Source organism: Cellulomonas sp. NPDC055163 (assembly GCF_053607065.1).
The window spans coordinates 386673-435166 of the sequence record NZ_JBSGSU010000005.1 but is presented as its reverse complement, the minus strand read 5'-3'; the positions used below and the strand labels follow the sequence as shown (position 1 = coordinate 435166).

47 protein-coding genes, 1 tRNA gene and 1 riboswitch are annotated in these 48494 nt (G+C 71.6%); of the genes, 26 read left to right on the top strand and 22 right to left on the bottom strand.

The genetic code is table 11. The features are described 5' to 3' along the window. The 7 genes from ACWFNE_RS12520 to ACWFNE_RS12490 form a co-directional block, all read left to right on the top strand. Positions 1-980 (top strand): pseudouridine synthase (locus ACWFNE_RS12520; protein WP_452122739.1); only part of this gene is annotated, 980 nt, incomplete at its 5' end. After that, positions 977-2092, top strand: a complete 1116-nt coding sequence (locus tag ACWFNE_RS12515; RefSeq protein WP_452122738.1) for a prephenate dehydrogenase — start codon at positions 977-979, stop codon at positions 2090-2092. The genes ACWFNE_RS12520 and ACWFNE_RS12515, both read left to right, overlap by 4 nt. Further along, positions 2074-2823, top strand: a complete 750-nt coding sequence (gene cmk / locus ACWFNE_RS12510) for a (d)CMP kinase (protein ID WP_452122737.1) — start codon at positions 2074-2076, stop codon at positions 2821-2823. The genes ACWFNE_RS12515 and cmk overlap by 19 nt, the downstream gene beginning before the upstream one ends. Beyond that, positions 2820-3533 (top strand): lysophospholipid acyltransferase family protein, encoded by a 714-nt coding sequence (locus tag ACWFNE_RS12505; protein WP_452122736.1) that lies wholly within the window; start codon positions 2820-2822, stop codon positions 3531-3533. Before cmk ends, ACWFNE_RS12505 begins: the two co-directional genes overlap by 4 nt. Before the next feature lie 34 nt (positions 3534-3567). Beyond that, positions 3568-5115 carry a ribosome biogenesis GTPase Der gene (gene der / locus ACWFNE_RS12500; protein WP_452122735.1) on the top strand — a complete coding sequence of 516 codons (1548 nt, stop codon included), beginning with the start codon at positions 3568-3570 and terminating at the stop codon, positions 5113-5115. Beyond that, positions 5112-6224, top strand: a complete 1113-nt coding sequence (locus ACWFNE_RS12495; protein WP_452122734.1) for a hypothetical protein — start codon at positions 5112-5114, stop codon at positions 6222-6224. The genes der and ACWFNE_RS12495 overlap by 4 nt, the downstream gene beginning before the upstream one ends. 53 nt (positions 6225-6277) lie before the next feature. Beyond that, positions 6278-6351: transfer RNA gene (locus tag ACWFNE_RS12490), tRNA-Pro, on the top strand. Positions 6352-6829: 478 nt separating this feature from the next. Here the strand turns inward: ACWFNE_RS12490 and ACWFNE_RS12485 are convergent. Next, a complete protein-coding gene (locus ACWFNE_RS12485; RefSeq protein ID WP_452122758.1) occupies positions 6830-7324 on the bottom strand; it encodes a zinc-binding dehydrogenase in 495 nt (164 codons plus the stop codon). Between the two features lie 121 nt (positions 7325-7445). Continuing rightward, complete coding sequence (locus ACWFNE_RS12480) at positions 7446-8027, bottom strand: TetR/AcrR family transcriptional regulator (protein WP_452122733.1); 582 nt, start codon at positions 8025-8027, stop codon at positions 7446-7448. Between the two features lie 79 nt (positions 8028-8106). On the opposite strand from ACWFNE_RS12480, the gene ACWFNE_RS12475 reads away from it, so the two are divergent. The 4 genes from ACWFNE_RS12475 (at position 8107) to ACWFNE_RS12460 (ending at position 9726) form a co-directional block, all read left to right on the top strand. Beyond that, positions 8107-8325: a hypothetical protein gene (locus ACWFNE_RS12475; RefSeq protein ID WP_452122732.1), complete on the top strand. Its 219-nt coding sequence runs from the start codon at positions 8107-8109 to the stop codon at positions 8323-8325. Between the two features lie 2 nt (positions 8326-8327). Next, positions 8328-8837 (top strand): DUF2269 domain-containing protein, encoded by a 510-nt coding sequence (locus ACWFNE_RS12470; protein WP_452122731.1) that lies wholly within the window; start codon positions 8328-8330, stop codon positions 8835-8837. An 86-nt stretch (positions 8838-8923) separates the two neighbouring features. Then, positions 8924-9247, top strand: a complete 324-nt coding sequence (locus tag ACWFNE_RS12465; RefSeq protein ID WP_452122730.1) for an ArsR/SmtB family transcription factor — start codon at positions 8924-8926, stop codon at positions 9245-9247. Next, on the top strand, positions 9244-9726 hold the full coding sequence (locus ACWFNE_RS12460) for an SRPBCC family protein (RefSeq protein ID WP_452122729.1): 483 nt from the start codon (positions 9244-9246) through the stop codon (positions 9724-9726). Before ACWFNE_RS12465 ends, ACWFNE_RS12460 begins: the two co-directional genes overlap by 4 nt. A gap of 127 nt (positions 9727-9853) precedes the next feature. Here the strand turns inward: ACWFNE_RS12460 and ACWFNE_RS12455 are convergent, their stop codons facing one another. From ACWFNE_RS12455 to ACWFNE_RS12440, 4 genes are all read right to left on the bottom strand, one after another. Beyond that, positions 9854-10891: a cation diffusion facilitator family transporter gene (locus ACWFNE_RS12455; protein WP_452122728.1), complete on the bottom strand. Its 1038-nt coding sequence runs from the start codon at positions 10889-10891 to the stop codon at positions 9854-9856. Then, positions 10888-11262 (bottom strand): ArsR/SmtB family transcription factor, encoded by a 375-nt coding sequence (locus tag ACWFNE_RS12450; protein ID WP_452122727.1) that lies wholly within the window; start codon positions 11260-11262, stop codon positions 10888-10890. Before ACWFNE_RS12450 ends, ACWFNE_RS12455 begins: the two co-directional genes overlap by 4 nt. Before the next feature lie 62 nt (positions 11263-11324). Further along, positions 11325-11585, bottom strand: coding sequence for a hypothetical protein (locus tag ACWFNE_RS12445; RefSeq protein WP_452122726.1), 261 nt, complete (start codon positions 11583-11585; stop codon positions 11325-11327). Between the two features lie 15 nt (positions 11586-11600). After that, positions 11601-12407 (bottom strand): C40 family peptidase, encoded by an 807-nt coding sequence (locus ACWFNE_RS12440; protein WP_452122725.1) that lies wholly within the window; start codon positions 12405-12407, stop codon positions 11601-11603. A gap of 2 nt (positions 12408-12409) precedes the next feature. After that, positions 12410-12591, bottom strand: a riboswitch (cyclic di-AMP (ydaO/yuaA leader). 214 nt (positions 12592-12805) lie between these two features. Between ACWFNE_RS12440 and ACWFNE_RS12435 the strand changes: the two genes are divergently transcribed. The 5 genes from ACWFNE_RS12435 (at position 12806) to ACWFNE_RS12415 (ending at position 19601) form a co-directional block, all read left to right on the top strand. After that, a complete protein-coding gene (locus ACWFNE_RS12435; RefSeq protein WP_452122724.1) occupies positions 12806-15049 on the top strand; it encodes a heavy metal translocating P-type ATPase in 2244 nt (747 codons plus the stop codon). Between the two features lie 173 nt (positions 15050-15222). Then, positions 15223-16131 (top strand): F510_1955 family glycosylhydrolase, encoded by a 909-nt coding sequence (locus ACWFNE_RS12430; RefSeq protein ID WP_452122723.1) that lies wholly within the window; start codon positions 15223-15225, stop codon positions 16129-16131. A gap of 126 nt (positions 16132-16257) precedes the next feature. Continuing rightward, positions 16258-17403: a YVTN family beta-propeller repeat protein gene (locus ACWFNE_RS12425; RefSeq protein WP_452122722.1), complete on the top strand. Its 1146-nt coding sequence runs from the start codon at positions 16258-16260 to the stop codon at positions 17401-17403. Between the two features lie 210 nt (positions 17404-17613). Then, on the top strand, positions 17614-18150 hold the full coding sequence (locus ACWFNE_RS12420; protein WP_452122721.1) for a hypothetical protein: 537 nt from the start codon (positions 17614-17616) through the stop codon (positions 18148-18150). Positions 18151-18170: 20 nt separating this feature from the next. Continuing rightward, a complete protein-coding gene (locus tag ACWFNE_RS12415) occupies positions 18171-19601 on the top strand; it encodes a 4Fe-4S binding protein (RefSeq protein WP_452122720.1) in 1431 nt (476 codons plus the stop codon). A 198-nt stretch (positions 19602-19799) separates the two neighbouring features. Here the strand turns inward: ACWFNE_RS12415 and ACWFNE_RS12410 are convergent, their stop codons facing one another. The 3 genes from ACWFNE_RS12410 to ACWFNE_RS12400 all read right to left on the bottom strand — a co-directional run bounded on the left by ACWFNE_RS12410 (position 19800) and on the right by ACWFNE_RS12400 (position 21910). After that, entirely contained in the window at positions 19800-20921 is a 1122-nt protein-coding gene (locus tag ACWFNE_RS12410) for a sensor histidine kinase (protein ID WP_452122719.1), read from the bottom strand. Continuing rightward, a complete protein-coding gene (locus tag ACWFNE_RS12405; protein WP_452122718.1) occupies positions 20918-21643 on the bottom strand; it encodes a response regulator in 726 nt (241 codons plus the stop codon). Before ACWFNE_RS12405 ends, ACWFNE_RS12410 begins: the two co-directional genes overlap by 4 nt. A 129-nt stretch (positions 21644-21772) precedes the next feature. Beyond that, positions 21773-21910, bottom strand: a complete 138-nt coding sequence (locus ACWFNE_RS12400) for a hypothetical protein (RefSeq protein WP_452122717.1) — start codon at positions 21908-21910, stop codon at positions 21773-21775. A 47-nt stretch (positions 21911-21957) separates the two neighbouring features. Between ACWFNE_RS12400 and ACWFNE_RS12395 the strand changes: the two genes are divergently transcribed. Beyond that, positions 21958-22575, top strand: a complete 618-nt coding sequence (locus tag ACWFNE_RS12395; protein ID WP_452122716.1) for a DUF305 domain-containing protein — start codon at positions 21958-21960, stop codon at positions 22573-22575. 173 nt (positions 22576-22748) lie between these two features. After that, positions 22749-23084: a hypothetical protein gene (locus tag ACWFNE_RS12390; protein WP_452122715.1), complete on the top strand. Its 336-nt coding sequence runs from the start codon at positions 22749-22751 to the stop codon at positions 23082-23084. A gap of 136 nt (positions 23085-23220) precedes the next feature. On the opposite strand, the gene ACWFNE_RS12385 is transcribed toward ACWFNE_RS12390, so the two are convergent. Beyond that, complete coding sequence (locus ACWFNE_RS12385) at positions 23221-24183, bottom strand: GlxA family transcriptional regulator (RefSeq protein ID WP_452122714.1); 963 nt, start codon at positions 24181-24183, stop codon at positions 23221-23223. Between the two features lie 99 nt (positions 24184-24282). Here ACWFNE_RS12385 and ACWFNE_RS12380 point away from each other — a divergent pair, with 99 nt between their 5' ends. Continuing rightward, the gene (locus tag ACWFNE_RS12380) at positions 24283-25653 is read left to right on the top strand and encodes an alpha/beta fold hydrolase (protein WP_452122713.1); all 1371 of its coding nucleotides are present in this window, start codon (positions 24283-24285) and stop codon (positions 25651-25653) included. 19 nt (positions 25654-25672) lie between these two features. Here ACWFNE_RS12380 and ACWFNE_RS12375 read toward each other — a convergent pair whose 3' ends face one another. Both ACWFNE_RS12375 and ACWFNE_RS12370 read right to left on the bottom strand, forming a co-directional pair. Next, positions 25673-25873, bottom strand: a complete 201-nt coding sequence (locus ACWFNE_RS12375; protein WP_452122712.1) for a hypothetical protein — start codon at positions 25871-25873, stop codon at positions 25673-25675. A 248-nt stretch (positions 25874-26121) separates the two neighbouring features. Next, positions 26122-27453: a hypothetical protein gene (locus ACWFNE_RS12370; protein WP_452122711.1), complete on the bottom strand. Its 1332-nt coding sequence runs from the start codon at positions 27451-27453 to the stop codon at positions 26122-26124. A gap of 910 nt (positions 27454-28363) precedes the next feature. Between ACWFNE_RS12370 and ACWFNE_RS12365 the strand changes: the two genes are divergently transcribed. From ACWFNE_RS12365 to ACWFNE_RS12345, 5 genes are all read left to right on the top strand, one after another. Next, positions 28364-28654: a helix-turn-helix domain-containing protein gene (locus ACWFNE_RS12365; protein ID WP_452122710.1), complete on the top strand. Its 291-nt coding sequence runs from the start codon at positions 28364-28366 to the stop codon at positions 28652-28654. Further along, complete coding sequence (locus ACWFNE_RS12360; protein ID WP_452122709.1) at positions 28651-29721, top strand: protein kinase domain-containing protein; 1071 nt, start codon at positions 28651-28653, stop codon at positions 29719-29721. The genes ACWFNE_RS12365 and ACWFNE_RS12360 overlap by 4 nt, the downstream gene beginning before the upstream one ends. Next, positions 29718-31523 carry a hypothetical protein gene (locus tag ACWFNE_RS12355; RefSeq protein ID WP_452122708.1) on the top strand — a complete coding sequence of 602 codons (1806 nt, stop codon included), beginning with the start codon at positions 29718-29720 and terminating at the stop codon, positions 31521-31523. The genes ACWFNE_RS12360 and ACWFNE_RS12355 overlap by 4 nt, the downstream gene beginning before the upstream one ends. A gap of 185 nt (positions 31524-31708) precedes the next feature. Then, entirely contained in the window at positions 31709-35422 is a 3714-nt protein-coding gene (gene mobF, locus ACWFNE_RS12350) for a MobF family relaxase (RefSeq protein WP_452122757.1), read from the top strand. Then, the gene (locus ACWFNE_RS12345) at positions 35419-35817 is read left to right on the top strand and encodes a hypothetical protein (protein WP_452122707.1); all 399 of its coding nucleotides are present in this window, start codon (positions 35419-35421) and stop codon (positions 35815-35817) included. The genes mobF and ACWFNE_RS12345 overlap by 4 nt, the downstream gene beginning before the upstream one ends. A gap of 79 nt (positions 35818-35896) precedes the next feature. On the opposite strand, the gene ACWFNE_RS12340 is transcribed toward ACWFNE_RS12345, so the two are convergent. The 10 genes from ACWFNE_RS12340 to ACWFNE_RS12295 all read right to left on the bottom strand — a co-directional run bounded on the left by ACWFNE_RS12340 (position 35897) and on the right by ACWFNE_RS12295 (position 47061). Continuing rightward, complete coding sequence (locus ACWFNE_RS12340) at positions 35897-36319, bottom strand: hypothetical protein (protein ID WP_452122706.1); 423 nt, start codon at positions 36317-36319, stop codon at positions 35897-35899. Between the two features lie 8 nt (positions 36320-36327). After that, positions 36328-37530 (bottom strand): hypothetical protein, encoded by a 1203-nt coding sequence (locus ACWFNE_RS12335; RefSeq protein ID WP_452122705.1) that lies wholly within the window; start codon positions 37528-37530, stop codon positions 36328-36330. A 157-nt stretch (positions 37531-37687) separates the two neighbouring features. Then, positions 37688-38683, bottom strand: coding sequence for an ArdC-like ssDNA-binding domain-containing protein (locus ACWFNE_RS12330; protein ID WP_452122704.1), 996 nt, complete (start codon positions 38681-38683; stop codon positions 37688-37690). Positions 38684-38689: 6 nt separating this feature from the next. After that, positions 38690-39925, bottom strand: coding sequence for a transglycosylase SLT domain-containing protein (locus tag ACWFNE_RS12325; protein ID WP_452122703.1), 1236 nt, complete (start codon positions 39923-39925; stop codon positions 38690-38692). After that, entirely contained in the window at positions 39922-41736 is a 1815-nt protein-coding gene (locus ACWFNE_RS12320) for a TraM recognition domain-containing protein (RefSeq protein WP_452122702.1), read from the bottom strand. Before ACWFNE_RS12320 ends, ACWFNE_RS12325 begins: the two co-directional genes overlap by 4 nt. Continuing rightward, positions 41733-42839, bottom strand: coding sequence for a DnaB-like helicase N-terminal domain-containing protein (locus ACWFNE_RS12315; RefSeq protein WP_452122701.1), 1107 nt, complete (start codon positions 42837-42839; stop codon positions 41733-41735). Before ACWFNE_RS12315 ends, ACWFNE_RS12320 begins: the two co-directional genes overlap by 4 nt. Beyond that, entirely contained in the window at positions 42836-44122 is a 1287-nt protein-coding gene (locus tag ACWFNE_RS12310) for an ATP-binding protein (RefSeq protein ID WP_452122700.1), read from the bottom strand. Before ACWFNE_RS12310 ends, ACWFNE_RS12315 begins: the two co-directional genes overlap by 4 nt. Next, entirely contained in the window at positions 44119-45570 is a 1452-nt protein-coding gene (locus tag ACWFNE_RS12305; RefSeq protein WP_452122699.1) for an SCO6880 family protein, read from the bottom strand. The genes ACWFNE_RS12310 and ACWFNE_RS12305 overlap by 4 nt, the downstream gene beginning before the upstream one ends. Beyond that, entirely contained in the window at positions 45567-46748 is a 1182-nt protein-coding gene (locus tag ACWFNE_RS12300; protein WP_452122698.1) for a hypothetical protein, read from the bottom strand. The genes ACWFNE_RS12305 and ACWFNE_RS12300 overlap by 4 nt, the downstream gene beginning before the upstream one ends. Position 46749: 1 nt before the next feature. After that, positions 46750-47061, bottom strand: coding sequence for a DUF6112 family protein (locus tag ACWFNE_RS12295; protein ID WP_452122697.1), 312 nt, complete (start codon positions 47059-47061; stop codon positions 46750-46752). A gap of 503 nt (positions 47062-47564) precedes the next feature. Here ACWFNE_RS12295 and ACWFNE_RS12290 point away from each other — a divergent pair. Continuing rightward, positions 47565-48020, top strand: a complete 456-nt coding sequence (locus tag ACWFNE_RS12290; RefSeq protein ID WP_452122696.1) for a hypothetical protein — start codon at positions 47565-47567, stop codon at positions 48018-48020. After that, the gene (locus ACWFNE_RS12285; protein WP_452122695.1) at positions 48013-48366 is read left to right on the top strand and encodes a hypothetical protein; all 354 of its coding nucleotides are present in this window, start codon (positions 48013-48015) and stop codon (positions 48364-48366) included. The genes ACWFNE_RS12290 and ACWFNE_RS12285 overlap by 8 nt, the downstream gene beginning before the upstream one ends. Positions 48367-48494: the final 128 nt, after the last annotated feature.

Here is a 48494-nt window from a genome sequence, read left to right as displayed (position 1 = left end):
GCGACGGGCAGGGCGGCGCAGGTCGTGGCGGCGAGCGCGCGGGGGAGCGGGGAGACGAGCGCGGGAGCTCCTCGCGCGCGGGCGGCGAGCGCGCGGGTGCACCGCGCGGCGGTGAGCGCACGGGCGGTCCCCGCACCGGCTCCGGTCGGGGCGTCCCGCAGCGCGGCTCCCGCACCGCACCCCCGCGCGGCGCGCAGCCGGCGCGTCGCACCCGGCCGGCCCCCGCGGCGGAGCCGCTGCGCGACGTGCACGACCCCGAGGGCGTACGCCTGCAGAAGGTGCTCGCGACCGCGGGCCTGGGCTCGCGGCGCGCGTGCGAGGACCTGATCGCCGACGGTCGCGTGACGGTCGACGGCGTGCTCGTGCGCGAGCTCGGGGTGCGCGTCGACCCGAAGACCGCGGTGATCCACCTCGACGGGCTGCGCATCCAGCTCGACACCTCGCTCATCACGATCGCGCTGAACAAGCCCCTCGGCGTGGTCTCGACGATGCACGACCCGGAGGGGCGCCCGTCGCTCGCCGAGCTCGTCGCGCACCGCGAGGAGCGGCTCTTCCACGTCGGCCGGCTCGACGCCGAGACCGAGGGCCTGCTGCTCCTGACCAACGACGGCGAGCTCGCCAACCGCCTGTCGCACCCGTCGCACGAGGTCGCCAAGACCTACCTCGCGCACGTCGAGGGCCATGTGGCGGGCAACGTCGCGAACAAGATGCTGCACGGCGTCGAGCTCGAGGACGGGCTCGCGAAGGTCGACCGGTACCGGATCGTCGACTCGACCCCGCAGGTCGCCCTCATCGAGGTCGTGCTGCACGAGGGCCGCAACCGCATCGTGCGGCGCATGTTCGAGGAGGTCGGCCACCCGGTCACGCGGCTCGTGCGGACCCAGGTCGGCCCGATCAAGCTCGGCGACCTGCGCCCCGGCAAGACGCGCGTGCTCGGCAAGGAGGAGCTCGGCTCGCTCATGACGCAGGTGGGGATGTGAGCTCAGCGGTCGCCACGCGCGGCCCGGTGCGCGTGGTCGGCACCGGGCTGCTCGGTGCGTCCGTCGGCCTGGGGCTCGCGACGCGCGGCGTCGACGTGGTGCTGCACGACCCGTCGCGCACCGCGCTCGCGCTCGCCCGGGACGTCGGCGCCGGGCGCCCGGCGCATCCCGACGACGAGCCGCCTGCGCTCGTCGTCGTCGCGGCGCCGCCGGACGTGACGGCCCAGGTCGTGCGCGACGAGCTCGCGGCGCACCCCGGCGCGGTCGTGACCGACGTCGCGAGCGTCAAGGGCGTCGTCCTCGACGAGCTCCGGGCGTGGGGCGCGGACCTCACCCGGTTCGTCGGCTCGCACCCGATGGCGGGTCGCGAGCGCTCGGGCCCGTCGGCCGCGGTGCCCGACCTGTTCGTCGGCCGGCCGTGGGTCGTCGTCGGTTCGGGGGAGTCGACGCCCGAGGCGGTGCTGGCGGTGCGCGCGCTCGCGGTCGACCTCGGCGCCGTCCCGGTCGCGATGGACGCGGCCGCGCACGACGCCGCCGTGGCGGTCGTCTCGCACGTCCCGCAGGTCGCCGCGAGCCTCGTCGCCGCGCGTCTGCGCACCACGCCGCCCGAGGCGCTCGGCCTGGCGGGGCAGGGGCTGCGCGACGTGACCCGCCTGGCCGCGAGCGACCCCGCGCTGTGGACGTCGATCCTCGCGGGCAACGCCGGCGCGGTGCGGGACGTGCTGCGGGCGCTGCGCGGGGACCTCGACACCGTGATCGACGCGCTCGACCAGATCGACGCGGCGGCGACCTGGGACGAGATCGAGCTCGGGGCGCTCGCGACCGTCGCGCAGACCATCAGCGACGGCAACACCGGGGTCGCGCGCGTGCCGGGCAAGCACGGTGGCGCGCAGCGCACGTACGAGGTCGTGACGGTCCTCGTGCCCGACAGCCCGGGCGAGCTCGCGCGGCTGCTCACGGACGTCGGGCACGCGGGGGTCAACCTCGAGGACCTGCAGCTCGAGCACTCGGCGGGCCGCCCGGTCGGCATGGCGGCGATCTCGGTCCTCCCGGGTCGCTCGGAACACCTGGAGGCGGAGCTGACGGCCCGCGGATGGAGGTTGGTGAGTTGAGCACGCAGGTGCCCGCGACGCGCGGGCGCACGGTGGTCGTGGCGGTCGACGGGCCCTCGGGGTCCGGGAAGTCGAGCGTCTCGCGCGAGGTGGCCCGCCGGCTCGGGCTCGCGTTCCTCGACACGGGGGCGATGTACCGGGCGGCGACGTGGTGGTGCCTCGAGACCGGCGTGCCGCTCGACGACACGGCGGCGGTCGCCGCGACGGTGCGCGACCTGCGGCTCGCCGTGGGCGTCGACCCGGACGCCCCGACGGTGCACGTCGGCGAGCACGACGTCGCGGCCGCGATCCGCGAGACGCGCATCTCGGCGGCGGTCAGCGCGGTCGCGACCAACCTCGACGTGCGGGCCGAGCTCGGGCGCCTCCAGCGCGAGGCGATCGCCGCGGAGAGCACGCCGGGGTCGTTCTCGCAGGGCCGCGGCGTGGTCGCCGAGGGCCGCGACATCACGACCGTGATCGCGCCCGACGCCGACGTGCGCCTCCTGCTCACCGCGAGCGAGGAGGCGCGGCTCGCGCGCCGCGCCCGGGACGTGCACGGGTCCGACGACGCCGCCTCGGTGGAGGCGACGCGGGACCAGGTCCTGCGCCGCGACGCCGACGACGCGACGGTCTCGACGTTCCACACCGCCGCCGACGGCGTCGTCACGGTCGACTCCTCGGACCTCGACCTCGAGCAGACCGTGCGCGCCGTGCTGGAGGTCGTCGCCCGCGCGACCGGCGTCCGGGCATGAGCGCGGCGGGGGTCCGCCCGGTCGCGGGAGGCGCGGCCCCCGGGCACGCGCGCGGGCAGTGGATCGGGCGCCTCCTCGCGCACGTCGTGTGGGACACGCGCGTGAGCGGCACGGAGCACGTACCGGCCGAGGGGCCCGTGCTGCTCGCGGCGAACCACCTCGGCGTGCTCGACGGGCCGGTCCTGTTCGGCGTGGTGCCGCGGTCGGTGAACCTGCTCGTCAAGCACGAGATGTTCCGCGGACCGGTCGGCGTCGTGCTGCGCTGGTGCCGGCAGATCCCGGTCGACCGCGCGAACGGGCGCCCGGCGCTCACGACCGCGCTCGCGGTGCTCAAGGACGGCGGCGTCGTCGGTGTGTTCCCCGAGGGCAACCGCGGGCGCGGGGACGTCACGAGCACGCGGGCCGGCATCGCGTGGCTCGCGGTGAACTCGGGGGCGACGGTGCTGCCGGTCGCTGTGCTCGGCACCCGGCGCACCGGTGAGTCCGTGCGGCACCTGCCCGCGCCCCGGCGCCGGCTCGCGGTCGAGTACGGTGCACCGCTCGACCTGGCCGCGGCACCGGGCGCGTCCCGGCGGGAGGCGCTCGCCGCCGCGCAGGAGGCGATCCGGACCGGCCTCGCCGCGCACGTGACGGCCGCCGCGGCGCGCACCGGGCTGCCGCTGCCCACCGACGACCCCGAGGCGCCGCGCCGTCCACCCGCGCCGCATTAGTCCCGCGAGCGGTGCGCGGGGGAGGATGGGGCCCATGAGCCAGACCGACCCGACCACGGGCCTGCCCGACGAGACCGCGCCGGCCGCGCCCGCGGTCCCGGGAACCGACGCACCCGCCGCACCTGCCGCGGCCGAGACCGAGCTGACCGACGCCCAGCGCGAGGAGGCCCTGCGCGTCGGCCTCGCCGAGTACGAGCTCGAGGACGAGGACCTCGCGCTGCTGTCGGGCGACGGGCTCGACGAGGACGGCGCCGGGCCCTCCGCGCCGCTGCCCGTCCTCGCGGTCGTCGGCCGGCCGAACGTCGGCAAGTCGACGCTCGTCAACCGCATCCTCGGCCGCCGTGAGGCCGTCGTCGAGGACAAGCCCGGCGTGACGCGCGACCGCGTGAGCTACCCCGCCGAGTGGGCCGGGCGCCGGTTCACCCTCGTCGACACGGGCGGCTGGGAGGTCGACGTCGCCGGCATCGAGGCGCGCGTGGCCGAGCAGGCCGAGATCGCGATCTCGCTCGCCGACGCCGTGCTCTTCGTGGTCGACGCGACCGTCGGCCCGACGGCGACCGACGAACGCGTCGTGCGCCTGCTCCGGAAGGCCGGAAAGCCCGTGGTGCTGTGCGCCAACAAGGTCGACGGGCCGCGCGTCGAGGCCGACGCGACCGAGCTCTGGAGCCTCGGGCTCGGCGAGCCGCACCCCGTGTCCGCGCTCCACGGGCGGGGCACGGGGGACCTGCTCGACGCCGCGATGGACGCGCTGCCCACCGTCTCGAAGCACGGCGCCGCGATCCCCGAAGGCGGTCCCCGCCGGGTCGCGCTCGTCGGGCGCCCCAACGTCGGCAAGTCCTCGCTGCTGAACAAGGTGCTCGGCGAGGAGCGCGTCGTCGTCGACTCCGTCGCCGGGACCACTCGCGACCCCGTCGACGAGGTCGTGGAGCTCAAGGGTCGGCCGTGGGTGTTCGTCGACACCGCGGGCATCCGCCGGCGCGTCCACCAGACGTCCGGCGCCGACTTCTACGCCTCGCTGCGCACGCAGGCGGCGATCGAGAAGGCCGAGGTCGCGGTCGTCCTCGTCGACGCGAGCGTCAAGATCACCGAGCAGGACACGCGCGTGATCTCGCAGGTCATCGAGGCGGGCCGGGCGCTCGTCGTCGCGTACAACAAGTGGGACCTCATGGACGAGGACCGCCGCCCGTTCCTCGAGCGGGAGATCGAGCAGGACCTCGTGCAGGTGCAGTGGGCGCCGCGCGTGAACTTCTCCGCGAAGACGGGCTGGCACACGGACCGGCTCGTGCCCGCGCTCGAGCGCTCGCTCGCGTCGTGGGACACCCGCATCCCCACGGGCAAGCTCAACGCGTTCCTCGGTGAGCTCGTCGCCGCCCACCCCCACCCGCTGCGCGGAGGCAAGCAGCCGCGCATCCTGTTCGCCACGCAGGCCAGCACCCGGCCCCCGCGGTTCGTGATCTTCGCGACCGGCTTCCTCGAGGCCGGCTACCGCCGCTACATCGAGCGCCGCCTGCGCGAGACGTTCGGCTTCGAGGGCACGCCGATCTCGATCTCCGTCCGGGTGCGGGAGAAGCGCAAGCGGTGAGCGGGGCGCCGCGCGGCGCCGGGCCCGGCGCGGGGCACGGCGTGCAGGACCGGCACCTGCTCCTGCGCCTCGGGCTCCCGCGGGACCCGTCCGCGACCAAGCACCTCGCGGGCTTCCTCGTCGCGACGGTCACCACGGTGCTGCTCACGCGGGCGCTGCTCGCGGTCAGCGGCTACCCGCAGCTCGGCGGCGGCGGGCTGCACGTGGCGCACGTGCTGTGGGGCGGGCTGCTGCTCGCGGTCGCGATCGTGCTCTCGCTCTCCTACGCGGGACCGGTCGTGCGCCCCGTCGTCGCGCTCCTCGGTGGCGTGGGCTTCGGGCTGTTCGTCGACGAGATCGGCAAGTTCGTCACGTCCGACAACGACTACTTCTACGAGCCGACGGCGGCCCTGATCTACGTGGTCGTCGTCGGGCTCGTGCTGCTCGTCGAGGCGATGCACCGACGCTCCCCCCGGCACTCCTCGGAGGCGCTCGCGGGTGCCGTGGACCACGCCGTCGCCGGCGTCGCCGGTGGCTTCAGCCCGCGGGCCCGCCGCCACGCGCGCGGGCTCGTCGCCGACGCGGGTGACGTCCCCGCCGCGGCGGAGGTCGGCGCGCTGCTCGACCGGGTGTCCGACGACGCCGAGGAGCTGCCCGACGTCATCGGGACGGTCGCGCACTGGATCGTCCAGGGCACCCGTCACCTCGTGCGGGCGCGCTGGGTCCCGTGGCTCACCGTGGGGGCGCTCACGCTGACGGGAGCGGCGACCGTCGGGCGCGGGATCTACGCCTGGTCCGCGGGAGCCGACGTGCCGGGCTGGGTCGTCACCGGGATGCTCGTGAGCGGCCTGGCGTCGGTGCTGTGCGCATCGCGAGGGCTCGCGCTCGTGCGGCGCGACCGCGAGGAGGGCTACCGCTGGTTCCGGCGGGCCGTCCTGCTCAGCCTGCTCGTGACGCAGATCTTCCTGTTCCGGATCGACGAGTGGGCGGCGACGGTCGGGCTGCTCGGCGACCTGTTCCTGCTCGGCGTCGTCGCTGCGGAGCTCGACGTGATCGCGGAGCGGCGGCTCGCCCGGGCCGCGGCGACGGCCCCGGACGCCGGCGCGAAGGGGACCGCGGGCGCCGGGTGACCGGCACCCGGGCCGGGGTGCGGTATTCTTTCCGAGGCCCGTTCGCGGGCCAGCGGGCTGTGGCGCAGCTTGGTAGCGCACTTGACTGGGGGTCAAGGGGTCGCAGGTTCAAATCCTGTCAGCCCGACAGTGTTTCAGCAGGTCAGAGGCTCGTCCCGGACGTCGGGACGGGCCTCTTCTGTGCGATAGAGCCTAAGTTAGAGCCTAAGTCGTCACTGGACGTGCCCGGATGAGCCCAGGCGCACCCGGACGAGCGGACCCCGGACGGCTCGTCATCGTGGTGGGGACCACCGCGCGTGCCGGTCACGGATTCGGACCTCTTCCGTGTCAGTAATCGGAAGGGTGCCCGGGCGGGACCGGCTGCGTCACTTTCGTCCCGGTCACAGGCTTGCGAGGACGCTGGCGGCCCGTCGCGGACAGGGCCGAACACGGGCGGGTTGCTACATGCGTTGCTACACGACCGGTCGCGGGTGAGGCGTGCCGGGGCGCCGCTGGGATGCATGGCCGCTGAATACCCATGCGCCGGATTTCGGGGGCCTGGCGTGTCGCATGCGGCCCCGACGGTGTTCAGCGCCCCGGTGTCCTCTTCTGACCCGGGCGACCAGTCAGGCCACGACCTGGATCTTGATGTGGTCCTGGCTGGTCGCGGCCTTGAGGGCCTCGTTGTAGTCCTCGAGCTTGTACGTGGCGGTGATGAGGCTGGTCAGGCCGGCTTGCAGGTCGACCATGCGCTCGGCGGACTCGAGGTACTTCTCGGCCAGGGAGTTCGACCCGATGATGCTCAGCTCCTTGGCGAAGACGTCGTACGGGCTCAGCGAGATAGCGGCGGTGGGGGAGGCGACTCCCATCTGGATGAGCCGGCCGCGCTGTCCGAGCGTAGCGATCGCCTGGGCGATGGCGGCCGGGTGCCCGCTGGCGTCGAGCGCGAGGTCGAACTCGGATCGGCTGAGCTCGTCGGCGAAGGCGACCGCTTCGACGGCGCCGAGCTCGAGGGCGGCTGCGCGTCGTGCCGGGTCGGGCTCGACGACGCGAACGTCGGAGGCTCCCTCGGCGCGGCAGAGGATGATCGCCATGAGGCCGATCGAGCCGGCGCCGAAGATGACGAGTTCCTGGTCGCGCGAGTCGGGGACGCGCTCGAGGCCGTGCAGCGCGCACGCGAGGGGTGTGTCTTAGGCGCACGAGGCGCTTCCTGCAGGAGTGGGCGTCAGGCGGGCGAAGTCTCTAGCTGCGGGCGTCACCCGGCGGCCGGAGCGCGTCCATGACCAGGTCGGTGAACGCTCCAGGGGCGCCGGGTGACGAGATCTCGTGCGCTGCGCCGAGTGCATGGATGCAGAAGGTGACCAGCAGGTCGACGTCGATGTCGGCGCGAACTCGACCGCGGCGGGTCTCTTCGGCGAGCAGGTCACGAAGGAGCGCGTGCAGCTCGTGCTGGGCCTCGGCGATGTGCTCCCCAGAGTGCAGTCCCACCGCTGACTCCTCGTTGCCATGACTTCTAGTCACGCTCGCGAAAGCCTCGAGCACGGCGCGCAGCGCATCGTCGGGATCGGAGGTGCCGGCGCGGACGTGGCGCAGTTGGCCCAGGTGGGTGCGCACCTGGCGTTCGTGCCAGGCGAGCAGGAGCTCACGGGTGTCCGGGAAGTACCGGTAGAGCGTCCCCCTGCCGATCCCGGCCCGCTCGGCGACCGCAGACATCGTCAGGCCGGTCGGGCCGGTCTCTGTGTAGATGGCGCCCGCGGCGTCGAGGACGGACTCCCGCACGGCGTGGCGGTGAGCGTCGACTGAGTCGCGCCAGAGCAGCGGCATGCCCCTACCGTACCCACCCCAGTGACACGTCGTCGGCGCTGTGACACTGTGTTCCATAAAACCCGACCCAGGAGCTCTCATGGACACCACGCCGGACCGGCCCTCCCCGTCAGCTGACCACGCTCGGCCGGAGCGCCCGCGCGCGCCGCGGTGGGTGAAGGTCCTGGCCGTGCTCGGCGCCGTGATGGTTGCGCTGGTGGTGATCGCCCTGCTGGCCGGCGGCGAGCACGGTCCGCAGCGCCACGGGGCGGCCGGAGCCGAGGCGGGTCCGACCACCACGCTGGGTGCGCGACGGTGAGCATGTCGCCGGGGCTGCGCAAGGGGGCGCTGTGCCTGCACATCACGTCCTCGGTCGGGTGGACCGGGGCGGTGCTGACGTTCTTGGGGATGTCCGTGGTGGCGATCACCGCACGGGAGGACGCGACGGTGCGCGCGATGTACGTCGCGATGGATGCGCTGGCGTGGACGGTGCTCGTGCCGCTGGCGCTCGCCGCACTGGCGACGGGGCTGGTGCAGTCGCTGGGCACGGTGTGGGGGCTGGCGCGGCACTACTGGGTGGTGACCAAGCTGGTGCTCACCGTGGTGGCCACGTTCGTGCTGGTCCTCTACACCGAGACCCTCGCCACGCTGGCCGAGGTTGCGACCGACACCTCGACCGGCGACCTCGACGCGCTGCGCTCGGTCTCGCCGTTGGTGCACGTGGTGCTCGCGCTGCTGGTGCTGCTTGGCGCCACGGTCTTGTCGGTGTTCAAGCCCAAGGGCCTGACCGCCCGCGGGTGGCGGCTTCAGCAGGGCGCGCGGGCCGCCTGATCCCTGGCGGGTCAGGCTTGTTAGCCCCGGGGAGCGCCCTGCGTTGTCTCTTGACGTTCGCAGGCGTGCGTCGTAACTTACCGTTCGTGGTCACTTACCGAGTGGATGACGGATGGGACGCCTTGGGCGACCCGACCCGGCGGGCCATCGTCGCGCGTCTGGCGGAACGCCCGTGGGCGGTCGGCGAGCTGGCCCACGAGCTGCCGATCAGCCGGCCAGCGGTGTCTCAGCACCTGAAGGTGCTCAAGGACGCCGGCCTGGTCACCGACCGCACCGCCGGGACGCGCCGGGTCTATCGACTCAACCCCGCAGGCGTCGCCGCCTTGCGAGATCAGCTGGACACGTTCTGGAGCCGCGCCCTGACCGGGTACCAGGACGCCGTCGAACACCCGATCGAGGAGGACTCATGACCCAGGCAGTCGATGTGGTGGTGCGCCGGCAGATCGTCGTGGACGCGCCGCTCGAGCGCGCCTTCGCCGTGTTCACCGAGCGGTTCGGCGACTTCAAGCCGCCCGAGCACAACCTGCTCGACGCGGCGATCGCCGAGACCGTGTTCGAGCCGAAGGTCGGCGGTCACATCTATGACCGCGGCGTCGACGGCACCGAGTGCCGCTGGGCGCGCGTGCTCGCCTACGACCCCCCGGACCGGGTGGTGTTCAGCTGGGACATCAGTCCCCGGTGGAGCATCGAGACCGACCCGGACAACACCAGCGAGGTCGAGGTCCGGTTCGTCGCCGAGACACCCCAGCGCACGCGGGTGGAGCTGGAGCACCGCCATCTCGACCGGCACGGACCCGGCTGGGAGTCGGTCCGTGACGGCGTCGCGCACGACGAAGGATGGCCGCTGTACCTCGACCGCTACGCCGCCCTGCTCGCCGCACCGCGCTGATCGTCGAGCAAGCAGACGGGAACCTAGCTCGTCAGGGCGGGCCCCTTGGGGTGATCCCCGGCTCGGAGGCCATCCGTATCGACGTTCGGCGCACCAGCCGACCTGCGGGATCGGCTCAGCGGTGATGTCAGCGGGCGGGGACGGGACGCACGGTGAACTGCTCGACGCCGGGCAGGTGCTCGACAAGCTCGGCATGCGCGGCGGTGGCGATCGCGTCAGCGTCGGCGAGCGTGGTGACGTTGACCGTGATGACGGCGTCGCCCACGACGCGGTGGCCGATCCAGCGCACCTGCAGCCGGTCGATGCCGGCGACCCCGGGAGTTGCCTCCAGGGCATGCTCGGCTCGGTGCAAGAGGGCGGGGTCGATGCCGTCCATCAGTCGGCCGCCGATGCTCTTGGCGGTGCCCCACAGCAGCACGAGGATCGCGGCCGCGATCAGGATGCCGATGATCGGGTCGGCGACCGGGAAGCCGAGCCAGACGCCCAGGGCGCCGAGCACCACCGCCAGGGAGGTGAAGCCGTCGGTGCGAGCGTGCACGCCGTCAGCCACCAGGGCGGCCGAGCCGATGCGTCGCCCCACGCGGATGCGGTAGATCGCCACCGCTTCGTTGCCGGCGAAGCCGATGACGCCGGCGGCCGCAAGCAGGCCGAGGTTCTCCAACGGGCGCGGGTCGAGGAGCCGGTCGACGGACTGCCACGCGGCCACGACCGCTGAGAGAGCAACGACCACGAGGATGAACAGGCCGGCGAGGTCTTCGGCGCGCCCGTAGCCGTAGGTGAACATGCGCGACGCGGGTCGGCGTGCCAGCACGAACGCCACCCACAGCGGCACCGCAGTCAGGGCGTCGGAGAAGTTGTGGATCGTGTCCGCCAGCAGGGCAACGGATGCGGTGAACAGGACGACGACGAACTGCGCGACCGTGGTGCCGAGCAGCACGAACAGGCTGATCTTCAACGCCCGCACGCCCTCCCGGGAGGCCGTCAGGGCGTCGTCGACCGAGTCGGCGGCGTCGTGGGTGTGCGGCATGAACAGCTCCCGAAGGAACCCGCGCAACCCGCCGCCGTGGCCATGCCCATGGTCGTGCTCGTGGTCGTGCTCATGGCTGTGGCCCGGAGAGTGGTCGTGCGCGACGTCGTGGTCGTGCACGTGCGCCCGCGCGCTCATGACGCGTCTGCTTCGAGCATGTCCTGGTGGTGGTGCCGCGGCGTGCCGCCGAGAGCGTGCTCGGCCTGGAAGATCGCGTCGGTGACGAGCTGGCGAGCGTGCTCGTTCTCGAGCCGATAGAACACCTTGGTCCCGTCGTGGCGCGTAGAGACGATGCGCGCCAGCCGGAGCTTGGCCAGGTGCTGGGAGACCGTCGAGGGCGACTTGCCCACGACCTCTGCGAGGTGGTTCACGCTCACCTCGCCCGTGTCCCGCAGGGCGAGGATGATCCGCACCCGCGTGGCGTCCGCCAGCATCGCGAACACCTCGACAGCGAGCTCGACGAAGGAGCTGTCCGGCAAGCGACCGCATCTATTCGTATCTTCGATCATGCGCAGATATTAACTCTGCCGCCGTCGCGCTGAAGCACGCTCGGTCGCCGCACCTGGGCGGGCTAGGCGTCGCGTGCTGTCGGGTCGACGGCCTCGGCGCTGTGCTGGAGCCTGGTCCCGGGTTCGACGCCGGCTTCCTCGAGCCGCCAGATGAGCTCACCGATGGTGCGCTGCACCTCGCGCCACTGGGCTTCGGGGTGCGTGGCACCACCGTCGAGGGCGCGGTGGGCGTCGAAAGATGTCAGGTACGCCTTGAGCCCGGCGCGCAGCAGCATGAGCTCACGCCCGGTGAGGATGACCTGGTGCGGTGCGTCGATGTCCACCCGGCCGCCTGCGGTTCAGCTGACGCGGATGAAGGTGGGGTTGGTCTGCCAGATCTCGCGGATCTGGATGGTCTTGCCCGGGCGGGGGGCGTCGACCTGCATGTTGTCGCCGGCGTAGATCGAGATGTGCCCCGGGGACCAGATGAGGTCGCCCGGCTGGGCCTCGGCCCGGGAGACGACCGTGCCGGCGCCGCGCTGGGCGGAGGACGTGCGCGGGAGGGTGATGCCGACCTGGGCGTACACGTAGGACGTGAACCCCGAGCAGTCGAACCCCTCGGGGGTGCTTCCCCCGGACAGGTACGGCACACCGACGTAGCGGGCCGCGATCTCGACGATCGCGTTGCCGTTCGCCGACGCGGGCGCCGCGGCACCGATCGGCTCCGCCTCGGCCGCGGGCGCCTCCTGCGTGGCGGGCTCGGCTGCCGCGGCGCGGGCCGCGCTGCGCGACGCAGCTGCCGGCGCGGGCTCGGGCTCGGCCTCGACGACGGGCGGCGGGGCGACCGCGGTCAGCGTGGGGGCCTCGAAGCCCCAGACGGCGTCAGGGGCGGCGGCCACGACCGGGGAGGTGTGCACCAGCGCGTGCGCGGAGGCGGTCAGCGCGGCGGTGTTGACGCCGGCGACGCTGGCGGCGTGCGTGCCGGACCCGTGCGCCGAGGCGGGCACGGCCACCATCGACAGGAGCAACCCGGACCCGGCTGCGGCGACGGCCGAGCGGCGGCCCGCGGTGGCCAGGCCCGCGCTGGTCGCGGTGGCGAGGTCGTCGAGAGAGGTCGTGGGGCGACCCGGTGAGCGGCGACGGCCGCGGGTGGCGCTCGAAGGCATGGTGAACCTCTCCAGACGCCTACGAGGTGAGCTGTCGGGTTCGGGCTGGAGAACGCCCGGCCGGTCAGGTTCGACCGGCTTCACCCCAAGGACACCGCACGGATGCCCACGATGTGGGTCCCCCGCTCCTGCCAGCAGGACTGGAACTGACCGCGGGTGGTGGCAGGACTCGGCGATCCACCTCGGGCTGCCCCAGGAGGGTGGGGCGGGTCGATCCTAGGTGCCGCTTCGCGGGGATGTCACGGCAAGGTCACGCCGGCGGGTCGCCAGCGCCGCGGACGCTCTGCTCATCACGACTTCTTGGACTACCGGGAATGCCCACGCACTGGGACACGTTGTGCGCTGGTATACCCCCCAGGGGTATCCGTTACGGGCAGGTCGCCGAGGAGGGCCGGATCATGAGCACGTCGCATCCCGAGCACCACACCACCCCGCCAGGTGCCGAGCACCACGGCCACCACGGCACGCCGGTGACGGTCACCGCAGACCCGCAGCCGGCGGCTCACGGCGAGCACCACCCGGTGCACGCCGAGCATCACCCCGACCACGGCGCGCACAGCCACACCGACACCGCCCACGCCGACCACCATCATGACCATGCGGGGGCGGCGCCCGCGGGTGGGCACCAGCACGGGCACGGCGGCCAAGGCGGGCACGGGGACCACGTCGGGCAGTTCCGGCGGCTGTTCTGGTTGACGCTCGTGCTGGCGGTCCCGACGGTGCTGGCCAGCGGGATGTTCGCGGCGCTCCTGGGGTACCCCCTGCCCGACGCACCCGCGATCGCGTGGGTCTCCCCGGTGCTCGGCACGATCATCTACGTCGTCGGCGGGCGCCCCTTCCTGGTGGGGGCGGTCAGCGAGCTGCGGGCACGCAAGCCCGCGATGATGCTGCTCATCGGCATGGCCATCACGGTCGCGTTCGTCGCGTCCTGGGGCTCGAGCCTGGGGGTGCTGTCCCACGAGCTCGACTTCTGGTGGGAGCTGGCGCTGCTGGTGGTCATCATGCTGCTCGGGCACTGGGTCGAGATGCGCTCCCTGGCACAGACGTCTTCCGCGCTGGACTCCCTGGCCGCGCTGCTGCCCGACGAGGCCGAGCGCGTCGACGCCGGCACCGTCACGGTCGTCGCCCCCGCCGACCTGCGTCTCGGGGACGTGGTGATCGTGCGCCCCGGCGGACGGGTGCCCGCCGACGGCGTCGTGGTCGACGGGTCCGCAGACGTCGACGAGTCGATGATTACCGGGGAATCCCGCCCGGTCCGGCGCGCCGCGGGCGACCACGTCGTGGCCGGGACCGTCGCCACGGACTCCGCGATCCGAGTCCGCATCGACGCCGTCGGGGACGACACCGCTCTGGCCGGCATCCGCCGCCTCGTCGAGCAGGCCCAGTCCTCCTCTACCCGCGCCCAGCGCCTGGCCGACACCGCCGCCGGGTGGCTGTTCTGGTTCGCGCTCGGCTCCGCCGCCCTGACGCTGGCCGCGTGGCTGACGTGGGGCACCCCGGAGACCGCGTGGATCCGCGTCATCACCGTCCTGGTGATCGCCTGCCCCCACGCCCTGGGCCTGGCGATCCCGCTGGTGGTCTCCATCGCGACCGAACGCGCCGCCCGCGGCGGGGTGCTCGTGAAGGACCGGATGGCCTTGGAGCAGATGCGCACCGTGGACACCGTCCTGTTCGACAAGACCGGCACCCTGACCAAGGGCGAGCCCGCCGTGACCCACATCGCCGTCGAGGGCACCCGCACCGAGGACGAGGTCCTCGCCCTGGCCGCGGGCGCGGAGGCCGACAGTGAGCACCCGCTCGCCCGTGCCATCATCGCGGCCGCCACCGCCCGCTCCGTGCGGGTCGCGCGGGCGAGTGAGTTCCGGGCCAGTACCGCGGTCGGGGTCCGCGCCACCGTCGACGGGCACGACGTCGCCGTCGGCGGGCCCCGGATGCTCGCCGAGCACCACGCCCACCCGCTCGCCCAGACGCACGCGTGGGCTGAGCAGGGCGCGATCGTCCTGCACGTGCTCATCGACGGGCAGGTCGCCGGGGCGCTGGCCCTGGCCGACGAGATCCGCCCCGAGTCCCGCCAGGCGGTCGACGCCCTGCACGCCCGCGGCGTGCACGTGGTGATGATCACCGGCGACGCCGAGCCGGTCGCCCGCGCGGTCGCCGCCGAGATCGGGGTCGACCAGGTGTTCGCCGGGGTCCGCCCGGAGAACAAGAGCGAGAAGGTCGCCGAGCTGCAGGCCCAAGGCCGGCGCGTGGCGATGGTCGGGGACGGGGTGAACGACGCACCGGCGCTCGCCCAGGCCGACGTCGGCATCGCGATCGGCGCCGGCACCGACGTCGCGATCGCCTCGGCCGGGGTGATCCTGGCCAGCGACGACCCCCGCTCGGTGCTGTCCGTGATCGAGCTGTCCCGCGCGTCCTACCGCAAGATGCAGCAGAACCTGTCCTGGGCCGCCGGGTACAACCTCATCGCCGTCCCCCTCGCGGCGGGTGTGCTCGCACCGGTCGGGTTCGTGATGCCGATGGCGATCGGGGCGATCCTGATGTCCGTCTCGACCGTCGTGGTGGCGCTCAACGCCCAGCTCCTGCGCCGACTGGACCTGCGGCCCGAGGCCAGCGCGCAGGCAGTGCTCGCCCGCCGCGGCTGACCCGGCACCCCGGGCGCCGGGGCGGCTTCATCGAACCTTGATGCAACGACAGCCTCGCTCGGGCGTCCCCCGGGCGAGGCTGGCCCGGTGGGCGTGCCCACCGCACGCTCGTTGCCTGATGCCTCGCCTGGGACGCCTGTTCCGGGCGAGGCACCTCGACGTTGGGAGATCTCATGAACCGCGCTCGACGGCGCCTCACCGCGACCGTGATCGCCTTCGGCGTGACCGTGGCGGTCGCCGCGTGCTCGCAGGACCTCGGCCCGGCCACCGCGCCGACCGGCCAGGCGGCCACCGCCTCCGACGGGCACGCCCACGCGGACGAGACCGACAGCGCCGGCCTGCCGGGGGCGCACACGCACGGGGTCGGGATCAACCCGGCCGACGACCTGGTCTACCTGGCCACGCACGAAGGGCTGTTCCGGTACGACGAGACGGGACCGAAGCGGGTGGGGCCGGTGATCGACCTGATGGGCTTCACCGTCGCCGGGCCGGACCACTTCTACGCCTCGGGTCATCCGGGGGCCGGGACGGACATGGCGAACCCGGTGGGGCTGATGGAGTCCACCGACGCCGGCGAGACCTGGACCGCCCTGTCGCGGGAGGGCGAGTCGGACTTCCACGCCATGACCGCCTCAGACGCGGGGGTCGTGGCGTTCGACGGCGCGGCCCTGCAGGCCACGAGTGACGGGGTGAGGTGGGGTGACCTCGACGTCCCGGTGCCGCCGTTCGCGATGGACGTCTCACCTGACGGGCGCACGATCGTGGTCACCAGCCAGGAGGGCCCGGTCCGTTCCACCGACGCCGGCGCGAGCTGGGACCGGCTCGAGGAGGCCCCGCTGCTGCAGGTCGTGGACTGGGCGGACACCTCGACCGTCGTCGGGGTGACGCCGGACGGGGACGTCACGCTCTCCGAGGACGCCGGCGCGACCTGGGCGCCGGCCGCGACTCTCCCGGGACCGCCGCAGGCCGTGGCGGCGCACCGCGCGGCCGACGGGTCGCTGCGCGTGGTGGCCGTGACGCAGGACACGGTCCTGGAGTCGGTCGACCTCGCGGCCGGGTTCGACCCGCTGCCAGGAGCCTGATCGGGGGGTGTGATCAGGACGGCCGCGGGAAAATCAATGGGATCTTCATGTGAGGACCAGCGGGCGTGCGGGGTTCGCGCCGAAGAGTCAGGGCGAGACCTTTCCTTGAACGCCTGGAGCCTGCCCATGTGGACCCCGACCCGCCGCCCGATCCTGCTCACCGTCGCCGTCGCGGGCACGCTGCTGCTCGCGGCGTGCAGCACCGGCTCGGAGCCCTCCGCCGCTGACGACGCCGCCACCGCGACCCAGGCGCCGGTGTCCACTGGGGTGACCGGCACGGTGTGGGTCGCGAACGAGGGCGAAGGGACGCTGACCGCGATCGATGCCGACTCCGGTGAGGTGCTGACCACGGTGTCCGGGATCCCCAGCCCGCACAACGTGCAGATCAGCCCGGACGGGTCCACCGTCTGGGCGGTCAGCGGGCACAACAACGCCCTCGTCGCCCTGGACGCCGAGAGCTACGAGCTGCGCGGGACCGCGGCCACCGGGACCAGCCCCGCCCACGTGGTGCTCACGCCCGACGGGTCCTCGGTCTACGTGACCAACTCCGGTGAGGACTCCCTCGACCGCTACGACGCCGCCACCCTCGCCCCGACCGGCACCCTCGGCGTCAGCGCCGGCCCGCACGGCCAGCGGCCCAGCGGCGACGGCACCATCTTGGTGGTGGCGGGCACGGCCGCCGGGACCATCGACGTGGTCGACCCCGCCACCCTCACGCGCACCGCGACCATCCCGGTCGGGGAGTCCCCGGTGCAGGTCGCCGTGTCGAACGACGCGCGCACCGCGTACGTGAGCCTGGCCGGGACCAGCGCGGTCGCGCAGGTCGACCTGACCGCCCAGGCGGTCGTCGCGACGCTCGAGGTGCCGTCCCCGCCGGTCCAGCTGTTCCTGACCCCGGACGGGACCAGCCTGCTGTCGGCCGACCAGGGCACTCCCGACGCGCCCGGTGACACTGTGACGATCATCGACGTCGCGACCATGGACGTGCGGGCGACCATCACGACCGGGTCAGGTCCGCACGGGGTGGTCGTCGACCCCAGCGGGGAGGTGGCGTGGGTGACCAACCTCTACGACGACACCGTCTCGGTGCTGGACCTCGCCACGAACACCGTCGCAGCGACCATCCCGGTCGGTGACCTGCCCAACGGCATCTCCTTCACCCCGCGCACCGGCGCACGCCCGGCCGCTGCCCCCGCCCTCACCGTCCCGGACTACTCCACCGGAGCGGGTAGCGAGGACTCGGGCACCCACACCGACGACCACCACGGCTGACCCCAGCCGCCGGCGCAGAGGACCAGCGCCCTGCCCGCCACCGGCGACGGGTGCGGTCGCTGCGCGCCGTCTTGGTGGGCACCGGTACGCGGTCGGGCGCCTCGTCGATGAAGTTTCGATGGAGGTCACCCCGGAGGGCCTACAGGTCCCATGTGCCGGGGCAAGCCCGCGACGACAGTGCACACAGACACCTTTCGTCAGGAGCTCCCCATGCATCCCGCTCTGGTCCGGCTGCCGGTCGCCGTGGCTCTCGCCCTGCCCCTGGTCGGCGCATCCACCCTCGTGCTCCCCGCGCCGGCAGCCACGGCCGCCTTGCGCCAGGACACTGCCGAGCACGAGACCACGTCGCACGACCACGCCGCCACACAGCCGAGCGCCGCCCCGGCAGCAGACGAGCCCACGCTCGACCCGGCGACGCCCGGCCAGGCCCTGACCGGCATGGAGCCCGAGAACGGCACGGACCACGCGGACAGCGGTGAGGGGTCAGCGCACGAGGAGGGCCACGACTCCGGCAGTGGCTCCGACGAGGCACCGACGGACACCGGTGGCGCGGGCGGTCACGGTGAGACGACCGGCGAGCACGCCGAGGACGGCGCAGCGCCCGTTGCCCGGCCGCGGGCCGCGGTGCTGTCCACGTTCATGGGCGTCAACGCCGCGGTGCTGATCGCCGCCTCGGTGCTGCGCCGCCGTAACCGCAATCGGCCCCGCCACCGTCCCCGCCCAGCCGGCGCCCCGACCACCGCCTGACCGCCCTGAAGGACACGACGATGACCACACTGACCCCGCCCCCGCCGCCACCCGAGGTGACGGTCGACCCCGACGTCACGCCCGGCCCCGATCTGACACCTCCGCCGGTCGGGCGGAACCTGATGACGATCCCGTGGGTCGCCCGGTCGTTGCGGTCCGGCTGGTACCCCAAGATCTTCCAGATCCCGGTCGCGGCGGTCTTCGGGCTGGTGGCCTACCAGCTGCTCGCCGGCCCTGACCGCGCGCACGACAATGCGGGCACCGCGCTGATGTGGGTGCTGTGGTGGCCGGTCATCCCGATCGTGTTCGTGCTGCTCGGCCGGTTCTGGTGCGCGGTGTGCCCCTTCGGGGCGCTGTCCGACGCGGTGCAGAAGCTCGTCGGGGTGAACCGGCCCGTGCCGAGCTTCCTGAAGAACTACGGCATCTGGATCATCGACGCCTCGTTCCTGGCCATCACGTGGGCCGACCACGTCTGGGGCGTCGTGGAGTCCCCCTGGGGGTCCGGGGTTCTGCTCTTGCTGCTCACCACCGCGGTGATCGCCTCGGGTGCACTGTTCCAGCGCCGCACGTTCTGCCGGTACCTGTGCTTCCTCGGCGGGCTGTCCGGCAACTACGCCCGTACCGGCATGGTCGAGCTGCGCGCCGACAGCGCGATCTGCAAGACCTGCAAGTCCCGGGCCGTCTGCTACAACGGCAACGACAAGGTCGCCGGCTGCCCGCTGTTCACGTTCCCCCGCACGATGGAGGACTCGGCGAACTGCAACCTGTGCGCGAACTGCATCAAGTCCTGCCCCAACGACGCGATTCAGGTCCGGCTGCGCAAGCCGACCAGCGAGCTGTGGTTCATCACCAAACCGAAGATCGAGCAGTCGATGCTCGCGATGGCGATCATGGGCATCGTCTTGATCCAGAACATCACGATGCTCGAGGTCTGGGACGGGTTCCTCGCCCGCATCGAGGCCGTCACCGGGATCACCAGCTACGCCGTGATCTTCACTGTGGCGTTCGCCGTCGCGGTGTCCGTGCCCGTCGGCCTGCTCGCCCTCGCCTCGCGGATCGCCGCTCGCCGGAACCTCGAGGACACCCGGCTCAACTTCGCGCGGTTCGGGTACGCCCTCATCCCGCTCGACGTCGCCGGGCACCTCGCGCACAACCTGTTCCACCTGCTCGCCGAGGGCGGCTCGGTCTACTACACGGTCGCGAACCTGTTCGGCGCCGGCGTCTCGGGTGACCCGGCACTCGTGAGCACCGGCACCATCCAGGTGCTGCAGTTCGCCCTCCTGGCCCTGGGCATCGCGGGGTCCGTCTACACCGCCAAGCGCATCGCCTACCGCCGGTACCGCACGGCCGCCCGCCGGCGTGCGACGCTCACTCCGTACGTCGCGATCATCGCCCTGCTCGGGGCGATCAACGTGTGGATGTTCCTGCTGCCCATGGCCCACCGCATGTGACCCCCCGGCGTGTCACCGGCGAGCACACGAGGAAACGACTGGGGAGGGTGGTGCGCGATGGGTGCGTGGGTCGTCGGCGTAGTGGCGTTGGTGGTGCTGGTGGTGGCCATGGCGGTGTGGGCGGTGACGCGGCTGTTCCCCTCGACCCCCGCACCCGGCCACCCGCGCGCTCCCGCACATCGTGAGGTGCGGGAGCGATCAGGTCGCGGGCAGGGTGAGGGTGAAGGTGCTCCCGGCTCCGGGACCGGCGCTGGTGGCGGTGATGGTACCGCCGTGGGCGTGCACGAGCGCCTGGCAGATAGCCAGCCCGATCCCTGACCCGCCCCGGGCGCGGTCGCGGGCGGTGTCGGCACGGTAGAACCGCTCGAAGACGTGCGGCAGGTGCTCCGCGGCGATCCCCTCGCCGGTGTCCGTGACGCTGATCCACACCCCCGCAGCTGGCGCCAGAGAGGCGCTGAGGGTGACCGTTCCGCCGGCGGGGGTGTGCCGCAGCGCGTTGGTGACGAGGTTGTCCAGCACCTGCGCCAGGCGCAGCCGGTCGACCACCACCGCCGGCAGCCCGGCAGCGACGTCGTGGGTCAACTCGACTCCCCGTGCGGTGGCGCGCTCCCGTGCCGCGCTGAGCGCAGCGGTGATCAGCTCACCGGGGTCGGTGGGGCGAAGGGCCAGAGCCAGGTCCCCGCTCTCGGCCCGGGTCACGGCGGCCAGGTCCTCGGAAAGGCGGGTCAGGCGCGTGGCCTGGTCCCGCAGCAGGGTGACCGTGGCCGGGTCGAGGGCTTGCAGGCCGTCCTCGAGCGCCTCGAGGTAGGCGGAGATCGTCGCGACGGGGGTGCGGACCTCGTGGGCGACGTCCGCGAGCAGGCGCCCACGCAGACGCTCCCCGTCCTGCAGCCGGGTGGCCATCCGGTTGAACGACGCGGCGAGGTCGTCGAACTCCCGGCCCATGCCGGGGGGCGAGACCCGGGAGTCATAGCGGCCCGCGCCGAGGCTCGATGCCGCGGAGGACAACGCCGCCAGGGACCGCCCGATGCGGCGGGTCAGCACCACCGAGACCGCCAACGACGCGACCCCCGCCCCTGCCAGGGCGAACGCCAGGGCCAGGGTGCTGGCGGAGCGGAACGCCTGCTCGGCGTGCAAGACCGCCTCGTCGTGGTCGCCGAGCCCGGCTTGGAGCATGTGCTCGTGGAAGACAGCCGGACCGACCAGCCACGCAACCGCCCACGCGGTGATCGCCCCGACCATCATGACCAGCACGATTCCGGCGAGCAGCCGCCCCGCCAGCCCCCACCGCGACGGTCCACCCCACACGGCGGTGCTCACTGCCCGGGCCCGATCCGGTACCCAACACCGCGCACGGTCCGGATGAACCGCTGCGCCTCGGCGCTGTCCCCGAGCTTCTGGCGCACGTGCAGCACGTGCACGTCGACCAGGTGCTCGTCCCCGACCCAGCCCGGGCCCCACACCGCCTCGATCAGCGCAGGCCGGCTGAACACCATCCCCGGCCGAGCGGCCAACGCGGCCAGCACGTCGAACTCCGTGCGCGTCAGCGCCACCGGCTCCCCGTCGACGTGGACCTCCCGGGCCGCCGCGTCCAACGTCAGCGACCCGACGGTCGTGACCGTGGCGGCCGGTGGCGGCTCCGCCGGGACCGCGGCGCTGCGGGGCCGGCGCAGCAGGACACCGACCCGGGCCATGAGCTCGCGTGGGCTGAACGGCTTGGTCATGTAGTCATCCGCACCGACCGACAGCCCGATCAGGGTGTCGACCTCCTCGGCCCGCGCGGTGAGCATGAGCACGTAGCAGTCGGAGAAGGTGCGCAGCTGGCGGCACACCTCGACCCCGTCAACCCCAGGCAGCCCCAGGTCCAGGACCACCACGTCGGGGTCGACCTCGCGCAGCACCTCCAGGGCACGCGCGCCGTCGAAGCACACGTGCACCTCGAACCCGTCCCGCTCCAGGTACCCGGCCACCAGCCGCGCCAGGGGCTCCTCGTCATCGACCACGACCGCGCGCCGGCCCACCGGGATGCTCACGCGCCCCATTGTGTGCCGCGCTCGGCCACGCCCCGGCGTGCGATCGGTGGCTTCATCAAACCTTGATCGAACGACGATCACGGGTTCAGGCGTACCCGTCAGGCTCGAGAGTGCCGCCGGCCTCGCCCAGGCACCCCGTCACCACCCCGAGGAGAACGCCATGAGCTGCTGCCAGGACACCACGGCCCCCACCGTCGAGGCGCCCGCCGCGCAGGCGCCGACGACGTGCTGCTCCACCACGGCGACACCCACTACCCGCCAGGACAGCTGCTGCACCACCAGCACGCCGGCCTGACCGGCCCACCACCACCCTGGGAGATCCCATGCGCCCCACCCGACGACGCGTCACCGCTGCCGCGGCCGCGCTGACCCTGGCCGCGACACTGGCCGCGTGCTCCGGTCAGAGCGATCCCGCGGCCACCGAGCCGGCCGACCAGGAGACGACCGCGAGCGAGACCGCTGACGCGGCTGCGCACAACGAGGCCGACACCGAGTTCGCGCAGATGATGATCGCCCACCACCAGGGCGCCATCGAGATGGCGCAGCTGGCAGTCGAGAAGGCCACCAACCCCGAGGTCAAGGCCCTGGCCGAGCGGATCGAAGCGGCTCAGGACCCCGAGATCGAGCAGATGACCGGGTGGCTCGAGGCCTGGGGCGAGGAGACCACCGCGATGGACCGTGGCGGGATGGACCACGGCGGCATGCAGATGGACGGTATGGACCAGGAGCAGGCCATGTCCGAGCTCGCCAGCTTGGAAGGGGCCGCGTTCGACCAGCGGTTCCTCGAGCTGATGACCGCCCACCACCAAGGCGCCCTGGCGATGGCCGAGCAGCAGCTCGCCGAAGGTGAGAACCCCGACGCGCTCGAGCTCGCCGGCAAGATCCGCGACGACCAGACCGCCGAGATCACCGAGATGCAGAACCTCCTTGGAGCAGGTTGACCCAGCCTCCACGACGCCGACCGGCCCCCATAGCGTGGGGCCGGTCGATGTCGTGCTGCCCCATGCGGAGCCAGCGGGCATCACCCCGGGGCGCAGGTAGCGTTCACGTGGTGTCCGACAGCCCCGCCCCCGCACCCGCGCGGCGATCCCGGCCCGGCCTGACGGTCTGCAGCTTGTGCAGCGGCGAGACCCTCGGCGCCGGTGACCCGCTCGAGGGCGGCCAGCTCGCCCGCCTGCGCGCGTTGCGGGACCGTGGCCTCGCGGACCTCACCCTGTCCGAGTGCTTGGACGAGTGTGAGCGTGGCGACGTCGTCGTGGCCCGCCCGAGCCCCGCTGGGCGCCGCCGCGCCGGACGACCGGTCTGGTTCGAACGGCTCGCCGGCGAGGCACTGACCGACGAGCTCGCCCAGTGGCTCGAGCGCGGGGGACCCGGCTGCGCGGCGACCCCGGCAGCGCTGGCGCCCCACCAGATCGCCCGCCGCCAGCTCGACGACCGGCGCGACCTGTAGAACGCGGCGGGCGGGCCTCTCGGATGGAGCGTTCGCGCCGCCCTGCCTGGACACTGTCTCCAGCTTCACCAGCGACGCGTGCTGCGGGGTCACCGATGCCTCGTCCGGGTGTTGGCACTCTGGCGGCGTCGGCGAGTCAGTCGACCGAGCTGAAGTGGCGGCGGTGGTCTCCGGGGGTGGTGTTCAGTCGGCGGCGGAAGCTGCGGTTCATCGTCTCGGGGGTCCCGAACCCGCAGATCTTCGCGATGTGCTCGATCGGGCTGCTTGTCGTCTCGAGCAGACGACAGGCGCTGTCCAGGCGGGTGGCCTCGACATGGTCGGCGGGGCTGGTGCCCACCTCGGCCTTGAACACTCGGCTGAACTGGCGTTCCGAGAGGTTGACGTGGCGGGCCAGCGCGGGCACGGACAGGTCGTTGCCGAGGTGGTCCGGGAGCCAGGCCAGCAGGTCGCGGACGGGTTCGCTGTCGCCTGCCTGGGCGGCGAGGAGGGTGGAGAACTGCGCTTGCCCGCCGGAGCGGCGCAGGTAGACCACGAGTCGCCGGGCGATGGTCGCGGCGGCTTGCCGGCCGTGGTCGGCGGCGACCAGCGCGAGCGCGAGGTCGATCCCGGCGGTCACGCCGGCCGAGGTCCAGATGTGGCCGTCGTGGACGTAGATGGCGTCCGGCTCGACCGACACGGTCGGGTAGGTGCTCTTCAGCCGCTCGCACCATGCCCAGTGGGTCGTGGCTCTGCGCCCGTCGAGCAGGCCCGCGGCGGCCAGGACGAACGCACCGGAGCAGACGGAGGTGACGCGCCGGGCTGTTGCTGCGAGCCGGCGCACCTCGCCCAGCAGGTCCGGGTCCGCGCTGGACTCCTCGATTCCACGGCCGCCGGCGACCACGAGCGTGTCGACCTCGCCGTCGACATCCCTGAGCGCTGATGTCACGAACTGCATTCCGGAGCTCGCCTGGATCGGACCCCCCGCAACGCTGGCCAGCTCGGTGCGGTAGCTGACGGCCGGCAGGAACAGGGACGCGCTGGAGAACACCTCCATCGGCCCTGTCACGTCCAGGATCTGCGCAGACGGGAACGCGACGATCACCACACGCGGGTCGGCCATCTCGTGCCTCCTGGCGACACGCTAGACCCCGGTAGCGGTGGCCGACATCGTCAACACCGTGTCCTTTCCACCGGGGCCGGCCGGGCACACGCTGGAGACATGACCCAGACCCGGACAACGCCTCTCCCCGCACCCACCAGCAGCGGAGGTCATCCCTCCTCCAGCGCGCACGGCACCGGGCGGCAGTTCAGCCCGGACCGCGTCGACCCCGAGCCGAAGGGACACATCGGCTGGGTCGCTGCTGGCTCGTTGGTCGCCGGACTCCTCGCTGCCGTGCTCCTGGTCGCTGCCCCCTTCATCCCGCCGACAGAGGCCGGGGTTACCGGCGCCGTCCTGTGCGGGTGGGCGGTGGGCTGGGCGACGTTGGCCGCGGCCTCGGTGCGGTTCACCGATCAGCCGCAGCGCTGGGCCAGGGCCCTTGCTCTGTTCATGGGAGTGAGCGGTCTGCTCCTCGTGGGATTCGGGTCCTCGGTGCACGAGGCCCTCACGTGGGTGTGGCCAGCCGCTCTGCTGGCGCTGGTGGTCGGGACACTCGTCCGCGCCCGTCGGCAGCCGAGCAGCCGCTGGCTCCTGTACCCCGTGCTCGCGATGCTGGCTCTCGCCTCCCTCGGCGGCGGCTACCAGACCGTCCGCGAAGCGGTGGAGGCCAGGGCCAACCCCATGCCTGGTCAGCTGATCGACGTCGGCGGACACCGCCTGCACCTGGACTGCACCGGCTCGGGCAGCCCCACAGTCGTCCTCATCCCGGGTGCGGGCGGCAAGTCCTCGGACCTCGGGCTGATCACCCCGGCCATCGCCCCTGACACCCGGGTCTGCGTCTATGACCGCGCGGGCCGCGGGTGGAGCGAACCTAGCGACACCCCGCAAGACGCCACCCAGATCGCGACCGACCTGCACACGTTGCTGCGACGCGGAGACGTCCCCGGGCCCTTTGTGCTCGCGGGCCACTCCTTCGGCGGCCTCTACACACTCACCTTCGCTGCCCGATACCCCAACGACGTCGCCGGAATGGTGCTGCTGGACTCCACAGCACCGGCATCACCGGCGAGCTCGACCGCAGCTCCCACCCGGGACAGGGCCTCCTACGACCTCGGGGGCCGGGCCGCGACACTGGTCTCGACCGCTGCCCGCCTCGGCCTGGGCCACCTGGTCGGCGTGCCGACCGCAAGCCATCTCCGCAGCACGATCGACGAGTACGCCCAGACCAGTTCGTCCACCGAAGCTGCGGCCGCTCTGCGTGACTTCGGCGACAAGCCGCTGGTCGTCCTGACCGCCGGCAGCGCAAGCTCCGCCGACTGGTTCGCGGACCAGGACGCCCTGGCCCATTTGTCCACGAACACCCAGCACCGCGTCATCGAGGGCGTCAACCACCAGGAGCTGATCACGGACGAGGAAGGGGCAGCCGCCGCCACACGAGCGATCCTCGAGGTCGTCTCCTCGATCCGAACCGCGCTGCCACTGGACAGGTGATCCGGCGCGCGATGTCGCGTCAGAGGCTCCGGACGGTCCGCGCGGCGCGCAGCTCGCCGTGGGTGACGGCGAGCTGGCGGCGCAGGTGGGTGTTCTCGGCGGAGAGCTCCCGGATGCGTGCGTGGGCGAGGGTCACTCGATGCTGCCACGACTCCTCCGACGCCCACGCCGCGGCCTGCCGAGGCGCGGGGCTGGGCGCGGCGGCCCGGATCGTGGTCATGAGCTCGGGCTGGGGAGTGGGCCCACGACCGCGCGACGCCGGCAGCGCGCGCGAGGGACGTGGGCGTGATCGGCTCGCCGGCAGCTCGCATCGCTGCGCTCGTGCCCGCCATCACCACTCGCTGCACCAGCACCTGCACGTCCACCCGTCATCGTTCATCAGGACGCGTCGGTGACCTGGCTGGTTCCGCCTCACCGTGCCTCCTGATGCTGCTCCCCGAGACCGGTCGAGGACACGCCTGCCGACCGCTACGCCTGACAATGGATCGGCTCGGCGTCGACGATCCGGCCGGGAGCCGGTGCGGACTGGCTCGCCGGTGCGTGGACGGGATGTGTCCGGAGGGCGACGTAGAGCGCTCCGACCTCCGCGAGCATGCGCTGCGGCGCACGGACGAGCGTTCCCTCGAGGCGCGCACGCACGAGATCGGGACTGTCGGTGACCTCGTCACGGGTGAGCGCGCGGGCGGGTACGTAGACGGCGCTCGTGCGCGCGATCACAGAGAAGGCGCGTGAGTTCTGATGGGCGACGTCCGTCATGAGTCGCACGGCGCCGTTCAGGGTGGCGCCGGCACGTCGTGATCGCGGGTCCGATGCGCTCGCCCGGCTCGGTCCCACGAGCGGAGCGAACGCGGAGAGCAGATCTGCCGCGGCGGTGAGGTCGGCGCGAACGAGCTCGTCAGGTGGAGCGGCGCTGCGGAACGTCGCAAGCGCGACCGAGAGCCTCTGCCAGCGCCGAGCTTGGCCGATCAAGTGCTCCGTCGCGGGGCTGGGACCGTGGAACACAGCGGTGTGGGCGTGCACAGCGACCCCGAGGACTGCCAGGTCGCGGAGCGTCGCGATCGAACGATCCGAGGATGCGGGCAGCTCCCACGATCGCTGACGCACACGCAGTAGGCGGGCTGCCAGTTCCTCGACGGCGTCGTCACTCCGGACCTCGGTCGGCAGGAGCCCGACGTCGGGGAGCGGCGCCCCGTCGATGAGCGGGACGAGCGCGGAGAGCTTCCGGGCTGCGTCTTCCACACGTTCGAGGTGGGGGAGGCGTGAACGGACGCTGGGCCAGGACGCGCCCGTCTGCCCGAGGCGCAGGCCCATCGCGCTCGTGGTGGACGTCGCGGTCAGCGTGAGCGTGACGAGCTGTGAGAGGGCGGCATCGCGCACCGTCAGCGATTCCAACGTTCTAGCGTCAGGAGTGCGTGGGGCTCCGGACGGATCGTGGTGCACGGCGAACAGGTCGGCGGCGGCGCGCAGTGTCTGCGCGCAGCGTGCCCACGCAGCGTGGGGGCCGTCAAGCAACGCCGGATACGGCTCAGGGGCGCCGATGCACTCGCTGATCGCCGTTGCCAGCCGAATTGCCGCGGCTTCGATGGCGTCCGGATACGGCGCTGCCCGCACACCGGCGGCCCGTCCCGGTGTCAGCACCACCCAGATCTGCGAGGCGATCGCGGAAAGGACCGAGTGCTGGTCGGCGACGGCGGCGGGGGCGCTCGCACGGTCGTCGAAGCGCACGCGCGTGGACCGGCGCGCATCTTGGAGCTGGCGGTGAGCACGTTCCATCAGGTCTCGGTACGTGGCGCCGCTCATGGCTGAGATCCCAGCAGTCGTCGGTGCGCCGAGCAGAGCAACGCATGGGCCCGGGCGAGCTCGACTGTGCCAACGCGGGCCGCGCTGGCCGACCGAAGGCGACGGACGGGCTGGATAGCGGCACGCACGAGCTGCTCGAGGTCCTGGTGCGCCGGCGGCGCGTCGTGCTCGGTGTCCGCGGCGTATACATCCGCCGCAGCAGAGCGAGACGGCAGGTCTCGTCGCGCCCGCTCCAGGTAGTCCTCCGCTGCCCGCAGGTCAGCGAACGCCAGGAGGAGCGGAACCGCGTCCACAAGCGGCAGCGTCTCCACCGAACTCGCCGCCGCGCAGGACGCTGCGTGCGTCAGCGTCCATGCGGCCGTCCAACCCGTGCACGCATTCACTGTCGATGCGCGCCGCGCCGAGCTCTGGGTCATCGCCACTCTCCACCACCGCCCGTGCCGTTACCATCCGCCGGCATCTGTGCCGACACAGGCAGGTGGGCGGTACGCGTCCCAACCGAAAACGCTCCATCCGCGCGGCTCGCCAGCATCGGCGGGATGACCGCGGCTGGGTCTATCCGTTGGCAGCGGGGAGCTCCCTGCGTCCACGCCCACGCCCATTGCGGGTCGAGGGGTCAAGCAGGAGGTGGCCCGGTCTGCTCGCACGGGACCGAGGCTCTGAGAGGGCGTAAGAGAGGCAAGAGGATGCGGGACACCTCTGGCACTCGTGGTGAGATGGCGATCCGTGCCTCGCACTACACAAAACACAGTGCGCGCCGAGCGGGCACAAGACGCCGGGAGGCCGCGTAGAGGCTTCTGGCGTCAAGCGCCAGAAGGAGCGACGATCCCGCGGCCCAACGTGCGACGTGGTGCCCCCGAGCCGATCTTCACCGTTGCCTAGACGGGCAACAGCAGGCTAGGCTGATCAGATGAGCGAAACGGCGGGAGCTGCCCGGCTCCTTAGGCAGCTGCGGGAGGAGCGCGGGCGCAGTCTGCGGTCCGCCGCAGATGACCTAGGTGTTGCCCCCTCTCACCTGTCCCGGTGGGAACGCGGTGAGAAGGCTCCATCGGGTGACCTCCTGAAGCGCGCTGCCCACTATTATGGTGTCGACGAAGAAATCATGGCGCTCGACGCAGGGCGGGTTCCCGACGACGTTATACTGTTGCTGCAGCAGAACCCCTACCTACTTAATGAAATTCGTAGACGGTTCGCTCAATGACTGTCGTGGACCCGTTAGGCCTGAGCGGCACTACCCTTGCGCACTACGAAGTGGGCGAGTTCTTGGGTCACGGAGCGTTTGGTTTCGTGTATGCCGCGGTATCGTCAGCGGGTGATGAGAAAGCGCTCAAAATACTCAACCCACGAGCTGGAGCGCAACAGATCATCGAGTTTGATAACGAGGGCACGCTTCTCCTCCAGCTGGGTGGGTGCTCCGGAGTCGTCGATATATCTGAAAGCCTCGATGTCTCCACGACCGTGGCCGCCGCCGGAGGCGGAAGTTTTCCGATCCGCCTCCGCTTCCATGCACTTGGTCGAGCCTCAGGTTCAATGGACGAACTTGCTGCCAGTGCAGGTCGGTTAGATTGGCAGAGTCGTCTCAGCCTCTTCAGGGATGTCGTCCTCGGTGCCCATCAAATGCATCTCAATGGCATCGTTCATCGCGATCTCAAGTGCGCCAACTGCCTTATCTTCCTCGAGCGCGGATCGCTGGTGGCTCGAGTCGCCGATCTGGGCCGGTCCAGGAATCTGTCGGCAGCGCCGTCCGTGACCCCGATGGCGTACGAGATGCCGAGAGGCGACCCGGATTTTGCCCCCCCGGAGCTCCTTTGGGGAGTGGGTGCTGACACCCCCGAGACGCACAAGTGCGCTGATCTTTATGGACTGGGCTCTCTTCTATTTGAGTTAACTTTCGGGCAGGGCATCACCGGATTGGCGCTTTATCCGAGATTTCCGATCATCCACTCGGACGCTGCGCTTCCGGTCGGCACCCGCGGCGCCGCGTATTTAGGCCGCGCATCCGAGATTCGAGGCTGGTTCGAGCCATATTTTGCCGCTTTTGAGACGGCATGTCCCGGATCTATCAGGGCGCCCGCAAGCGCCGTTTTGCGGCAGCTGTGCGACCCGGTTCCGACCAACCGGATGCCAGTGGTCGGCCCGGGCCGCCGAGGGCCTCGCCGAAACGAACTCCAGTGGCTGCTCCAACGTGTCGATGCGATGCGAGCGGCCTTGCGGAACGACATCAAGCAGCGCGAGCGACTTCTGATCAGAAAGGAGGGTAGGCGATGACCGCAACGCTTGAGTCGCGGCTCGAAGCATCGCTCACTGGGCCGCTCGATTCCCAGCCGGCAAACCCGCTGTCAGCGTTCGAGGCCGAGAAAGGATGGTCAAGCCCGGCATTCAACAAGATCGTTGCAGACGCGCGAGGTGCAGAGGATGCGCGTCGACGCGCGCGCGCCCCGAAGGAGCGGGAGGCCCAGCAGTACCTGGACGACGCTCGCCGTGGCCGGATTGACCAGGCACGTGCCCTGACGACCGCTGACCCGAACTCCCCCGTCTCGTTCGCCCGCCTTGCTCAGGCGCTTCTAGGCGCGGGGAACTCCGAGGAAGCGGTTGTTGCAGCTCGTCAGGCAGCTACCTTGCTTCGCACTGGGGACCGACTTGATGCGGCGGAAGCAATGGCGTTGTTCGTTGCGGCCAGAACGCTTGTCATGACGGGTGCGCTTGAGGAAGGTGAGTCTCTTCTCTCCAAGCTCGACGAGCCGGGGCCATGGGCGCTCTTGAGTGCTGCGATCGCAAAATCGCGCGGCGACGCATCGTTGGCTCTCGATCGCCTTGCCGCTGACCAATCAGCGGATGCGGCAGCATTCCGCGGCTACCTCTGGCTTGAGTTGCGTAAGCCACAGCTAGCGCTCGCAGAGCTGCGGCGCGCAAGGAAGCTCGGCGTCGACAGCCCAAGCCTGCTCGTCAACCTCGCTTACGCCTATGCCTGCGTCGGGTCGGTATCGAAGGCTATTCGCGCGGCTCAGCATGCAGTGCGTCTAGCGCCGCATGCGGTCGAGGTCAGCTTCAACCTGGCGAGTTACCTCCGGGCGGCTGGCCGGAATATTGAAGCGATCGAGGAGTTGCGTCGTCTGCGACGGGAGGTTGGCGAAGGTGAGCCGCTCGTCGCGGAAGCTCTGGCTGAAGCGTATTGCACGGTGGGGCGAATCCCTGACGCGCTTCGAGAACTTCGTCGTGCGCAGCACCATCACGATCTCCCGCCGGACTCGCCAGCGCTTGCCGAGGTGCGCGCGAACACCGCGCTTCTTCAATGGAGGCTTGGTGAACGAACGAAGGATGCCCTTGTTGACGTGATCCGCCAACAGATCAAAGCCGCGGGCCCTCAGGTTACGCTCGTGACGATGCTGGCGGACGTGTCCGATGACCATGAAACCGCTCGCCTCGTCCGGCAATACTACGAGGAGATGGTGCGCAAGAGTGATGGCGGCGACGCGCTCACGCCTCTGCTCGTGCGCCTGCACATCGCTGAAGGGGAACTGGACCTCGCCGCTCAACTGGCCGTGGAGTACGCAGAGCAAAATCCGCTCGACGCGCCAGCCGTGCGAAGCGCGCTCGTTCTTCAGGCGCAGATCCTGGGAGAGTACGAGGCGGCCGCGAAATCTGGAGTTGCTGCGGTGCGCCGGGCTCCCGGTGACGTCATGCTGCGGAACAATGTGGCGTTTTGCCTCGTGCTGGCGGGCCGGGCAAGCGAAGCCGCGGCGCTACTCGATGGAATTGACGCGGAAGATCCGTACCTGCTTGCGACCAGGGGCATGATTGCTTTCGCACAGCGGCGAACCGAAGAAGGAAGTCAGTGGTACGACCGTGCAGCGGCTGTCGCCCGCAGGCTGATCGCTGCGGAAGGCGAGTCGGAGGCGTTTGTGCGTCTTCTGCGTGCTTATGAAGTTGTAGCGATGCGAGAGCTCAAGGTTGACTCGTCCGAGCTTCTCGAGGACGTCTGCGAGGCGGCTGGTAGGCCGGAGGATTGGCCGGAGGAGCGGTCATTTATGATCCTCAAGAAGGCGCTCCGAAGAATTTCTCCTAGTTAGTACGTGCGCATGCCATGATATGTGTTCGGCGATCAATTCCGTGTCATCGACGCCGCGTTTGGTCTCGGACGGGCTCGGATCGGTTTGCGCGCCCGAGGCTCTAACTGCTCTCGTGCCGTCACCCATCGAATCGCTCTGCCTCGCCACGAGGCTGAGGTTCGATCGTGACCAGGAGCGTCTTGTGGATGCGATCCGCCGGACTGGGTTGGGGAGTGTGGGGCCTACCTGTTGACATCGGCTCGTGCGGTCCGTCAGGCGCGTCGCCCGTCACCGGCCGAGCCGACTTCGGGAGGCGCCGACGTGGTCATGACCATGCATCGACTGTCTGCGGGCGCTGGCTACCGGTACCTGTTGAAGCACACGGCGAGTGGAGATTGCGACCGGTCCGGCCGCGAGCCGCTGACGACGTACTACGCCGCTTCAGGCAACCCGCCCGGGCGGTGGCTCGGCGCTGGCTCGCTGGACTCGGCACCGGGAACGGCCTCGACAGCGGCGCCTCCGTTTCTGAAGGGGCGATGGCGCGCCTCTTCGGGACCGGACGTGACCCCGTCTCAGGTAGAGCGCTGGGACGGCCGTACCCGACCTACCTGCCGGTGCGAGATCGGATCGCAGTTCGGGTCGCCAGCCTTCCCGAAGAGCTCGCTGGCGCGGGTCGAACATCGGCGATCGAGGCGATCACACGCAGTGAGCTCGTGAGGCCGCGGCACACTGCAGTGGCTGGCTTCGACATGACCTTCACTCCACCGAAGTCCGTGTCGGCGTTATGGGCGCTCGGCGACCGTCGCACCCAGACAGAGGTGCTGGCCGCGCACCGAGCAGCGGTCGAGGACTCGTTGTCCTTCTTCGAGAAGGCGGCTCTGTTCACCAGGACCGGTGCGGCCGGTTGCGAGCAGAGACCAACGAGGGGAGCCCTGGCCGGCGCTTTCGACCACTGGGACTCACGAGCAGGTGACCCAAATCTGCATACGCACGTCGTGGTGGCCAACAAGGTGCAGTCACCCGACGGGCGCTGGCTGTCGGTGGACTCGCGCGCTCTGCACCACGCCGTGGTGACGGTTTCGGAACTCTATGACGACCTGCTCGCCGACGAGCTGGCTCGTCGCCTCCCGGTGTCGTGGTCGTGGCGTCATCGCGGGGTCCGTCGCTCGCCCGGGTTCGAGCTGGACGGTACCGATGACGGGTTGATGGTGGAGTTCTCGACCCGCACGACGCAGATCGATGCAGCGATGACGGCCACGATCAGTGACTTCTATGCCAGCCACGGGCGTGCGCCCAACCGGATCGAGGTCTCACGGCTGCGCCAACAAGTCACCCGCGCAACGCGGCCCGACAAGCGCGTACGTCCGCTGGCAGAGCTCGTCGAGGCATGGCGCGGACGCGCGTCAGACCGCACCGGCAGGACGCCCGAGGCACTGACGGCCGACGTGCTGAGCAGGTCGCGCGCTGAACCGATGACGGCGTCGCAGGTTCCGCAAGCCGTCATCGATCGTCTTGCCTGTCACACGGTGGAGCAGGTGATGGAGCGGCGCTCGACGTGGACTCGGTGGAACGTCCTGGCTGAGACGGCACGCGCGACTCGTGGGTTGCGGATGGCGACGCCTGCCGATCGCATTGAACTGCTCGATCGTGTGTCCGACGCGGCGCTGCGCCGATGCGTGAGTCTCGAGCCGCCGGAGCCGTTCACGTCGTCGGAGGAGTACCAGCGCCCGGAGGGGACGTCCGTGTTCACCCGGCCTGGTGAAGCCCGCTACACCCACGCGGACGTCCTCGCCGCTGAGCGGCGTCTCCTTGCGGCTGCCACGAACGCCGCAGTGATGCCCGGCGCGACCCCGCGACGGCCGGCGGTCGACCTCCACGCACCGTTGCGTCGCGTGGACGGTCGCGCGGTGACTCTTGCCGAGGACCAGATCGCAGCGATCCGCTCCATCAGGTCATCCCAGCGTCGCGTCGATGTGCTGGTGGGCCCGGCTGGCACCGGCAAGACGACCACGCTCGCGGGCCTCAAGGCGGACTGGGAGGCCGAGCACGGGCGGGGAAGCGTCCTGGGTCTGGCGCCGTCGTCCACCGCGGCCGCCGAGCTGGCCGGCGCGCTCGGCATCGCTTGTGAGAACACCGCGAAGTGGCTGCACGAGTCGACCGGCAAGGGCGCCCAACTGCGCGCCGACTACCTGAGCCACCTCGCTGCCGAGCGCCACGAGACGACACGAGTCGACCTGCGCCGACTACGCACCATCGACACCGCAATTAGCCACCTGACCAGCGAGCAACAACGGTGGACGATGCGTGCCGGGCAGCTCGTCATCGTCGACGAGGCATCCCTCGCCGGCACCATGAGCCTCGACGCGCTGACAGCCCAGGCCAGCGCCGCCGGGGCAAAACTGCTATTGGTAGGGGACCACGCGCAGCTGTCCGCCGTCGACGCCGGGGGAGCGTTCAACCTGCTCGCCGAGCGCGCCGAGCCAGCGACGCTGACGTCGCTGTGGCGGTTCACGCACCAGTGGGAGGCCCACGCCACGCGCGCGCTGCGCGCTGGACTCCGGTCGGTGCTCGACGCGTACGAGGAGCACGAGCGCATCACCGCCGGCCCCGCCGAAGCGATGTGCGAGGCCGCGTACACCGCCTGGCAGGCCCACACCGAGAACGGCGTTGCTGCCATCCTCCTCGCCGCCGACGCCCGCACCGTCGCGAGCTTGAACACGCGCGCGCACAACGACCGCGTCACCGACGGCCTCGTCGCCCCGGACGGCGTCAGCACCACCGACGGCGCCGTGCTCGGCGTCGGCGACCATGTTGTGACCCGCGCGAACAACCGCCGTCTGCGTACCGGCGATGGTCATGTCCGCAACGGTGACCTGTGGACTGTCACCGCGACCTCGGGCGACGGATCCCTGACGGTCGCCAGGCTCGCCCGGGGAGGCGCCGGCGAGCCGCCGCCCAGTGTGGTCGAGCTGCCGCGCGACTACGTCGCCGAGCACGTCGACCTGGCCTATGCCACCACCACGCACCGCGCCCAGGGCATCACCGTCGATCACGCGCACGTCCTGGCAGCACCCGGCATGACCCGGGAGAACCTCTACGTCGCCATGACCCGCGGACGCGACGACAACCACGTCTACGTCGCCGTCGACGAAGTCGACCCGACCTGCGACTACCTACCCGACACCCACGCCACCCCCGACGGCCACGACGTCCTGGCAACGATCCTCGCGACGTCGGGCGCCGAGTTGTCCGCCATCCAGACCATCGCCGCCCGGCAGAACGTCGCAACGTCGCTGAAGCGGCTCGGTCCGATCCGGGACACAATCCTCGCCGACGCCTCCGCACCCCGGTGGATCGAGGCACTCCGGCACGCCGGCCTCACCGACACACAGATCGACGCCATCACCGTCTCACCGTCCTGCGGGTCCCTGTTCACCGCGTTGGAGCGTGGCGCCACCATCCACCCTCGTATGAATGAAGTCGTAGACGCTCTGGTCGCAGGCCCGCAGTTCGAGGACCCGGACGAGTCTGACCGTGACCTCGCCGCGGCGCTTCGCCGCCGGGTGAGCGGGTGGCTCAGTACTCAGGTCGAGGACCCGCACGCACTTCGGACCTACCCGGACACCTCGCACCTTTCGCCGGGGGCCCAAGAGACGCTGCGCCGGGTCGAGGAGCTCATCGCCGCGCGCATCGACGCCCTGACCGACCACGCTATCGCCGACCCACCTGCTTGGGTCGTCGAGCTCGGACCCGAACCCGACGACGTGGCCGATCGCCGCGCCTGGCGTGCACGCATCGCCGCAACTGTCTCCCACGACGACCTCGTCAACGGGCCCACGTCCACCCTGGCCTACACCGACCAGCCAGGCGGAACGCCCCTTGCGCACATGAACGAGCTCCAGAGAGGTATGACGCCGTGAACCGCCGACCGTCGCGCTCCGGCCCCGTCGTCGATGCGTTCTTCCCCCAGGCGGAGCTTCCGCAGCCGTTCGGACCCGCGGTACCGATCTGCTGGGCGGCACACGGCCCCGACGACCAGCGGCTGCTGCTCGAGGACCTCGACTCCTGGGTCACCTGGCTGACCCGCCACTACTCCCTCGACCGACGCCAAGTCCCCGAGTGCTGGACCGAGCATTGGGAACTGGTCGAGGAACTCGCCGCCCTCCACCTCGCCTGGGAAGGCGCGTTCTCCACCACCGCGCACGCCGACGCGCCCCTCGGCTGGCATGAGCGCTTCCATCAGGCCCGGGCGCGGCTCACCGAGTGGGTGGCGCGGACCGGATGCCGCCCAGGCGACCACCGAAACGGCATCTGAGTGAGACCGACCTCCAAGGCGCCCGATCGCTACGAATGTTGTCGCGCCCAGGGGGCAAGCCGCAACGAAAAGTCGTCAACTACCTGTCCTTGATAAGCTCGACGAGCTCGGTCCTACCCAGCGTCGGAATGTCGAAGAAGGTTGCGGTTGTGCGCACTGCCTTGTCATCCGTCACGATGTGCCACACCGTGGGCCAGAGTAGGGTTTCGCCACTGTTCGCGGCGAGGGCCGAGGCGATCAGGATTGGGTCAGCACCGCCGCGGTTCCGGTAGAGATCGACGAGGCTGTGATCTTCCGGGGCGATCGAGGCCATCACATCTCTCAGTCGCTCGAGCATGGTCGTGCTCGCGCGAATCTCCAGTTCCTCAACTAGCTGCGCATCTGGCAGCCCTCGCGCCTCGTAGATCACCTCGGACGGGATCCTGCACCGCCCCTTGATGAACCGGCTTGCGCGCTGCTCGGGAGTTAGTCGGCTGAGCACGTTGGCGTCGAGCAAGTACATGTCTTCGATCACAGAGACGCCTGCAATAGCGGGATTTCGGTTGGACCGAGCCTATTTAGGCACACGACGCGGCAGAACTCGCGTGGCGAGATGGCGCCGCGATCGAGCTGCCGGAGCATCCTGCGCGTGAACTCCGCGCCTGCGTATTTGCGGACCGCGTTCTCCGGGCGCGACGTCCTGGCCTGGGATTTTTTACGACCAGCAAACTCGGCTGCGAGTGCATCCAAGTAACCTCGTGCTCCGTCAGCGTCGACGAGCCCAAGGCGTCGGGCGCGCATCACGAACGCACTAGGGGTGACCTTCAGCTCGTTGGCGGACATCTTCACCGCATCGAGCGAAGTCGCGTCCAGCTGTCGAATGTCCGTCGACGGCATCAGGACTTCCTCGGCGAGCTCATATTCCCGACCCGTCACGAGCTCACCTGTTTGGTCGTCGTAGCTCACCGGTGCGAACCTCCCCACCGCGACGAACACTGTCAGGAGGACCAGGGTGAAGATCTTCCTGCCCGCAGGCTCGGCGTTGCTGCCGGGCTCGCCACTCGTCAGAAAGATAAACGGGACCTTCTTGTCCTTGACGCACAATCCTGAGAATGCTACGCCGCGGGGGAGAGTCTGAGGCATGAACCCGTTCTGGCTCCGCGAGACAAATACCTGATTCACCTCGAGGCGTGCGATGAGGTATTCTAGGGCCTTCTCCTTCGTCTTTGCCGCCCGCAGCTCGGTCACCGCAAAGTCGAGGAGCGACCGGAGATTCTCGGCGTCCTTCGCGACGCTCCCAGTCGATCGGCGTAGCGAGCCGACGAGCGTGTTCCTCCGAAGTGAGGAGTCGAGATCCTTAATCACGCCCTGCTTGCGCAGAATGTCTTTAATGATCAGTTCGACGTCGCGTAGTTGTACCGTACTTCGGGAGTTGAGCGAGAATGAGTCCTTGCTAACCCCCGAAAGCAACTTCTCCGTCTTGTCGTCAAGTTGCGCCTGCACCAGCTCCGGAGGCGCGAAAAAGAGCGAGTACGGGATCTGCGCCTTACGGGCAAGATCGACGAAGTCAGTGAAACGGATCGTCGAATATTGAAGGGCGTGGAGGTACGGGGCGCGCGAGTGGACGACCGAAGATTCGAAGAGTGCAGTGAAGACCGAGCGGTTCAACGGGACGGTACTGCCATCGAGCCCGAGCGTGATCACGTCCGCGCCATCGTCCGGACCGCCAGGCATGTGAGAACGATCGTTGGTATGTGCGCATCAGTCAACGACCCTCACTCATACGGCCGACAGGCCCTTCGTCGCCCGTCGACATCGGAGTCCCCATTGGCATCGGGCGTGGCCGTATCGAGCGGCGTCGTACAGAGACGGCCTGGCCACGCATCCGGGGCTAGCGGCCCAGGGAGGCGGTCGAGCGCTCAATCTCCGGTCGGATGGCTCGAGCCGCCCACTTGCCGTCATCGCGAACTGCCTCGCCTTCGTAGGCCTCGGAGCTGGACCATGCTCGCCCTATCGACTGAGCGACGGTGACCACGGTGGTCATGGCGCCGCGCAGGCGATCCGGGTCGCCGCCGGACCAGCTGGCGACGTACCGCGCGGAGTAGTCCGTCGAGTCCAACCCCGCCTCCGCCGTGACGAGGTAGGCGATGGACTCGGCTTCGACCTCGGCTTGGCCGCGGCAGGTCTGGTTGGTGGCGTACTCGGTGAAGCGGTGTTGGTGGTCGGCGCGGATGTGGCCGAGCTCGTGGGCGAGGGTCTTGGCTGCTTGGGCGGGGCTGACGACATCGAGGATCCGGACGACGCGGGCGGTGAAGTCGGTGTAGCCGTTGGCACCGGAGCATGGTCCGCGCTCGAGCTGGAACCCGGCGTCGGCGGTCAGGTCGGCGAGGTGCTCCCACAGCTGATCGGGGGCGTCGCCTTCCAGTTCGCGCGGCTCGACGGTCGGGAGCGGATCGCCTTCGGTCTGCGAGACGTCGAACGTGTGCACGACGCGGAAGCCGCGCAGGACGCGCTGCGCCTCCGGCGTGCCGTCGTCCGGCCGCGCTGAGGCGGCCGGATCACTCGGCCGGTCGCCGCTGGGAGTCGAGCTTCTGTCGGGGGTGTCGGCCCGGTAGATGCACGGCGCGAGGATGGCGATGCCGTGCTCGCCCTTGCGCACGCGCCGGCCGAGCGCGTTCCACGTGCGTATCCCCGCGACGCGGGTCGCGTCGGGTCGCTGCGCACCGATGAGCAGGATGTTGGACGGGGAGTAGTCGTGGAAGCGTGCCGCCATTTGCAGCATGCGCATCCACGCGTCGGAGCTGGCGAGCTCGGTGACGGCGGTGATGAGCTGTTCGTGGAGGGCCTCGAGCTTCTCGTGGGATGACGGTCCGGGGCGTCGGGTCATGGTGGGTCACCGTCCGGAGGGTGCGGGGTGCGTCGTTCCCTCGGGGAGGAGGGCGCCTCGGCAGATGGGGTCGCTCCAGCCGAGGTAGCCGGTGCCGCGCAGGTAGCCGGCGTTGAGCTGGGCGAGGGAGAGCTGGTAGACGCCGCCGTTGTTGCCGGTGGCGGAGTCGAAGATCTCGTTGGCCGTGACAAGGGTCTGAGTGGGGTCACAGCCGGGGTCGGCGTGCACGACGAGGGACACGTGGCCGGCGGGTCGGCCGGTGTTCCAGAACACGAACGACCCCAGGGATGGGCAGGTGTCGCCGGGGTGGGCGTGGCCGGTGGCGACCATGGCGTTCCAGTGAGCCTTGGCGGTGGGGTAGCCCGAGCTGGCGTACCCGTACGCGCGGCACGCGAGCCGGTCGCACAACTGCCGCCACCCGGACGGCACCCCGACGTAGGCCAGGGCGGTGCGGACCGCGGCAGCGACGTCGTGCGGCGTGCCGGGCGGGACGGCGACCTCGCTGGTGCCGCCGAGGCCCGGCAGGCACCCGGCGCCGGTCGGGGTAGGCGCGGGTGCCGGCGCGCTCGCCGGCGAAGCGGCCGTCGCGCCCTCCGGCAGCTCAGAGCCTGTCCCGGCCTCCGTCGGGGCGCTCCAGGCGGTGACGCGTTCGTGCACGTTGCGCAGGAAGCCTTGGGTGACGGTGGGGATGCGGGGGTAGGTGTGCAGGCGGGACTCGCCGGCGTTGTGGGCGATGATCAGCGCGTCGAGCACCGGCAGCGCCGAGGACGCCCAGTCGGGGTGTGCGACGCGGATCTCGCGGACCCCGGCGAGCCGGTCGCACAGGTACTTCCCGCCGACGCGGGCGTGGATCGTGCCGTCCTTGACGTCCCAGGTGCCGTCGGCGTTGAGGTCGGCGGACCAGGAGTGGCCGTAGGCGTGGGCCCAGATGCTGGCTTTCATCTGGAACAGGCCCCAGGTGCCGCCGTTGGAGTCGTCGGCGTAGGCGTCGGGTCGGAACCCGGACTCCTGGGCCATGACGGCGGCGATCCACGGCTCGGGCAGGTCCGGGCACGCCGCCTTGGCTTCGCGGACCCATGCGCGGGCGTGGGCGGGGACGGGGGCGTCGTCGGCGAGGGGTCCGCCGGCCGAGGTTTCGACGCAGGCGAGGGCCGAGCCGCCGACGCTGACTGCGGCCAGCACGGCGATCACGGGGAGCGCGAGCGCGCCGAGTCCGCTGAGTCCGAGGGCGGTCTTGATCATCGGGGTGCTCCGCTGGCGGTGGCGGCTTCGACGTTCTGTTGCCCTTCGCGCAGGGCCGCGGCGTCGGGCCGGGCGGGCCAGCCGCACAGGTCGACGACGACGGGCCGGGTCTGGCGGAGCAGCAGCACGCCGGTGCCGAAGGGCAGGGTGCGCAGGACGGAGGGTGCCATGACGGGGACCATGCGCACGGAGGTGGAGGTGGAGCGTTCGCCGGTGCGGCCGTGGGAGCGGGTCTCGGTGAGTTCGTCGATCTCGCCGAGGAGGCGGGCGACGTCGTCGAGGTCGCGGTACTTGGCCAGGCCGCCGAGGACGAGCTTGACGGTGGCGGCGTCCCAGATGGCGTCGGCGGCGTGCTCGCCCCATCGGTTGCGGGCCTGGGCGAGGGACTGCAGGACGGCCAGGGTGGTGATGCCGGTGCCGCCGCCCTCGGCCATCAGCTGCGGCAGCGAGGGCAGTGGGGTGAGGTTGGCGATCTCGTCGAGGGCGAGTAGGAGCGGGGGGTCGAGGCGTGCGCCGGGGGAGCGGGCGGCGACGACGCGGGCGGTCTCGGTGATGTCCTCGACGAACGCGGCCACGAGCGGGGCGCAGGAGCCGGAGGTGACGGCGGCGGCGAGCAGGTACAGGGTGCCGGAGTCGCGCAGGAACGCGGTGGGGTCGAATTCCTCGCCGGGGGCGGGGTCGACGGCGGCGAGGACGTCGGGGTCGGCGAGGGCGGCGAGGGACTGGCGGACGCCGAGCCAGACGGAGTCGCGGGTGCGGGGGTCGGAGTGCACGGCGGCTTCGAGGGCGTCGGCCCAGCCGGAGGCGGCGTTGGGGTGGCGGTTGAGGATGGTGATGGCGTCCTCGGCCAGTGCGGGGTTGAGGGACCAGCGGTAGAGGTCGACGGCGCGGCGGGCGTCGAGCGCGGCGGCGTGCAGCAGGCAGCGCAGCGCGGTCTCGGTCTGCCCGGCCCAGAAGTCGGAGTCCGAGACGGTCCGCCCGAACCCGGCCCCGGCGGCCAGACCCCGGGCACGGACCAGGGCGGTGCGGGGGGTTTCGCAGCCGCGGACCGGCGACCAGCGCAGCCCTCCGGGCAGCCCGGCGAGGCGTTGCGGGTCGAAGATCGCGACCGGGCCGTGGTCGGCCCGGGCGTCCATGGTGACGGCGAGGGTGTCGGGTCGGGTGGAGGTCGTGACGACCGGTCCGGGGGCGTCGAGGACCCAGGGGATGACCAGGTGCAGGCCCTTGCCCATGCGGGGTGGGCCGACGAGCAGGGCGGAGTCCTCGACGGAGCACCACAGCTCCCGTCCGCCGACGCGCCCGAGCCGGTAGCCGAGGTCGGCGGCGGCCGGGTCCGTGAGAGCTGGTCGCACGACGGCGGCGCGGCGCAGCAGGGCCCTGCGGCCGGCGGCCGCCTCGGCCTCCTTCGGGGTGGCGAGGCCCGGCAGGTTGCGGACGTCCCCCGCACCGGCGCGGGAGCGGCCGGTCGACCGGGACACCACCCGCCACACCGCGAGCCCGGCGCCGACGAGCACTGTGAGGACGAGCACGGTCGCTGCCCAGTAGGGGACCGGGCCGGGCAGCTGCTGCGGGATGGGCCACGCCGCCCCCGGATCGCGCAGGGTCCCCAGGGCGCGCAGCGCCGCGAACGGGCCGCCGTCGGGCGCGCGTCGGCCGGTGATCAGGCACGCGAACGCGGCACCACACCAGAGCACGCAGCCCAGGCCGAGGACGGCGGCCCCCGCGGCGAGCAGCCAGTTCGTCGGGTCGGACACCGCGGACGGCCCGGGCGCGGCTCCATAGCGTCCGGGCCGGCGGGGCGCCGGGCTCATCGCGCGGCCGCCGGCGCCGCAGGCTCCAGGGCGGGGACCAGCGTCAGGGTTGGTCGGGTCGGGCGGGGTGCGGCGTGGGTGAGCTCGCGTGCGGTGCGGCGCAGGGCGTCGGTGACGAGGTGGCCGGTGTCGACGAGGTCACCGATGCGCAGTCCGGCGTTGCCGGCGCCGGTGGTGAGCTGGTCGGCGCCCTTGTCGGCGATGCGGCGGATCTGGTCGGCGGCGACGTCGCTGGCGGCGTGGGCGGGGTCGGTGAGGCGGCCCTCGTCGACGGCGGCGCGCAGCATCGGCAGGGTCGGGGCCGGCTGGTGCCGGCTTAGGCGCAGCGTCGCGGCGGTGACGGTGACGAGGTCGACGGGTTGGCCGAGCTCGGCGAGCTCGAGCGTCGCGGCGTAGACGGTGCGCCAGATCGGGGTGACGACCCGGGTCGGGGGGAGCCAGTCGGCGACCGTGGGGATGGCGTCGGGGTGGGCGATGAGGGCGCCGACGAGGGTCGCTTCGTGGGTGTTCTCGGCGACGAGGTCCCGGCGTGGGTGGGAGCGTAGGTACTTGTCGGCGGCCAGTCGCAGGTCGCGGCCCTGCAGCGCGGTCCGCAGACGCGCGGGTGGTTCCTCGCGGCCCGCGGGCTCACCGGTTGCGGTCGCCCATCGGGTGGCGCAGGAGTCGAGGCCGGCGTCGACGAGCGCGCAGGAGTTCACGAGCGGGGCGGGTCCGCCGGTGAGGGAGGACTGCAGTGCCCCGGCGCTCAGCAGGATCCCCAGGCCCGCGATCTCGCGTCGTAGCCCGGCGTCGAGGACCATGCGCGCGTAGACGACGGGGTCGGGCTTGGTGGGGGCGGCGGCGAGGAGGTCGTGGATGCGCACGATGTTCGCGCGGCGGGGACCGAGCTCGGCGAGCATGTGGTCGCCGAGCTCGACGGCGCTGAGCGGGTGGCCGGTGAGGTGGCGGTCGTGGATCAGGCGGTACACGTGGGCGTGCCACATGTCGGCGAAGTCCCCAGGCCGCAGCCAGGAGCCGACCTGCTGGACGGTGTCCGGCCGGTAGAGCAGGGTGCCAAGGGTGGCTTGTTCGGCCAGCTGCACGGCGTCGTCGTGGTCGATCATGGGGCCACCTCCAGCGGCCGGTCGGGGTTGCCGCGCATGGCGGCGTCGGTGTCGACGAGCGGGAGCTCGTCGATGTGCAGGTGGTGTCGGATCACGTGGGAGCGGCCGGGCAGTTTCCACAGGCCCACGCCGCGGGGCAGCGCCGCCAGCAGCTCACGCTCCGGGGCGGTCAGTCCGAGCGTGGTGGCTGTGGCGGCGAGCTGGTCGCTCTCCTGCCGGTAGACGATGCGGGTGGCGCAGTCCGCGAGGAGGCCACCGGCCAGGGTTCGCGCCTCGGATCCGGCGGCGCCGACGGCGTCGAGGTCGGACAGCCGGTGCAGGATCATCAGGTTCGCGATGCCGTAGGCGCGGGAGAGCTTCCACTGCAGCTGCATGCGCCGGATGAGGGCGACGAACCGCAGCAGCCGCCATGCCTCGTCGTAGATGACCCACCGCCGCGGGGCAGCGCCGTGCACGGTGGGGGCGGTGGTGAGGGCGGCGTCGAGCCACGCGGACGCGCACGTCATGGCGAGCTCGAGGCCCTGGTCATCGTTGCCGAGCGCCGACAGGTCGAGCACGGCCATCGGGGCGCGCAGGTCGAGCCGGTAGGTGGAGGGACCGTCGAACATCCCCGCGAGCTCCCCACGAACCAGGCGCCCGAGCCCATGACCGAGATCGCGGCCGTCAGCACGGTCGACGTGGCCTGCGTCCAGGGCGGTGATCACGTCCGGGATGGTGGGTGAGGTGTCTCGCGCGAACGCCGCCTGCGCGGCGGTGGCGAGCGTGGTATCGAGGACCGTGTGCTCGACCGCGGTCAGGTCGCGGCGCAGCGCTGTCGCGGCGAGCGCGGCGAGCAGGCGCAGCCGGTGGGCGTGGACGACGGGTGGATCGCCGGCGAGGGTGTCGAGCGGGTTGAGCCGTGTCGGCAGCCCGGGACCGAGCCGCAGCACGATCCCACCCACAGCCCGCGCGGCCGGCGCCCACTCGCCCTTCGGATCACCGGGCACATACACGCGGCGCCCCGCGGCGATCGAGCGCAGCGCGAGCGTCTTGGCCAGGGCCGACTTGCCCTCGGAGATCCCACCCGCAAGCAGGACGTTCGCGTTGGTCAGGACACCGGCGCCGTAGAGGTCCCACGGGTCGAAGCAGAACGGTTCCCCGCTCAACGCGTCGGTGCCGACGAGCGTCCCAGTGGTCAGTGACGGCGCGAAGAGGAACGGGTAGGCGCCCGCGAGGGTCGCGGAGGACGCACGGTGTGCGGGCAGGCGCAGGCGCGGTCCGCCGGTCAGGGTCTGCCGGGTCACAGCACACCTCGGGCGAGGGGGAGTGCGGCGGCGGCGTGCGCGTGTGCTTGCTGGCCGACCAGGCGCCGCACCTCGCACAGCGCCTGCGCGGCCGCGGCCTCGGCGGCGGTGCACCCGACCTCGAGCTCCTCGACCGTCGGGGCGGTCACGGTCAGCAGGCCGGTGAAGCGCAGGTCACCGTGCCCGGCGACGATCTCGGCCTCCCGGCGGGCGAGCTCGGCCACCTCGGTCCGGGTGGCCTCGTCCTCGATCTGCCCGATCCGGTCCCGGCGCGTCTTGTCCGCGGCGTGCTCGACCTGCGCGCGGCGGATCTCCCGCAGCGCCTGCGCCGTGCCGATCGGCTCGACGGTGATCGTCACCGTGCCGGCGGCGCCGGTCGCGGCGAGGAGCGGCTGCAGGAAGCCGGGGTGCACGTCGCTGCGGGGCCACTGCGCGACCCAGTACGTCGCGTGCGCCGCGGAGTCGGTGCGCAGGTGCGTCCAGTGCTCGCGGGCGCCCATCGGCCCGTAGAGGGAGAACCCGGCCGGCCGCGCTCCGTCGTCGGGAGGCGGGGGAGTGGGGGCGACGGCGTTACGCGCGCCGACCGGGTCGTACGTGGTGCGCAGGACAGCGGCGAGGTCGTCGACGTCGACCCACCGGTCGACCACCAGCTCGGCGGCGCGCAGGGCGTCGGCGATCGCGCCGAGGTCCTGCTCGATCCGCTCGGCACCCGTCGCGGTGAGGCGTCGGGCGCTGCCGCGCGGGATGCGCAGCGCGACGGCGACGAACGTCTCGGCTCGCCGTGCGCGGGCGGTGACGTCCTCGAGCAGCTCGGCGACGACCCGCCCAGCGAGTGAGGGCGCCGACGTGGCGTTGCGCTGCCACCACGCCCGCGCCGTCGGTGATCCGCCCGCGACGGTGCGGGTCAGCACCTGCACCCGCAGGACGCGCGGCATGTGGCACGTCGAGGCGAGCACCCGACCCCAGCCGGCCACCTTGTGGTCCTGCGCGGACGCACCATCGAGGACGAAGCCGGCTCCGTGCACGCGGGCGACCGCCGTCACCGTGCCAGCCCGACGATCGAGCACGAGAGCGGCATCCAGGGTCGGTGACATGGTCACCGACAGACGTCCGGGGATGCCCGGGAGAGTGAGCGTCCCGGGTGTTGGCGCGGTGGGACGAGCGACGAGCGAGGTGGCGTCGGTGAGCACGCGGGTACGCCACGACGCGACCAGCGGTAGCCACTCCAGCAGTGGGCGCCCACGCACGGCGGCCGTGGCGGCGACGACCAGCGGCACCCAGATCGGCGCGCCGACGACCAGCCCTCGACCACCCGCGGTGTAGACCCCGACGAGCGCCACCATCAGCCCGACGCCCACGACCGCGAGCTGGGGGAGGCCGAGGCCGAGAAGGACGCCGCGGCGCTCGAGCGGCCCGAACCGGACCGTGGCCACCTCTCGCGCACTCATCGGCCCTCACCGCCAGGGGCAGTAGCTGTAGCGCCTGAGGCCCGCGAAGGGCTGGAGGGCGCGTTCGAGGCGACCGGGCGGATCACGGGCGTCGCTGGCCGGCCCGCGGCCGCCACCTTCCCCGCCACGACGGCCTTGCCGGCGCCCGCAGGGCCGCTCACGACGCCCAGCAGCATCGTGGTCGCCGCCCGCTGAGCCGCGCCGCTGCTCCGAACGCCGACGCTCCGCGCGCCCCGGGTGAGCGGCCCGGCGGCGACCGCGGAGTTCATCACCGCGGCGGCTTCCATGCCGGACCAGTGCACGAACCGCCACGTCAGCCACGGCGCGAACACCGCGATCGACAACAGCAGCAGCCCGATCAGCAGGTCCGACACCGCAGCCAGGCCCGTCGGCGCCGGCTGCGGTGCGGAGGACCCTGCGTCGAGGCCGACGCCACCGAACGCCGACGCGCCGACCACGAACACGACGACGATCACCAGCTTGCTGAACACCAGCGCCGCGACGATCTCGATCCACCGCCGCGTCCAGACCCGGGTCGCGTCCCATACCGCCCCCGCGAAGGCGATCGGCGCGAACACCGCGATGAGGATCAGCGCCGCCTTGCGGAACAGCAGCACGCCCCACAGCAGCAAGAACCCCACGAGCATCGCCAGGCCGAACAAGATCGCCAGTCCCGGGGAGGCGGCGAGCATCGGCTTCGAGAGCTGGAAGAACCGCCCGGCGGCCGCCGTCACCGTCGTACCCGCGGACGCGGCGACGTACCGACACAGCGCATCCACCGCGGTCAGGGCCAGCTGCGTGACGGCGAGCGCGAGCGCCGCCCCCAGCGTCGCCTTCACCACACCGGTCACCGCACGAGCCAACCCACCGGGCTCGCGGCGGAGCACCGAGGTGGTCACCTGCAACGCGAAGAAGAGCACCAGGACCGGCAGCGTGATCGTGGTGATCACCGCGACGTTGTCACGCAGCCACGACACCGACAGATCGATCGGGGTCATCGAGTCCAGCGCCGACAGCGCCCCGACACCCACCTCGGCAGCGGCGTCGATGAACGTCTCACCGAGCCCGCCGAGGACGTACGACGAGGCACCCGAGGCGGCGGAACCGGCCGCGCCGGCGGCGGCTTCGCACAGCGCCACCAACGGACCCACGCACGGATCGACAGCGAGCACCGCCATGTCAGATCGCTGCACCCAGGCCCGAGAAGAACGCCACGATCGCGTTCGCCCCGCCCAGCAGCAGCGCGCCTGCTGCGGCCACCACCACGCCCATCTTCCCGTTCGAGGCGTGGTTGTAGTTGCCCTGATGGTGGGCGACGGCCCACATGATGATCGAGATCGCCAGCCCGGCGACGCACGCCACCAGGCCCCAGGTCAGGAACGCGCCAGCGATCTGGCGAACCACCGACAGGCCCGGCAGACCATCCTCGTTCGGGCTGACGCCCGGATCAGCCATCGGTGCTGTTCGAGCGATCACGATCAGCGACTCCACGACGCCCACCCCCGGAACTTGTCGTCGCGTCCATCGCGACGGCTTCGAGTGCAGGTAGGCGCCCCGGCACGCAATCTGCGTCCGGATCAGGTTCAGCGTTCGACCCAGGGGCGTCAGCCACGCAACGGAGCTCGGGTCCCGGCACGTTGCCGGGGCCCGCGCCCCTAGGGTCGACGATCAGGAGCCGGCCCCACGCCCGCCGACCCTGAGGAGCAGCCCCGTGACGACCCGGCCTCTGGAGCCCGTCCCCGAGCAGTGGGCCGGGCCGATCCTCGAGCTCGCCGACGCCGCCCGCGCCGCCGCCGTGCCCAGTTGGCACGACGACGCGCTGTGGGTCGACGCGGAGTCCCGGGCACCGAAGATGCGGACCAACCACCGTGGGTCGCGGCGGACCGCTTTCGCCGGCCAGTACGCCGCGCACCTGCTGCGCCTGCGCGCCCTCGAGCTCGTCGACCAGGGCACCACCGACCCTTTGGGTCGTCGCGCTCGCCGAGGCTGGGACGGTGCTGGACTCCTGGGACTGGGACGAGCGCATGTACGGGGCCATCGCCCTGCGCAAGACCTATAAGGACCTGCCCGGGGAGCAACCCGAGCGGACCGTGATCCGCCCCACCAGCTACGTCGAGGGGTGGCTCGCGCACGCCGCCGGGGAGTCCCTGATCCCCGCGACCGGACGCCTGGCGCAGCACGCCCTCGAGCACACCCCCCATCACCCGCGACCGCTCGGCCGTCGCCTGGTACGCCGTGCACGGGGCACGGTTCCTCGACGAGCTCACCGTCACCCGAGAGAACCCCGGCCGCGGCAGGCCCGCCTCGAGGACGCCGAACGCCTCGCGCTCGTGCGCACCGCCGTACGCGCGATCCACACCGCGCCTGACCTCCAAGACGATCTGGCCCAACGTGCCGGCATCACCAGCCCCACCCTCGACGCCTGGCTCAAGGAGAACCCCGATGCCTGACCTCTCCAACAGCGTCCCTGCCGGAGCTGCGATGACGCCGGCGCACCTGGCAGTGGAGCACGAGGACCTCGTGCTCCTGCGCGAGCTGCTGGACAGCGGCGCCGACATCGAGGAGATCGACGGGGGTCTGACCCTGCTCCAGCATGCGATCGATGTCGAGATTGACGGGCTCACCCAGAGTGGTGGCCCCCTGCACGTGGACACGACGGCATACCTGCTCGCACGAGGCGCCGCCCCTCTCGCCTGCACCCCCAGGGTCGGGACGGCGCTCGACTTCGCGCGGTCCAGCGGGCACTGGCTCGCGGTCGCGGTGATCGAGGCGCACCTCGCGCGAGCAGCACGCTGACCGAGCAGTAGCCGCCGGATGGCTCTGCCGGACCCATGCAGGGTCGGGCAGAGCCCGCCGCGGTCACAGGCCAGCGGCGACCTGTTTCGCCACGTACAGCACCGCGATCGCGCCTCCGAGCCGCAGCG

Excerpts from the sequence above, each read along its gene's own strand:
- cmk (WP_452122737.1), top strand. The coding sequence starts at position 2,074 with ATGGAGGTTGGTGAGTTGAGCACGCAGGTGCCCGCGACGCGCGGGCGC.
- ACWFNE_RS12435 (WP_452122724.1), top strand. The coding sequence starts at position 12,806 with ATGAGCACGTCGCATCCCGAGCACCACACCACCCCGCCAGGTGCCGAG.
- ACWFNE_RS12305 (WP_452122699.1), bottom strand. The coding sequence starts at position 45,570 with ATGAGTGCGCGAGAGGTGGCCACGGTCCGGTTCGGGCCGCTCGAGCGC.
- ACWFNE_RS12425 (WP_452122722.1), top strand. The coding sequence starts at position 16,258 with ATGTGGACCCCGACCCGCCGCCCGATCCTGCTCACCGTCGCCGTCGCG.
- ACWFNE_RS12355 (WP_452122708.1), top strand. The coding sequence starts at position 29,718 with ATGACCGCAACGCTTGAGTCGCGGCTCGAAGCATCGCTCACTGGGCCG.
- ACWFNE_RS12405 (WP_452122718.1), bottom strand. The coding sequence starts at position 21,643 with ATGGGGCGCGTGAGCATCCCGGTGGGCCGGCGCGCGGTCGTGGTCGAT.
- ACWFNE_RS12430 (WP_452122723.1), top strand. The coding sequence starts at position 15,223 with ATGAACCGCGCTCGACGGCGCCTCACCGCGACCGTGATCGCCTTCGGC.
- ACWFNE_RS12325 (WP_452122703.1), bottom strand. The coding sequence starts at position 39,925 with ATGATCAAGACCGCCCTCGGACTCAGCGGACTCGGCGCGCTCGCGCTC.
- ACWFNE_RS12380 (WP_452122713.1), top strand. The coding sequence starts at position 24,283 with ATGACCCAGACCCGGACAACGCCTCTCCCCGCACCCACCAGCAGCGGA.
- ACWFNE_RS12395 (WP_452122716.1), top strand. The coding sequence starts at position 21,958 with ATGCGCCCCACCCGACGACGCGTCACCGCTGCCGCGGCCGCGCTGACC.
- ACWFNE_RS12375 (WP_452122712.1), bottom strand. The coding sequence starts at position 25,873 with ATGACCACGATCCGGGCCGCCGCGCCCAGCCCCGCGCCTCGGCAGGCC.
- ACWFNE_RS12505 (WP_452122736.1), top strand. The coding sequence starts at position 2,820 with ATGAGCGCGGCGGGGGTCCGCCCGGTCGCGGGAGGCGCGGCCCCCGGG.
- ACWFNE_RS12450 (WP_452122727.1), bottom strand. The coding sequence starts at position 11,262 with ATGATCGAAGATACGAATAGATGCGGTCGCTTGCCGGACAGCTCCTTC.
- ACWFNE_RS12365 (WP_452122710.1), top strand. The coding sequence starts at position 28,364 with ATGAGCGAAACGGCGGGAGCTGCCCGGCTCCTTAGGCAGCTGCGGGAG.
- ACWFNE_RS12335 (WP_452122705.1), bottom strand. The coding sequence starts at position 37,530 with ATGCCTGGCGGTCCGGACGATGGCGCGGACGTGATCACGCTCGGGCTC.
- ACWFNE_RS12315 (WP_452122701.1), bottom strand. The coding sequence starts at position 42,839 with ATGATCGACCACGACGACGCCGTGCAGCTGGCCGAACAAGCCACCCTT.
- ACWFNE_RS12480 (WP_452122733.1), bottom strand. The coding sequence starts at position 8,027 with ATGCCGCTGCTCTGGCGCGACTCAGTCGACGCTCACCGCCACGCCGTG.
- ACWFNE_RS12385 (WP_452122714.1), bottom strand. The coding sequence starts at position 24,183 with ATGGCCGACCCGCGTGTGGTGATCGTCGCGTTCCCGTCTGCGCAGATC.
- ACWFNE_RS12320 (WP_452122702.1), bottom strand. The coding sequence starts at position 41,736 with ATGAGCCCGGCGCCCCGCCGGCCCGGACGCTATGGAGCCGCGCCCGGG.
- ACWFNE_RS12340 (WP_452122706.1), bottom strand. The coding sequence starts at position 36,319 with ATGTACTTGCTCGACGCCAACGTGCTCAGCCGACTAACTCCCGAGCAG.
- ACWFNE_RS12330 (WP_452122704.1), bottom strand. The coding sequence starts at position 38,683 with ATGACCCGACGCCCCGGACCGTCATCCCACGAGAAGCTCGAGGCCCTC.
- ACWFNE_RS12415 (WP_452122720.1), top strand. The coding sequence starts at position 18,171 with ATGACCACACTGACCCCGCCCCCGCCGCCACCCGAGGTGACGGTCGAC.
- mobF (WP_452122757.1), top strand. The coding sequence starts at position 31,709 with ATGCGATCCGCCGGACTGGGTTGGGGAGTGTGGGGCCTACCTGTTGAC.
- der (WP_452122735.1), top strand. The coding sequence starts at position 3,568 with ATGAGCCAGACCGACCCGACCACGGGCCTGCCCGACGAGACCGCGCCG.
- ACWFNE_RS12460 (WP_452122729.1), top strand. The coding sequence starts at position 9,244 with ATGACCCAGGCAGTCGATGTGGTGGTGCGCCGGCAGATCGTCGTGGAC.
- ACWFNE_RS12285 (WP_452122695.1), top strand. The coding sequence starts at position 48,013 with ATGCCTGACCTCTCCAACAGCGTCCCTGCCGGAGCTGCGATGACGCCG.
- ACWFNE_RS12370 (WP_452122711.1), bottom strand. The coding sequence starts at position 27,453 with ATGAGCGGCGCCACGTACCGAGACCTGATGGAACGTGCTCACCGCCAG.
- ACWFNE_RS12420 (WP_452122721.1), top strand. The coding sequence starts at position 17,614 with ATGCATCCCGCTCTGGTCCGGCTGCCGGTCGCCGTGGCTCTCGCCCTG.
- ACWFNE_RS12360 (WP_452122709.1), top strand. The coding sequence starts at position 28,651 with ATGACTGTCGTGGACCCGTTAGGCCTGAGCGGCACTACCCTTGCGCAC.
- ACWFNE_RS12470 (WP_452122731.1), top strand. The coding sequence starts at position 8,328 with ATGTCGCCGGGGCTGCGCAAGGGGGCGCTGTGCCTGCACATCACGTCC.
- ACWFNE_RS12300 (WP_452122698.1), bottom strand. The coding sequence starts at position 46,748 with ATGGCGGTGCTCGCTGTCGATCCGTGCGTGGGTCCGTTGGTGGCGCTG.
- ACWFNE_RS12455 (WP_452122728.1), bottom strand. The coding sequence starts at position 10,891 with ATGAGCGCGCGGGCGCACGTGCACGACCACGACGTCGCGCACGACCAC.
- ACWFNE_RS12440 (WP_452122725.1), bottom strand. The coding sequence starts at position 12,407 with ATGCCTTCGAGCGCCACCCGCGGCCGTCGCCGCTCACCGGGTCGCCCC.
- ACWFNE_RS12475 (WP_452122732.1), top strand. The coding sequence starts at position 8,107 with ATGGACACCACGCCGGACCGGCCCTCCCCGTCAGCTGACCACGCTCGG.